Annotated in this window: 48 protein-coding genes (1 of these 48 cut by a window edge); 33 read left to right on the forward strand and 15 right to left on the reverse strand. The window is 33.4% G+C overall.

What is annotated here, in order from left to right; genetic code table 11:
* A protein-coding gene (locus P6733_RS07425) for an acyl carrier protein (protein WP_007137004.1) crosses the window boundary here: on the reverse strand, window positions 1-24 show its beginning. It extends 213 nt beyond the left edge of the window; only the first 24 of its 237 coding nucleotides appear in the window; its start codon is at window positions 22-24; its stop codon lies off the left edge, out of view.
* 176 nt (window positions 25-200) lie between these two features.
* Here P6733_RS07425 and purN point away from each other — a divergent pair, with 176 nt between their 5' ends.
* From purN to P6733_RS07445, 4 genes are all read left to right on the forward strand, one after another.
* Window positions 201-761, forward strand: a complete 561-nt coding sequence (gene purN, locus P6733_RS07430; RefSeq protein WP_306351888.1) for a phosphoribosylglycinamide formyltransferase — start codon at window positions 201-203, stop codon at window positions 759-761.
* Window positions 762-769: 8 nt separating this feature from the next.
* Window positions 770-1,255 (forward strand): ribonuclease HI, encoded by a 486-nt coding sequence (gene rnhA / locus P6733_RS07435; protein ID WP_306351890.1) that lies wholly within the window; start codon window positions 770-772, stop codon window positions 1,253-1,255.
* Between the two features lie 139 nt (window positions 1,256-1,394).
* Window positions 1,395-2,324, forward strand: coding sequence for a PfkB family carbohydrate kinase (locus tag P6733_RS07440; RefSeq protein ID WP_306351892.1), 930 nt, complete (start codon window positions 1,395-1,397; stop codon window positions 2,322-2,324).
* 72 nt (window positions 2,325-2,396) lie between these two features.
* Complete coding sequence (locus tag P6733_RS07445) at window positions 2,397-4,295, forward strand: amidophosphoribosyltransferase (RefSeq protein WP_306351894.1); 1,899 nt, start codon at window positions 2,397-2,399, stop codon at window positions 4,293-4,295.
* Between the two features lie 246 nt (window positions 4,296-4,541).
* Here P6733_RS07445 and P6733_RS07450 read toward each other — a convergent pair whose 3' ends face one another.
* Window positions 4,542-5,150 carry a superoxide dismutase gene (locus tag P6733_RS07450; protein ID WP_306351896.1) on the reverse strand — a complete coding sequence of 203 codons (609 nt, stop codon included), beginning with the start codon at window positions 5,148-5,150 and terminating at the stop codon, window positions 4,542-4,544.
* Between the two features lie 115 nt (window positions 5,151-5,265).
* Here P6733_RS07450 and P6733_RS07455 point away from each other — a divergent pair, with 115 nt between their 5' ends.
* The 4 genes from P6733_RS07455 to P6733_RS07470 all read left to right on the forward strand — a co-directional run bounded on the left by P6733_RS07455 (window position 5,266) and on the right by P6733_RS07470 (window position 14,005).
* Window positions 5,266-8,427, forward strand: a complete 3,162-nt coding sequence (locus P6733_RS07455) for a UvrD-helicase domain-containing protein (protein WP_306351897.1) — start codon at window positions 5,266-5,268, stop codon at window positions 8,425-8,427.
* Between the two features lie 44 nt (window positions 8,428-8,471).
* On the forward strand, window positions 8,472-9,671 hold the full coding sequence (kbl, locus tag P6733_RS07460; protein ID WP_306351899.1) for a glycine C-acetyltransferase: 1,200 nt from the start codon (window positions 8,472-8,474) through the stop codon (window positions 9,669-9,671).
* Between the two features lie 105 nt (window positions 9,672-9,776).
* Entirely contained in the window at window positions 9,777-11,171 is a 1,395-nt protein-coding gene (locus tag P6733_RS07465) for an OmpA family protein (protein WP_306351901.1), read from the forward strand.
* 65 nt (window positions 11,172-11,236) lie between these two features.
* Window positions 11,237-14,005: a PD-(D/E)XK nuclease family protein gene (locus P6733_RS07470; protein WP_306351903.1), complete on the forward strand. Its 2,769-nt coding sequence runs from the start codon at window positions 11,237-11,239 to the stop codon at window positions 14,003-14,005.
* Here P6733_RS07470 and P6733_RS07475 read toward each other — a convergent pair.
* The 3 genes from P6733_RS07475 to P6733_RS07485 are packed head-to-tail and all read right to left on the reverse strand — an operon-like array spanning window position 14,002 to window position 17,526.
* On the reverse strand, window positions 14,002-14,784 hold the full coding sequence (locus P6733_RS07475) for an alpha/beta fold hydrolase (protein WP_306351905.1): 783 nt from the start codon (window positions 14,782-14,784) through the stop codon (window positions 14,002-14,004). The two genes, P6733_RS07470 and P6733_RS07475, sit on opposite strands and share 4 nt — an antisense overlap.
* Window positions 14,785-14,840: 56 nt before the next feature.
* The gene (locus tag P6733_RS07480; RefSeq protein WP_306351907.1) at window positions 14,841-16,133 is read right to left on the reverse strand and encodes an aminopeptidase P family protein; all 1,293 of its coding nucleotides are present in this window, start codon (window positions 16,131-16,133) and stop codon (window positions 14,841-14,843) included.
* Between the two features lie 31 nt (window positions 16,134-16,164).
* Window positions 16,165-17,526 (reverse strand): hydroxymethylglutaryl-CoA synthase family protein, encoded by a 1,362-nt coding sequence (locus P6733_RS07485; protein WP_306351909.1) that lies wholly within the window; start codon window positions 17,524-17,526, stop codon window positions 16,165-16,167.
* Window positions 17,527-17,706: 180 nt separating this feature from the next.
* Here P6733_RS07485 and P6733_RS07490 point away from each other — a divergent pair, with 180 nt between their 5' ends.
* The 18 genes from P6733_RS07490 to P6733_RS07575 all read left to right on the forward strand — a co-directional run bounded on the left by P6733_RS07490 (window position 17,707) and on the right by P6733_RS07575 (window position 34,876).
* Complete coding sequence (locus P6733_RS07490; protein WP_306351911.1) at window positions 17,707-18,564, forward strand: ChaN family lipoprotein; 858 nt, start codon at window positions 17,707-17,709, stop codon at window positions 18,562-18,564.
* Window positions 18,565-18,757: 193 nt separating this feature from the next.
* On the forward strand, window positions 18,758-19,582 hold the full coding sequence (locus P6733_RS07495) for a succinate dehydrogenase cytochrome b subunit (protein ID WP_306351913.1): 825 nt from the start codon (window positions 18,758-18,760) through the stop codon (window positions 19,580-19,582).
* Between the two features lie 4 nt (window positions 19,583-19,586).
* Window positions 19,587-21,587 (forward strand): fumarate reductase/succinate dehydrogenase flavoprotein subunit, encoded by a 2,001-nt coding sequence (locus tag P6733_RS07500; protein WP_306351915.1) that lies wholly within the window; start codon window positions 19,587-19,589, stop codon window positions 21,585-21,587.
* Between the two features lie 69 nt (window positions 21,588-21,656).
* Window positions 21,657-22,400, forward strand: coding sequence for a succinate dehydrogenase/fumarate reductase iron-sulfur subunit (locus P6733_RS07505; RefSeq protein ID WP_306351917.1), 744 nt, complete (start codon window positions 21,657-21,659; stop codon window positions 22,398-22,400).
* 268 nt (window positions 22,401-22,668) lie between these two features.
* Window positions 22,669-23,334 carry a response regulator gene (locus tag P6733_RS07510; protein WP_306351919.1) on the forward strand — a complete coding sequence of 222 codons (666 nt, stop codon included), beginning with the start codon at window positions 22,669-22,671 and terminating at the stop codon, window positions 23,332-23,334.
* A gap of 165 nt (window positions 23,335-23,499) precedes the next feature.
* Window positions 23,500-23,670: a hypothetical protein gene (locus tag P6733_RS07515; protein ID WP_306351920.1), complete on the forward strand. Its 171-nt coding sequence runs from the start codon at window positions 23,500-23,502 to the stop codon at window positions 23,668-23,670.
* 42 nt (window positions 23,671-23,712) lie between these two features.
* On the forward strand, window positions 23,713-23,892 hold the full coding sequence (locus P6733_RS07520) for a hypothetical protein (RefSeq protein ID WP_306351922.1): 180 nt from the start codon (window positions 23,713-23,715) through the stop codon (window positions 23,890-23,892).
* A gap of 269 nt (window positions 23,893-24,161) precedes the next feature.
* Entirely contained in the window at window positions 24,162-24,353 is a 192-nt protein-coding gene (locus tag P6733_RS07525) for a hypothetical protein (RefSeq protein ID WP_306351923.1), read from the forward strand.
* A 32-nt stretch (window positions 24,354-24,385) separates the two neighbouring features.
* Complete coding sequence (locus tag P6733_RS07530; protein ID WP_306351925.1) at window positions 24,386-24,568, forward strand: hypothetical protein; 183 nt, start codon at window positions 24,386-24,388, stop codon at window positions 24,566-24,568.
* Window positions 24,569-24,862: 294 nt separating this feature from the next.
* Window positions 24,863-25,036: a hypothetical protein gene (locus P6733_RS07535; RefSeq protein ID WP_306351927.1), complete on the forward strand. Its 174-nt coding sequence runs from the start codon at window positions 24,863-24,865 to the stop codon at window positions 25,034-25,036.
* A 91-nt stretch (window positions 25,037-25,127) separates the two neighbouring features.
* Window positions 25,128-26,717: a vitamin K epoxide reductase family protein gene (locus P6733_RS07540; RefSeq protein WP_306351929.1), complete on the forward strand. Its 1,590-nt coding sequence runs from the start codon at window positions 25,128-25,130 to the stop codon at window positions 26,715-26,717.
* Window positions 26,718-26,762: 45 nt separating this feature from the next.
* Window positions 26,763-26,957 (forward strand): hypothetical protein, encoded by a 195-nt coding sequence (locus tag P6733_RS07545; RefSeq protein ID WP_306351931.1) that lies wholly within the window; start codon window positions 26,763-26,765, stop codon window positions 26,955-26,957.
* Between the two features lie 49 nt (window positions 26,958-27,006).
* Window positions 27,007-27,228, forward strand: a complete 222-nt coding sequence (locus P6733_RS07550) for a hypothetical protein (RefSeq protein ID WP_306351933.1) — start codon at window positions 27,007-27,009, stop codon at window positions 27,226-27,228.
* A gap of 44 nt (window positions 27,229-27,272) precedes the next feature.
* The gene (locus tag P6733_RS07555; protein ID WP_306351934.1) at window positions 27,273-27,428 is read left to right on the forward strand and encodes a hypothetical protein; all 156 of its coding nucleotides are present in this window, start codon (window positions 27,273-27,275) and stop codon (window positions 27,426-27,428) included.
* A gap of 220 nt (window positions 27,429-27,648) precedes the next feature.
* On the forward strand, window positions 27,649-29,841 hold the full coding sequence (locus tag P6733_RS07560; RefSeq protein WP_306351935.1) for a peptidase domain-containing ABC transporter: 2,193 nt from the start codon (window positions 27,649-27,651) through the stop codon (window positions 29,839-29,841).
* 52 nt (window positions 29,842-29,893) lie between these two features.
* Window positions 29,894-31,183 carry an HlyD family secretion protein gene (locus P6733_RS07565; protein WP_306351937.1) on the forward strand — a complete coding sequence of 430 codons (1,290 nt, stop codon included), beginning with the start codon at window positions 29,894-29,896 and terminating at the stop codon, window positions 31,181-31,183.
* Between the two features lie 96 nt (window positions 31,184-31,279).
* Window positions 31,280-34,105 (forward strand): GH92 family glycosyl hydrolase, encoded by a 2,826-nt coding sequence (locus P6733_RS07570; RefSeq protein ID WP_306351939.1) that lies wholly within the window; start codon window positions 31,280-31,282, stop codon window positions 34,103-34,105.
* Between the two features lie 6 nt (window positions 34,106-34,111).
* Window positions 34,112-34,876, forward strand: a complete 765-nt coding sequence (locus tag P6733_RS07575) for an amidohydrolase (RefSeq protein ID WP_306351941.1) — start codon at window positions 34,112-34,114, stop codon at window positions 34,874-34,876.
* A 62-nt stretch (window positions 34,877-34,938) separates the two neighbouring features.
* Here the strand turns inward: P6733_RS07575 and P6733_RS07580 are convergent, their stop codons facing one another.
* The 7 genes from P6733_RS07580 to P6733_RS07610 form a co-directional block, all read right to left on the reverse strand.
* Entirely contained in the window at window positions 34,939-35,562 is a 624-nt protein-coding gene (locus P6733_RS07580; RefSeq protein WP_306351943.1) for a hypothetical protein, read from the reverse strand.
* A gap of 146 nt (window positions 35,563-35,708) precedes the next feature.
* Entirely contained in the window at window positions 35,709-36,851 is a 1,143-nt protein-coding gene (locus tag P6733_RS07585) for a cytochrome-c peroxidase (RefSeq protein ID WP_306351945.1), read from the reverse strand.
* 2 nt (window positions 36,852-36,853) lie between these two features.
* Window positions 36,854-38,413, reverse strand: coding sequence for a DUF6850 family outer membrane beta-barrel protein (locus P6733_RS07590; RefSeq protein ID WP_306351947.1), 1,560 nt, complete (start codon window positions 38,411-38,413; stop codon window positions 36,854-36,856).
* Between the two features lie 43 nt (window positions 38,414-38,456).
* A complete protein-coding gene (locus P6733_RS07595) occupies window positions 38,457-39,806 on the reverse strand; it encodes a DUF4876 domain-containing protein (RefSeq protein WP_306351949.1) in 1,350 nt (449 codons plus the stop codon).
* Window positions 39,807-39,830: 24 nt separating this feature from the next.
* Window positions 39,831-42,557 (reverse strand): TonB-dependent receptor, encoded by a 2,727-nt coding sequence (locus P6733_RS07600; RefSeq protein WP_306351951.1) that lies wholly within the window; start codon window positions 42,555-42,557, stop codon window positions 39,831-39,833.
* Window positions 42,558-42,771: 214 nt separating this feature from the next.
* Window positions 42,772-44,370, reverse strand: coding sequence for an Ig-like domain-containing domain (locus tag P6733_RS07605; protein WP_306351953.1), 1,599 nt, complete (start codon window positions 44,368-44,370; stop codon window positions 42,772-42,774).
* Between the two features lie 70 nt (window positions 44,371-44,440).
* Entirely contained in the window at window positions 44,441-45,118 is a 678-nt protein-coding gene (locus P6733_RS07610) for a ComF family protein (RefSeq protein ID WP_306351955.1), read from the reverse strand.
* Between the two features lie 218 nt (window positions 45,119-45,336).
* Here P6733_RS07610 and P6733_RS07615 point away from each other — a divergent pair, with 218 nt between their 5' ends.
* From P6733_RS07615 to P6733_RS07640, 6 genes are all read left to right on the forward strand, one after another.
* Window positions 45,337-46,884, forward strand: a complete 1,548-nt coding sequence (locus tag P6733_RS07615; RefSeq protein WP_306351957.1) for a glycine--tRNA ligase — start codon at window positions 45,337-45,339, stop codon at window positions 46,882-46,884.
* Between the two features lie 101 nt (window positions 46,885-46,985).
* Window positions 46,986-48,029 carry a TerC family protein gene (locus P6733_RS07620; RefSeq protein ID WP_306351959.1) on the forward strand — a complete coding sequence of 348 codons (1,044 nt, stop codon included), beginning with the start codon at window positions 46,986-46,988 and terminating at the stop codon, window positions 48,027-48,029.
* A gap of 139 nt (window positions 48,030-48,168) precedes the next feature.
* Entirely contained in the window at window positions 48,169-48,975 is an 807-nt protein-coding gene (locus P6733_RS07625) for a LytR/AlgR family response regulator transcription factor (protein WP_306351961.1), read from the forward strand.
* 245 nt (window positions 48,976-49,220) lie between these two features.
* The gene (locus tag P6733_RS07630; protein WP_306351963.1) at window positions 49,221-49,400 is read left to right on the forward strand and encodes a hypothetical protein; all 180 of its coding nucleotides are present in this window, start codon (window positions 49,221-49,223) and stop codon (window positions 49,398-49,400) included.
* 165 nt (window positions 49,401-49,565) lie between these two features.
* On the forward strand, window positions 49,566-51,590 hold the full coding sequence (locus tag P6733_RS07635; RefSeq protein WP_306351964.1) for an ATP-binding protein: 2,025 nt from the start codon (window positions 49,566-49,568) through the stop codon (window positions 51,588-51,590).
* Between the two features lie 16 nt (window positions 51,591-51,606).
* Window positions 51,607-52,257, forward strand: a complete 651-nt coding sequence (locus P6733_RS07640) for a DNA-binding response regulator (RefSeq protein WP_306351966.1) — start codon at window positions 51,607-51,609, stop codon at window positions 52,255-52,257.
* A gap of 483 nt (window positions 52,258-52,740) precedes the next feature.
* Here P6733_RS07640 and thiL read toward each other — a convergent pair whose 3' ends face one another.
* Complete coding sequence (gene thiL, locus P6733_RS07645) at window positions 52,741-53,787, reverse strand: thiamine-phosphate kinase (RefSeq protein ID WP_306351967.1); 1,047 nt, start codon at window positions 53,785-53,787, stop codon at window positions 52,741-52,743.
* A gap of 156 nt (window positions 53,788-53,943) precedes the next feature.
* Here thiL and P6733_RS07650 point away from each other — a divergent pair, with 156 nt between their 5' ends.
* On the forward strand, window positions 53,944-54,435 hold the full coding sequence (locus P6733_RS07650; protein ID WP_306351968.1) for a DinB family protein: 492 nt from the start codon (window positions 53,944-53,946) through the stop codon (window positions 54,433-54,435).
* Between the two features lie 49 nt (window positions 54,436-54,484).
* Here P6733_RS07650 and P6733_RS07655 read toward each other — a convergent pair whose 3' ends face one another.
* Window positions 54,485-55,447 carry a helix-turn-helix transcriptional regulator gene (locus tag P6733_RS07655; RefSeq protein ID WP_306351970.1) on the reverse strand — a complete coding sequence of 321 codons (963 nt, stop codon included), beginning with the start codon at window positions 55,445-55,447 and terminating at the stop codon, window positions 54,485-54,487.
* 118 nt (window positions 55,448-55,565) lie between these two features.
* Window positions 55,566-57,362: a translation elongation factor 4 gene (lepA, locus tag P6733_RS07660; protein ID WP_306351972.1), complete on the reverse strand. Its 1,797-nt coding sequence runs from the start codon at window positions 57,360-57,362 to the stop codon at window positions 55,566-55,568.
* Window positions 57,363-57,671: the final 309 nt, after the last annotated feature.

Below are 57,671 nucleotides of genomic sequence, written 5' to 3' on the forward strand. Positions count from 1 at the left end.
TACTCTTGATGCAATGTCTGACATAATCTTTAATTTTAGAATTTAAATTGATGGCAAAAATAAAAAACTTTATTTTAAAACCACAGATAACCTTAAAAATGTGCTACTAAATTAGAAAATAAATTTTAGAAAGGCGTTAAAGAACCACTGTTTTGTGGTTTATTATTCTTTTTTTTGCAGAATAAAAAATTACAAAAGCCATGAAAAGTGTCATAATATTTGCTTCAGGAGCGGGTTCGAATGCAGAAAACATCATTTTAGAATGCAATAAAAGTGAGGTTGCAAGAGTTACGGCAGTATTTTCGAACAACCCAAACGCAGGTGTGATTGAAAAAGCGAAGAAATATAAAGTACCTGTTCTTGTGGTTTCAAAAGAAGCAATTTCCGAAGAGACAATTCTAAGTCAGCTAGCATTCTTTCAGCCCGATTTAATTGTTTTGGCAGGATTTTTACTAAAATTCCCTAAACATATTATTGATGCCTATCCAAATAAAGTGATTAATATACACCCGGCATTATTGCCTAATTATGGAGGAAAAGGTATGTATGGGATGAATGTTCATCGTGCTGTAGTGGAGAATAAAGAAAAAGAAACGGGCATTACGATACATTATGTAAACGAACATTATGATGAAGGAAATATTATCTTTCAGGAAAAAGTAACTTTACAAGAGAATGATACTCCAGAAACTGTAGCAGGAAAGATTCATGACTTAGAACAAAAGTTTTTCCCAGAAGTGATTATGAAATTAATACAATAATATAGGTTTTGAATTTAACACACGAAGTAGAAATATATACTGACGGCTCAGCTAGAGGAAATCCAGGCCCTGGAGGTTATGGCGTGATTTTGCTATGGGTAGGGAAGCCGTATAAAAAAGAAATCTACGAAGGATTTAGAAGAACTACCAATAATAGAATGGAATTACTAGCGGTAATTGTAGGTTTGGAAATGCTGAAAATCAGTAATACCAAAGTACTTGTGGTCTCAGATTCTAAATACGTTGTAGATTCTGTTTTGAAAGGTTGGGTTTTCCAATGGGAGAAAAAAGGATATACTGGTAAGAAAAATCCAGATTTATGGGCAAGATTCTTAAAGATTTACAGAAAACATCAAGTAGATTTTAAATGGGTCAAAGGACATAATAATCATCCGCAAAATGAAAGATGTGACCAGTTAGCAGTAATGGCTTCACAAAGTAAAACGTTATCGATCGATGCTTTTTATGAAGCAGAATCGAATTCTAATTTATAAAACAACCTTTTTTTAATCGCAAATAATTGATTTACAGTTTTTAATAAGATATTTTATTTTAGAAAAAGCTTAAGAAATAAATCGTTTAAGTATACAAAACTAAATCTTATATTTGCACTCTTAATTATTTAATATAGATATGAATAAATTATTGATTGTTGGAACAGTTGCTTTTGACGCTATTGAAACTCCTTTTGGGAAAACAGATAAAATTTTAGGTGGTGCAGGAACATATATAGGGCTTTCGGCTTCTTATTTTAATGTTCAATCTGCTATTGTTTCAGTAGTTGGAGAAGATTTTCCACAAGAATATTTAGATTTATTAAAAAGCAGAAATATTGATCTTTCGGGATTAGAAGTTGTAAAAGGAGGGAAAACTTTCTTTTGGAGTGGACGTTACCACAACGATTTAAATTCGAGAGATACTTTAGATACACAATTGAATGTGTTAGCAGATTTTCAGCCTAAAGTTCCTGAGAATTTCAAAGATGCTGAAGTATTAATGTTAGGTAATTTGCATCCATTAGTTCAAATCAGTGTATTGGATCAAATGACTGTGCAGCCTAAACTGGTTGTATTAGATACTATGAATTTCTGGATGGATTGTGCATTACCAGAATTATTAGAAGTAATAAAAAGAGTAGACGTTATCACGGTGAATGATGAAGAAGCAAGACAATTAACAGGAGAGTACTCTCTAGTGAAAGCTGCTGCAAAAATTCAACAGATGGGTCCTAAATATGTAGTGATTAAAAAAGGAGAACACGGAGCATTATTGTTCCATAAAAAAGAAATTTTCTTTGCTCCAGCATTACCACTAGAAGAAGTATTTGATCCAACAGGAGCAGGAGATACTTTCGCGGGAGGTTTTGTAGGTTACATTGCACAAAGTGAAAATGTATCCTTTAAGAACATGAAAAATGCGATTATTTACGGTTCAAATTTAGCTTCCTTCTGTGTAGAGGAATTTGGAACAAAAAGAATGGAACGATTAGAAAAAGAAGAAGTGCTTGAAAGGCTCAAACAATTTAGAGCCTTGACACAATTTGACATATCATTATCAGAATAACGGGATTATGCCCGAAGCCTCGGGAACGGGGCTTTTTTTATCAACACAACTAACTACAATTAATTAACTACAATGAGTGACGCTCTAAAACACGAATGCGGTATAGCTCTTCTAAGACTATTAAAGCCTTTAGAATATTATAAAGAAAAGTATGGTTCTGCTTTTTACGGGATACAGAAAATGTATCTTTTAATGGAAAAGCAACACAACCGAGGACAAGATGGTGCAGGTTTAGCAAGTATTAAATTAGATGTTAATCCAGGGGAACGATATATTAGTAGAGTACGATCAAATAATGCTCAACCAATACAAGATGTATTTGCTCAAATTAATGAAAGAGTAAATGAAGAATTAGCTTTACATCCGGAATATGCTGATGATGTGGCTTTACAAAAAGCCAATATTCCTTATATAGGAGAATTGTTTTTAGGACACGTTCGTTATGGTACTTTTGGTAAAAATAGTATCGAAAGTGTTCATCCTTTTTTAAGACAAAATAATTGGATGCACCGTAACTTAATCGTAGCGGGAAATTTCAATATGACCAATGTAAAAGAACTATTCAATAGCTTGATTGAACTGGGACAACATCCAAAAGAAATGGCGGATACGGTTACAGTAATGGAAAAGATAGGACATTTTTTAGATGGTGAAGTAACGAGATTATATCAGGATTGTAAAGATGAAGGTTTTACAAAACAACAAGCTTCACCTGAAATTGCAAAACGATTGGATATTGCGAAAATACTGCGAAGAGCTTCAAAAAGCTGGGATGGAGGTTATGCCATGGCAGGATTGTTAGGACATGGAGATGCCTTTGTTTTTAGAGATCCAGCAGGAATCAGACCTGCCTATTTTTATCAAGATGATGAAATTGTAGTAGTAGCTTCTGAACGTCCAGTAATACAAACGGTTTTCAATGTTCCTTTTGAAGAAATTAAGGAAATTGATCCAGGACATGCCATCATTATTAAAAAAGATGGTAAGATTACAAATGAAGAAATTCTTCCTGCGTTGCCTAAAAAAGCATGCTCATTTGAAAGAATCTATTTTTCAAGAGGAAGTGATGCAGAAATTTATCAAGAAAGAAAAGATTTAGGAAAACTAATTATGCCTGCGGTATTAGAGTCAATTGATAATGATACAGACAATACGGTGTTTTCGTATATTCCAAATACTGCTGAAACATCATTCTATGGTTTAGTAGAAGCAGCACAAGATTTCTTGAATCAACGTAAGATTAAAGATATTTTAGATAAAAAAGAACAATTAAGCGAAGAGAAGTTAAAAGAGATTTTATCTGTAAAACTTCGTACTGAAAAAGTAGCAATTAAAGATGCAAAACTAAGAACCTTTATTACAGAAGATAGTAGTAGAGATGATTTGGTTGCCCATGTATACGATGTTACTTATGGAGTGATTAAACCAACAGATAATCTGGTGATTATCGATGATAGTATCGTTCGTGGTACTACATTGAAAAAGAGTATTATCAAAATGATGGACCGTTTGTTGCCAAAAAGAATCGTTATTGTTTCTTCTGCACCGCAAATTAGATATCCGGATTGTTATGGTATCGACATGGCAAAATTAGAAGGCCTTATTGCTTTTCAGGCAGCCTTAGAATTATTGAAAGAAAGAAATTTATATCACATCGTAGATCAGGTTTACGAGAAATGTAAACAACAAGAGCATTTCGTAGATAATGATGTAATAAACTATGTAACGGAAGTTTATGCGCCGTTTACCGATCAAGAGATATCCGATAAGATAGGAGTAATGTTAAGTTCTTCTGATATTCAAGCAGAAGTGAAAATCATTTTCCAAACCGTAAAGAATTTACATATAGCTTGTCCGAAAAATCTTGGAGATTGGTACTTCACAGGAGATTATCCTACCCCGGGAGGTAATCGAGTAGTGAACAGAGCGTTTATGAATTTCTATGAAGGGAAAGATGCAAGAGCCTATTAATTTTGGGTTAAATAATGTCGTTAATCGATTTTTTGTGTCATTCACCTAGTTTATTTTGAAGAGATGCAAAACAACTATACATTCGTAAGACCATAGCATTAGTAGGTTAAGTTTATGGTAGATTTGGGGCAAAAAGGGTGGAAGCAATTCCACCTTTTTTATTGGAATAAACTGAAAAATATAGATATAAAAAAAGCGAAACAGAATTCTGTTTCGCTTTTTTGTTTTTTATAGAATCGGAGAATCTTATTTCTCTGTAGCGTAATTTTTAGCTACTTCATCCCAGTTGATTACGCTGAAGAAAGCTTCAATATAATCAGGTCTTCTGTTTTGGTAGTGTAAGTAATAAGCATGTTCCCATACATCCATACCTAAGATTGGAGTTCCTCCGCAACCTACTTCAGGCATTAAAGGATTGTCTTGATTTGGAGTACCACATACTTCAAGTTTTCCACCTTTCTGAACACAAAGCCAAGCCCATCCAGAACCGAATTGTGTAGCTCCAGCTTTAGCGAATTTTGCTTTAAACTCTTCGAAAGTTCCAAAAGAAGCTTCGATAGCATCAGCTAATTCACCTTTCGGTAAACCACCACCATTTGGAGACATTACTTTCCAGAATAAGTTATGATTGTAAAAACCACCACCGTTATTTCTAACTGCAGCATTTGATTTATCTAAGTTAATTAAGATGTTTTCAATGGTTTTTCCTTCTAAATCAGTTCCACTAATTGCAGCGTTCAAGTTGTTTGTATAGGCAGCATGGTGCTTTGAATGGTGAATTTCCATTGTACGAGCATCAATATGTGGTTCTAGTGCATCATATGCGTAAGGTAATTGAGGTAATTCAAAAGCCATAATATGTATTTTTAAAAAGATTAGTACTAAATTTATCCAAAATTAGACATTTAACTTTGGAATTAAAAATAATAATTTCTTATTGTAGTATGTCTAAAATCAATACTGTATTTACGTGAATCAACATTCTTTCTCAATATACGATGCATCAGCAGGTTCAGGAAAAACCTTTACTCTAGTAAAAGAATACCTTAAGATTTTATTAACCTCAAATAAAAATGATGCCTATCGAAATATACTTGCCATTACTTTTACCAATAAAGCGGTAGGAGAAATGAAAAGTAGAATTGTGTCTAGTTTATCCGAGTTTGCAAAAGACAATCCAGATAAAAAAGCATTTCAACTGATGGAATTGTTGGTCGAAGAAACAGGTTTGAAAATACCCGAAATCAAAAGCAAAGCCCAAAGAATAATTAAGAACATTATCCATAATTATGCGGCATTTGATATTTCAACAATTGACAAATTTACACACAAAGTAATTCGAGCTTTTGCACATGATCTGAACTTACCTTTAAGTTTTGATGTGTCACTGGAAACAGAAAATCTATTGATTGAGGCAGTAGATGCAATTATTGCAAAAGCAGGAGAAGAAGAAACTCTAACGCAGTTGTTGGTCGATTTTACAATGGAAAAGACAGATGATGATAAGAGCTGGGATGTAACAAGAGAAATTTTAGATGTAAGTAAGCTACTGGTCAATGAAAACAATCGAAATGAAGTAGTCCATTTTCAAGACAAAACAATTGGAGAATTTGTCGCCATAAAAAAGAAACTGACTTCGCTGTGTAGTGATTTAGAGAAAGAAATTGTCGAGTTGGCCAAAAATGCACTTCAATCTATTGACGAAAAAGGAATCTCTTATAGTACATTTAATAGAAGTCTTATTCCTAATTATTTGATTTTTCTGGCAGATGGAAAAGTAGAGAAACGAGAACATTTATTGAAATATCTGGAAGAAGGGAGCAGGTATGCAAAAACAAAACCATTAGGCGAGCAACAAGCAATTGATGCAATGGCAGACGAGTTGTTGAAAATATTCCAATCTATTTTTCAGATTATGGAAAAGCTATTGTTTTATAAAGCTTTTCTCAAGAATATTACACCCTTATCATTGCTGAATACAGTAAGTCAAGAACTTTCGAAAATACAAGAAGAACAAAATATCTTATCCATATCAGAGTTTAATGCGATTATTCATCGAGAGATTCAAAATCAACCAGCGCCGTTTATTTATGAACGATTAGGAGAGCGATATAAGCATTTCTTCATCGATGAATTTCAAGATACCTCCGAAATGCAGTGGCAAAACTTGATTCCATTAATAGATAATGCATTGTCTGGAGAAGATCATTCGGGAGACAAAGGAACTTTAATGATTGTCGGTGATCCTAAACAATCTATTTATAGATGGAGAGGTGGTAAAGCAGAGCAGTTTATTGAACTGAGTAAAGGTTATAATCCATTCAATAACCCAGATAAGGTATTAGAACATTTAGATAAAAATTATAGAAGCTATTCTCAGGTAATTCAGTTTAATAATGATTTTTTTAAACTGCTGTCCAATGAATTTACAAATCTGGATTATAGTGATTTGTATGCAAACCATAGCCATCAAAAGATAAATGATAAAGAAGGAGGATATGTAAATCTCTCCTTTATTCCAAATACAGAAGGAAATGAATACGATGAAGAAAGTCTAGATAAAACACAATTGTATTTACAATCAACTTTAGTAACTATAAAAAAAGTGTTAGATGAAGGTTTTGATTATCATGAAATTGTAATCCTAACACGGAAAAAAGATCAAGGAATTGCAGTGGCAAATTATTTGACGGAGCAAAGTGTTCCAATAGTTTCTTCGGAGACATTGATGGTACAGAATGCTACCGAAGTCCGAATGATTGTCAATACATTACGCTATTTAAAAAATAGTGCGGATGTTGAGTCAAAAGCTTTGTTTTTACACTACGTAGGAGAGTATATTCAAGATGAGTTACCAGTCCATGATTTTATTTCTGCAGGGATGTTGCATAAAAATGAAAAGGATTTTGAGGATTGGTTGATGAGTTTCCATATTGAGCTTTCATTTCAAAACGTCCGAAGTAAATCATTATATGAATCCGTTGAAATAATCATTTCAAAATTCATTAATAAAGAGAAGAATAATGCTTATGTGCAGTATTTTCTTGATTTGGTTTTAGAAAGAGATGTTAAGAACCAAGCAGGAGTAACAGACTTTTTAGCCTATTGGGATAAGAATGCACATAAATTCAGTATCCCTTCGCCAGAAGGAAATAATGCGATACGAATTATGACCATTCATAAATCCAAAGGATTAGAATTTCCAGTAGTGATTATTCCATTTGCAGAAGAAGACTATTGTAGAAAACCAAAAGATAAATTATGGTTGGATATTGAAGAAACAGTTTTTGGATTGCCCAAAGTATTAATAGATAATAGTAGTGCAGTGGAAGCTTATGGAGAAGAAGCCTCATTAGTTTATCTAAATAAGCGACAAGAAGAATTGTTGGACAACATTAATGTATTGTACGTGGCTTTAACTAGAGCCGAAGAACAGTTGTATATTATCTCGTCCATGAATCTGAGTAAAAAAGGAGAAGTAGCAAAGAATAGTATGTCTACCTTTTTTATTAAATACTTAGAAGAGATTGGAATGTTTGACCCAAGTCGATTAGAATATTCGTGGGGTAGTTCGAAAAAGACAATTGAAGATAAAAAGACAATTGATTTAATTAAAACAATTCCGCCAATCCGAGAAGTACTGAATCCGAAAGCGATAAAAATTGCAAAAAGAGAAGCCTTGATGTGGGGAACCCATCAGCAAAAAGCAATAGAATATGGAAATCTAATCCATGAAATTCTGTCCTATATAGTTACCGCTGACGATGTAGATTTGGCGATTGCCCGATCAATTGAAAATGGTTTGATAACTTTTGATCAAAAAGAGCAGGTAGAACAAACTATCAAAGAGATTGTTTTTCATCAAGACTTATCCATATACTTTAGTTCTAAAAATACAGTTTTTAATGAACAAACAATTATTCAAAAAGAAGGAGGGATTATAAAACCAGATAGGATGGTTGTAGACTCGGTGAATCAAGTCTATCTTTTGGATTATAAAACAGGGGCGCACAATCAGAAATATCAAGCGCAATTGGAACATTATCAGTTAGCCATTGAACAAATGGGATATGTTGTTGTAAAAAAAGCACTTGTTTACACGGGTGAAGAAGTGAAAATAGTAAATTTGTAAAATAAATACGATCAATAAAAGATTAATAAATCAATATAAAAAACATGTACGGAAAAATTCAGCAACATTTACAAAATGAACTAAATGCTATTGAAGAGAATGGTATTTTTAAAAAGGAAAGAATAATTACTTCACCACAAGGTGCGGAAATCACAATTTCAACAGGAGAAACAGTTTTAAATTTTTGTGCAAACAATTACCTTGGACTTTCTTCTCATCCAGAAGTAGTACAAGCGGCTAAAGATGCTTTGGATACTCATGGATTTGGAATGTCATCTGTACGATTCATTTGTGGAACACAAGATATTCACAAAACATTAGAGCAAAAAATTGCTCATTTTTACGGAACAGAAGATACGATTCTTTATGCAGCAGCCTTTGATGCTAATGGAGGTGTGTTTGAACCATTATTAGGAGAAGAAGATGCAATTATTTCAGATTCATTAAACCATGCTTCTATAATTGATGGGGTGCGTTTGTGTAAAGCGGCAAGATACCGTTACGAGAACAGTAACATGGAAGATCTTGAGCAACAATTAATAAAAGCAAATGCAGAAGGAAGACGCTTTAAGTTAATTGTAACAGATGGAGTCTTCTCTATGGACGGATTAGTAGCGCCATTAGATAAAATATGTGACTTAGCAGATAAATATGATGCGATGGTAATGGTAGACGAATGCCATGCTGCAGGATTTATCGGAGCTACAGGTAAAGGAACGCTAGAAGCAAAGAATGTAATGGGACGTGTTGATATCATCACTGGGACATTAGGGAAAGCTTTAGGTGGAGCGATGGGAGGATATACTACCGCTAAAAAAGAAGTTATAGAATTATTAAGACAAAGATCAAGACCTTATTTGTTTTCAAATTCACTTGCGCCTTCAATTGTAGGAGCATCTATTAAAGTTTTTGAATTGTTAGAGAAGGATACTACTTTAAGAGATAAGCTAGAGTGGAATACGAATTATTTCAAAGAAGGAATGAAAAAAGCAGGTTTTGATATTATCGATGGCGACTCTGCAATTGTTCCTGTAATGCTATACGATGCGAAGCTTTCTCAGATTATGGCAGATGAATTATTGAAAAAAGGAATCTATGTTATAGGGTTTTTCTATCCAGTTGTACCGAAAGATAAGGCAAGAATTAGAGTTCAACTATCTGCGGCACATACAAAAGAGCACCTTGATAAGGCGATTTCGGCCTTTATTGAGGTCGGTGAAACGTTAAAAATTATAGATAAATAGCATTTTTCAATTTTTTATAGCATTTTTTTAACATTTCACTTTGTAATTAATTTTTATCACATTACTTTTGTCAGCATAACGTATTTTAATCAAAAAAAATTAAGTATGAAACATCTTAACAAACTTTTTGCAGCTATCTTGCTTGTAGTAGGGCTTAATGCTCATGCACAAGACAGTGACAACCCATGGGCTATTAGCTTTGGTGCAAATGCAGTAGACACTAAGACTAGTTCTGGAAGAGAAAATCTGAAGGATCATTTTTCTCAGTTCTTTAATGCAAAAGACAACTGGAACATTTTACCATCTGTATCTTATTTAAACGTATCTAGATACGTTGGAGCTGGATTCACATTTGGTATTACTGGATCGGTAAACAAAATTGACAAATTGGTAAACAGAGTTCCTGGAACGATGAACCAAGGAGTAGTAGTAAATCCTGGAGATTTAACTTACTATGGTATTGATGGGGTTATTAAATATAGCTTTAAAGATCTTATCAAATCTAAATGGTTTGATCCATCTTTACACGTAGGTGGAGGTTATACTTTCTGGGGAGACGAAAGTGCAGGTACTGTTAATGGTGGTGCTGGTGTTGCTTTCTGGTTCACAGAAAATATTGGTATCTCATTCCAATCTACTTACAAAAAATCATTCGAAGACAGAGTTGAGGTTCCTTCTCATTTCCAACACTTCGCAGGTTTAACATTTAAATTTGGTGGAAAAGACACTGACGGTGATGGTATCTACGATAAAGATGATGCTTGTCCAGAAGTTGCAGGTTTAAAAGAATTCCAAGGATGTCCTGATACGGATGGAGATGGTATTCCAGACAAAGATGATTCTTGTCCAGAAGTTGCTGGTTTAAAAGAATTCAACGGATGTCCTGATACTGACGGAGACGGTGTACCAGATAAAGATGATGCTTGTCCAGAAGTTGCTGGTTTAAAATCATTAAATGGTTGTCCTGATTCTGATGGAGATGGTGTTGCTGATAAAGATGACAAATGTCCTAACGAAAAAGGTCCAAAAGAAAACAAAGGTTGTCCTTGGCCAGATAGAGATGGAGATGGTGTTCTTGATAAAGATGACAAATGTCCAGACGTTAAAGGAACTGTTGCTAACAACGGATGTCCTGAAGTTAACGAAGTTGTAATGAAAAAATTAAATGATTACTCTAAAACTATCTTATTCGATACTGGAAGAGCTTCAATCAAGAAAGATTCATTCGAAACGTTAAACTCTATCGCGATGATCATGAATGAGTACCCAAGTGCAAACTTCAGAATTGAAGGTTACACAGATAGTACTGGTAGTTTAGCTACTAATACAAGATTATCTAAAGAAAGAGCTGCTGCTGTAAGAGAATATCTTGTAACAAGAGATATCCAATCTAGCAGATTAACTTCTGAAGGTTTCGGTCCTGAAAAACCAATCGCTAGCAACAAAACTGCTGCTGGTAGAGCACAAAACAGAAGAGTTGAGGTTATCTTAGTTAAGTAATCAATCTCTCAAATATATTTTAGAAACGTCCCGATTTATCGGGACGTTTTTTTTATTTTTATACTATGACAAACACCTCTTTTTTAGATAAACTAAGTACTGAGCTAATTGATAAATATGAAGGAGATTTATCCAACATCGTTATCGTTTTACCCAATAAAAGAGCCAAGATATTTTTAATAGACGCTATAAAATCCAAAATAACAAAAACGATTATTGCGCCTAAAATTATTAATATTGAGGAATTTATTCAGGACATTGCTGGAGTTCGATCTATTGAGAGTATTGAGTTGTTGTTTGAGTTTTATGAAGTATATAGCAATGATACTGCGAAAGAAAAACAACAGTCGTTTGAACAGTTTTCCAATTGGGCAAAAACCTTACTACAGGATTTTAATGAAATAGACCGCTATTTATTAGACCCCCTTCATGTTCTTTCTTATTTGAAAGATATTGAAGACATTAAACACTGGTCCTTAGATCCAGAAAAAAGGACACAATTAATAGAGAATTACCTGGAATTTTGGAAGCTATTACCCGATTATTATAATGCGTTATATGATCATTTGCTTCAAAAAGGAATAGGTTACCAAGGATTGATATATAGAGAAGCTGTTGGTAATTTAGATCACTTTTCAAATTCATTACAGAAAGAAATATTTGTTTTTGCAGGTTTCAATGCATTAAATGCTGCTGAAGAAAGAATTATCCAACATTTACTGGCAACGAGTCAAGCAGCTGTGTATTGGGATATCGATACCGTTTTTATTGAAGACAAATTTCATGATGCAGGTTACTTTATCCGCAACTTTAAAGAAAATTGGAAATACTATAAAACCAATCCGTTCCAATGGATTGCGAATGATTTTAGTCAAAATAAAAACATTCAAATTATTGGTACGCCTAAGACAGTGGGGCAAGCTAAAATTACAGGAAATCTGATTGAACAAATTCTTGATCAATCAGCAAATTCAAGTCTTCAAAATGTAGCAGTTGTATTAGGAGAAGAAAATTTATTAATACCGCTTTTATATTCTTTGCCTGCAGGTGTAAATAGTCTGAATATTACAATGGGTTACGCCGGGAAGAATAACCCTGCACAAATCTTAATTCATAAGCTGTTTAAGCTTCACGCGAATGCAAAAGCAAGAAATGATAAAAGCTATGTATTCTATTATAAAGATGTTTTAGATATTGTAACACATCCATTAATAGAACCATATGTTAATGCTTCAAATCTGGTAAACATTATTAATACGAATAATTTCACTTTTATCACGCACCAGAAACTGGTAGAATTATACAGTGGAGAGAATCTGTTTTTTGAAATCTTATTTAATAAATGGGATAATGATCCAGCTGTTGTTTTAGACCGATTATCAACCATATTATTGATGATTAAAGAGCGGCTGACAAATGATAGTGAAGATGAAAAAATAACAAAAGCATTTGTCTATTCTATTTTCAAAGTAATCAATAAGTTGATCAACTTCTTTTCGAAGTACAATCATATTAATAATATCGATACTCTATTTGCTATTTATAAGCAAGTAGTAGATTTAGCTGAAGTATCTTTTGAAGGAGAGCCGTTAACAGGTTTACAGATTATGGGAGTCTTAGAATCCCGTGTTTTAGATTTTGAAACCGTTATTATTACTTCCGTAAATGAAGGGAAATTTCCGGCGGGAAAATCTCAAAATTCATTTATACCCTATGATGTAAAAAAAGAACTTGGATTACCGACTTATAAAGAAAAAGATGCCATATATACCTATCACTTTTATCATCTATTACAAAGAGCAAAAAATATTTACTTGCTATATAATACAGAAAGTGAAGGGTTAGATGCTGGAGAAAGAAGTCGATTTATTACACAATTAGAAGTAGAGAAACAAGAAAATCATTCGGTTGTAAATGACGTTTATAATGCAGTTGTACCAAGCAAAGCTTATGAGCCTATAGTGGTATTGAAATCGGAAAGTGTGATGGTTCGATTAAAAGAAATTGCAGAAGTAGGCTTTTCCCCCTCTTCATTAACATCATACATTCGAAACCCAATCCAGTTTTATTTTCAGAAAATTGTACGAATCAGAGAAGTAGAAAAGGTAGAAGAAAATATTGCGGTTAATACTTTAGGAACGATTATTCACGAAACATTAAGAGCCCTATACGAGCCCTATGTTGACTTATTTCTTTCGCTTGAAGCAATTGCTGAAATGAGTAAGAAAGTAGATGATGAAGTTTTAAATCAATTCAAAGAAGTCTATAAACATGGTGAAATTAAGAAAGGACGAAACCTATTAGCCTTTGAAGTAGCGAAACGGAATATTCAGAATTTTTTAAATAAAGAAAAAGAACTCATTCAAGCTGGAGATGCAGTAAAAATCTTAGCATTAGAAACAACCTTTGAAAGAACTTTACACCATCCGAAATTACCCTATTCGGTAAATATTAAAGGAAATGTAGATAGAATAGAACAACGCAATGGAAAAGTTAGGATTATCGACTATAAGACTGGGAAAGTAGAAGGTCGAGATGTAATGGTGAAAACCTGGGATAACCTATGTGTTGATATAAAAAATGATAAAATTATTCAAGTTCTGGCGTATGCCTTCATGTATGAACCATTACTAAAAGAAGGTCAAGAAATGGAAGTAGGTATACTATCATTCAAAAATTTAAGAAGCGGATTTTTACCCTTTAGAATAGCTGAAAACAAAGAAGAAGTGACTGTAATTACACCCGATGTATTAGAAAAATACATAGAGCAATTAGTGGTACTTCTAAACGAAATACTTGATCAGAAAATTCCTTTTGAAGAAAAAGTAAATTAGATTTTTTTAAAGAAAAGAAGAAGTGTTTCCAGTAGCTCAGCTCTGTTTTCTACAGAACTCATATGTCCATCTGGAAAAGAGACTAGTTTTACTGCGGTACCTTCAATTTGCTCAACCGTTTCATTATAGTTGAGAACAGGATCTTTTTTGCCTAAAATAATCATCATTGGATAAGGAGCAAAATGAAGCAATACTTCACGATCATTACGTGTTTTCATCCCTTCTAATGCTGCAACAATACCCTGTAAAGGGATTTTTAAAGCCTGAAATTTAATGTTTTCAATTTCTTCCTGAAAAGCATCACGATGCTCGGGATTGAATAAATTACCTATCGCAAGACTAATGAAATTAGTATGACTTTGTTTGACCGCTTTTATTGCTCGATCGCGGTTTAGTTTTCGTTCATCACTATCCGCTCTAGCAGTAGAGTTTAAAAGCACTAAACCTTTGATGTTGTCAGGATATAATTCTGCAAAAGCCAAAGCAACATAACCACCCATTGAATGTCCAACAAAAACTGATTTTCGAATTCGTAATTCACTCAATACAGCCTGTACAGCATCAGCCATGTCTTCCATAGAATGGATATAGCCCATACATTCAGTATCACCGTGTCCTAATAAATCTATTGCAATAACACGAAATTTAGAGGACAATGCAGGGATGTAGAAGTCCCACATGCTACTATTTTCGAGAAAACCATGTAGTAATACTATAGCAGTGCCTTTACCGGAATCGGTAAAATTAATTTTGGTATTCTTGTAAATGATACTAGGCATATTTTTTTTGAAGAAATATTTTTCCCTCGATACAATATCGAGGGAAAAATAGAATATTATGCATTCATTAAAGTTTCGATTTCCTCAACTTCAATAGGAATATTGTACATTAAATTGAAAGGTTCACCGGTTTCTTGAATAACAACATTGTCCTCAAGACGGATTCCAAAACCTTCATTAGGAATATAGATTCCAGGTTCAACAGTGAAAACCATATTTGCTTTCATAGGTTCTGTTAGAATTCCATAATCATGAGTGTCAAGACCCATATGATGAGAAGTTCCATGCATGAAATATTTTTTATAAGCAGGCCATTCTGGATTTTCATTTTGAACGTCAGCTTTGTCTAATAAACCTAATCCTAATAATTCAGAAGTCATTAGTTTACCCACTTCAATATGATATTGTTTCCAAAGTGCTCCAGGAACTAATAATTTTGTAGCCTCATTTTTAACTCTTAGTACAGCATTATAAACCTCCTTTTGACGGGCAGTATATCTTCCAGAAACAGGAACCGTACGAGACATATCGCTAGAATAATTAGCATATTCGGCAGCAACATCAAATAAGATTAAATCACCCGCTTTACAAACTTGGTTGTTTTCAATGTAATGTAGAACATTTGCATTGTTACCAGAAGCAATGATAGGAGTGTAAGCAAAACCTTTAGAACGATTGCGTAAAAACTCATGTGCAAATTCAGCTTCAATTTCATATTCAGTAACATCAGGTTTCACAAAAGATAAAACTCTTCTGAATCCTTTTTCTGTAATATTACAAGCATTTTGAATTAAAGCAATCTCTTCTGCTTCTTTTACTGAACGCAATCTTTGTAAGATTGGGTTGCTTTTTGCAACCTGATGTGCAGGGTATTTCTCTTTCCACCATTTAATAAAACGAGCTTCACGAGTTTCAGTAACAACAGATGCTCTATAGTGCTCATTTGTGTTGATGTAAATTGTATCACAATACGTCATCAATTCATAAAGTACTTTTTCGAAATCTTGAAGCCATTGAATATTTTTAATTCCAGAAACCTCAAAAGCACGCTCTTTAGTTAGTTTTTCGCCTTCCCAAACAGCAATATGCTCATTCGTTTCTTTTAAGAATAAAATTTCTCTTTGGTGCTCGTAAGGAGCATCCGGAAATAAAACTAAAATACTCTCTTCTTGATCAGCACCACTTAGATAAAAAATATCACGATGTTGTTCAAAAGGCATTGTGCTATCAGCACTAATAGGATAAATGTCATTAGAATTAAAAACAGCAAGACTATTCGGCTTCATTTCAGCCATGAATTTCTTACGGTTTTTTATGAAAAGTTGTCGGTCAATCTGATGGTATTTCATAATTATAATAGTTTAATAAGAATTTACAAAGTTAATCAACCCATTGGTAATATCGAGCACCTTTTAGGGTAGGAATTTCAGTTTCTATATTTTTTAAAATCCACTCCTGAGTTGGAATCTTTACACTCACAGTACGTTCTTTTTTATGTAATTGAGTATAAGTATCTAAGCTAATCGCTTGAATTTCATCTAAAATTTTGAATAAATTTTGATTGCGAATTCCTTCTTTCCAGTTTTTCTGGATTTCCCCTTCAAAAACCTTCGATTTAGAACCGCTACCATATGCTAGAAAACCAAAAGAAGATCCTATAATATCATTTTCATTTCTATCATGGTAAGATAAGGTAGACAATAAAGCCATGAAAATGGATCCAGTATACAGGTTTCCGATAGCAGAAGAAGCAAGTTCAGCAGGCATTAATTTTTCTTCAACAAAACGTTTATAAGATTCCGATTTGCTAATCTCTTTTAGTTTATTTGGAAATTCTGGATCATTCACATCTGAAATCAAATCAAAAGAAGCGCTATCTAAAGCAAAAATTTCAGACAACATTCTTCTGCCTTGAAAAGCATACGGTAAGTGCATGATAATACTTTTCCAACTGTTGTATAAACAATCTGTTGAATCTTTCAATTCCTTAAAAGAAAAATAAGCATTTCGAGTTCGGTCCATATAACACTGATTCGAATATTGCCCATCAAATACAGGTTGGTCCTGGTGAATTTCAACTTCATTTTCGAGAACATCAAACCAAGGTTGATTATCTGTAGTCCCTGTAATAACCTCTTTTTGTAGCGTTCTACGTGGTTTAAAGAAATCGAAAACACCTTTTGTGCTAGTAGCCCAATTGTTGTCGAAAGCAATGATTTTCGGATCTTTAGAAATCAATAAAGCAATCGCGCCAGCACCCTGTGTGTATTCGCCAGTAGATTCAAGATCATATTTTGCAATATCCGTTGTAAGAACAATTGCTTTTTTATCAGGATTTACACGAATATAATCAATACAATTGTGTAAAGCATCAACGCCAGCAATACAAGCAAAAGTAAAATCAACCACATCACATTTTGAAAAAGTATCTTCGCCAAAATGAGCTTCCATTAACGAAACAATGTAAGAACCAATTGGTTTTGCACTATCAACAGCACTTTCAGTACCCACGTATATACGATCAATATCGAGCGGGTTTATTTTTTCATTAGTGAGTAGACGTTGGATCGCATTTGCGCCAAAAACTACAGGATCCTGATGAACGTCAGGAAGTGTCATTTTGAATAAACCGAGGCCTTTTTGTAATTTTTCAGGATCTATATGGCGTGCTTTTGCTAAAGTCTCAATAGGCAAATGAATCTTTGGAAGGTCAAATGCAATGGAATCAATTCCAATTTTCATTGTAAAATTTTTAGAGCCATAAAAATAAAATATTATATCCATAAACGTGTTAAATCAAATATAAAAGATGTTGCTATTTTCTGTTTGATGTTTTTATATAAATTTTATTTAGTTTCATTTTAAATAAGGCAAAGAAGCCTTACTTTTGCTTTTCAATAATAAAATTAAAAGCAAAATAGGATGATAAAATATAGACTTTTGGCAATAGTATTTCTTTTGAACAGCTTATTGTTAGCGGCTCAGGATAAACCAGCATATCAGATTTTTGATAAAAATGGTAAAAAAGTGAAGTACGAGAAAATGTTGAAAGGAGCTGCTAAGGCAGAAGTGCTTTTCTTCGGAGAATTTCATGACAATCCAATTATACACTGGTTACAATTTGAGGCAACAAGAGATTTAGCTAAATCAAACCGTTTAGTTTTAGGAGCAGAAATGTTTGAAGCTGATAATCAGTCTCAATTAAATGACTATCTATCCGGTAAAATTAATCAGAAAGCTTTAGATACTGTAGCGAGACTATGGAATAACTACAAAACAGATTACAAACCATTGGTAGATTTGGCAAAAGAAAACAAGCTGTCCTTTATCGCTACAAATGTTCCGCGTAAATATGCAAGTCTAGTATATAAAAATGGATTTGGTGCTTTAGATGTCTTAACGGATGAAGAGAAAAGGTGGATGGCACCGTTGCCAATTGCATACGATCCAAATTTACCAGGATATGTAAAAATGCTGGAAATGATGGGAGGACACGGTGGAGACAATTTGCCAAAAGCACAAGCGATAAAAGATGCAACAATGAGTTATTTTATTTCGAAAAATTTACAACCCAATACGCTTTTCATCCACTATAATGGAAGTTATCACAGTGATAATTATGATGGGATTAACTGGTATTTGAAAAAGACAAATCCTAATTTGAATATCGTTACAATAGCATCAGTATCTCAAAAAGAGGTATTAGAATTGGAGAAAGAAAACGTTGGGAAGGCAGATTTTATTATCGTTGTAGATGAGGATATGACGAAAACCTTTTAAGAATCAGTTTCTTTGATGGAAAAAAGCCGTTTTTAAGCGGCTTTTTTTGTAGTAAATAATTAATAATTAATCGTTTGGAAAGCAATGCTTTCGCTTGATTAAAATGATTATAAATAAGCTATATTGTTTTGTAATAAAAGGTAATATCCCGTACTTTGTATGAATTATTTTAAATAACACAATCAAAATCTTTATGGCAAAATCTGCACTTTTAAAGTCGTCACTAGCAAAGAAATATTGGATGGCTTTTACAGGTTTATTTTTATGCTTGTTTTTAGTTGGCCACTTAGCGGGGAATCTACAACTAATTTTCGGAACTGCATTAAAGTTCAATGAATATGCATTATTCATGACAACCAATCCAGCGGTAAAATTATTATCGTATGTTACTTACATCTCAATTCTATTCCATGCAATTGATGGAATTCTTTTGACAATACAAAACAAAAAAGCCAGGCCAATTGGTTATGTGAAAAATAATGCTGCTTCAAACAGTGCTTGGTCTTCAAGAAATATGGCGTTATTAGGAACTTTAATTTTAGTTTTTATTGCGACACATATGATGAACTTCTGGGCAAAAATGCATTTTGCAGAAATGCCATTATTGACAACAAGCGTTACTAATACGCAAGGGGTTGAAGAACAGTTATATTATACTACAAATGGAGGATATATTCCTGTAGGAGATAGTAGATTCGTTCTTAAAGATCGTACAGATTTCTACGATGAAACTGGAAAAGTGAAAATCGGAAGTGGATACAAAGATTTATACAAAATTACAGTTGATTTCTTTAAAGACCCAAAATACGGATTAGCATTTACATTATTTTATGTTTTCTCAATGCTGGTATTAGCGTTCCACTTACAACATGGTTTTGGAAGTGCATTCCAATCTCTTGGCGCTAGTAATCCGAAATATAACCCATTCATTAAAGGACTAGGAAAAGGATTTGCCATTTTGGTGCCACTTCTTTTTGCAATTATTCCTTTATATATTCATTTTATTCTAAAAGCATAATCATATGGCATTAGATTCAAAAATTCCTAACGGTCCTATTTCAGACAAATGGACAGATTATAAAGATCATATCAATTTAGTAAATCCAGCGAACAAGCGTAATATAGATGTTATTGTTGTAGGTACAGGTTTAGCAGGTGGTTCTGCTGCAGCTACTCTTGCAGAATTAGGATATAACGTAAAAGCATTTTGTTTTCAAGATTCACCAAGAAGAGCGCACTCAATTGCTGCTCAAGGAGGTATCAATGCTGCAAAAAACTATCAAGGAGACGGTGATTCAACATTCCGTTTATTTTATGATACAGTAAAAGGAGGAGATTATAGAGCACGTGAAGCAAACGTTTACCGTTTAGCAGAAGTGTCAGCAAATATTATTGACCAATGCGTAATGCAAGGTGTGCCATTAGCAAGAGAATACGGTGGATTATTAGATAACCGTTCTTTTGGAGGAACATTAGTTTCAAGAACATTTTATGCAAAAGGGCAAACAGGTCAACAATTACTTTTAGGAGCATATTCTGCAATGAATCGTCAAATTGGACGAGGAAAAATAAAAATGTACAACCGTCATGAGATGCTAGATTTAGTAATCGTAGATGGTAAAGCAAGAGGAATTATCGCTCGTAATTTAATTACAGGAGAAATAGAAAGACATTCTGCACATGCCGTTGTTATTGGTTCTGGAGGATATGGTAACGTATTTTTCTTATCAACAAATGCAATGGGAAGTAATGCTACAGCAGCATGGAAAATACATAAAAAAGGAGCTTACTTTGCTAACCCTTGTTATACACAAATTCACCCTACATGTATTCCAGTTTCGGGAGATCACCAGTCAAAATTGACGTTGATGTCAGAATCCTTAAGAAATGATGGACGTATTTGGGTTCCTAAATCATTAGAAGATGCTCAGGCAATTCGTGAAGGAAGAAAAAAACCGACCGATCTTAAAGAAGAAGAAAGAGATTACTATTTGGAGCGTCGTTACCCATCATTCGGTAACTTAGTGCCACGTGACGTTGCGTCTCGTGCAGCTAAAGAACGTTGCGATGCAGGTTTTGGAGTTAATAAAACAGGTGAAGCAGTATACTTGGACTTTGCAGCAGCAATCCAACGTTACGGAAAAGAGCAAGCCTACATCAAAGGTTTAGATGAAAATGACGCAGCCTTAATTATAAAATTAGGAACTGACGTTGTTGCAAATAAATACGGAAACTTATTCCAGATGTATGAGAAAATCGTAGATGAGAATCCATACATAACGCCAATGATGATTTATCCAGCAGTACACTACACAATGGGTGGAATCTGGGTAGATTATAACTTGATGACAACTATCCCAGGATGTTATTCAATTGGAGAAGCAAACTTCTCTGATCACGGAGCAAACAGATTAGGAGCATCAGCATTAATGCAAGGATTAGCAGATGGATATTTCGTATTACCTTATACAATAGGTGAATATTTATCAAGCGATATTAGAACAGGTCAGATTTCTACAGATTTACCAGAATTCGTAGAAGCAGAGAAAAATGTTCGTGATTTAATTCAGAAATTCAGTACTAATAATGGAAACCACTCTGTGGACCATTTCCATAAAAAATTAGGAAAAATTATGTGGGACAAAGTAGGTATGGCGAGAAATGCGCAAGGACTTACTGAAGCGATACATGAAATTGCAGCATTGCGTGAAGAATTTTACAAAGACGTAAGAGTACCAGGCGATGTTAATGGATTTAACCAAGAGCTTGAAAAAGCATTAAGAGTAGCCGATTTCCTTGAATTAGGAGAACTGTTTGCAAAAGATGCTTTACATAGAAATGAATCTTGTGGTGGACATTTTAGAGAAGAATATCAATCAGAAGACGGAGAAGCACAGAGAGACGATGAAAACTTTGCTTATGTTGCGGCATGGGAATACAAAGGAAAACCAAGCGATGCTGTGTTACACAAAGAAGAATTAGTATTCGAAAACATTAAATTAGTTACTAGAAGTTACAAATAAGATTTTAGTATCAGAAGAGGGAGCGGTAAGACGATCCCATCGAAATACTAAATGCAAAATCTATAGAGTATGAAACTTACATTAAAAATATGGCGTCAAAAAAACGCTAAAGAAACTGGAAAAATAGTTGACTATAAAATCGATGATGTTTCGCCAGATATGTCCTTCCTTGAAATGCTGGACGTTTTAAACGAACAGTTGATTAACCAAGGAGAAGACCCAGTAGCTTTTGACCATGACTGTCGTGAAGGAATCTGTGGTATGTGTTCACTTTTCATTAATGGAGAAGCACACGGACCAGATAGAGGCGTAACGACTTGTCAATTGCACATGAGAATGTTTAAAGACGGTGATACTATCTTTATTGAACCTTTCCGTGCAAAAGCATTCCCAGTAATTAAAGATTTAGTAGTTGATAGATCTTCTTTTGATAGAATACAACATGCAGGAGGATTTATCTCTGTAAATACTTCAGGTCGTACTGTAGATGCGAATTCTATTCCAATTAATAAACATGACGCTGATACCGCTTTTGATTCTGCAACATGTATTGGATGTGGAGCTTGCGTTGCAACCTGTAAAAACTCTTCAGCAATGTTATTCGTTTCTGCAAAAGTATCCCAATTTGCTTTATTACCACAAGGACAAGTTGAAGCTGCAGACCGTGTTTTAAATATGGTTCACCATATGGATCTTGAAGGATTTGGAAACTGTACAAATACTGGAGCATGCGAAGTAGAATGTCCGAAAGGAATTTCTCTTGAAAACATCGCACGTATGAACCGTGAATACTTAAAAGCAAGTATTAAATAATAAATACATAAAGGTTTTTAATCTTTATCCTTAATATGGTAATCCCCTCAAACATTTGTTTGAGGGGATTTTTTTTTGAAAAAAATAAAATTTTCAACATGCAATACTCTATGCTAATTATCGCATTTTGTGAATTATAAGTGTTTCTTGTGTTAAATAAAAAAAAGACAAATAGTGTAAAATGAAGTTAAACCGGATTTTTGCTATAGGATAATATGCATTAAATACATATATTTAAGAAATATTAATGGGTAAAATGATTCAAAGAATGCTAAATATTCTTATGGTTGACGACCATCCAATGATAATCGAAGGATATAGAAATGCAATTTTAAATGCAAATATAATCCCATCGTCATTGATGAATATTACTACAGCACATAACTGCGAAGATGCATATAATGCGATTATCCAATCCTCGGAAAAAACACATTTTCATATTGCTTTTCTAGATATTAGTTTGGCACCCTATGTACAGAAGAACATGAAGTCTGGAGAAGATTTAGCAAAATTGATTAAAAATATTCTCCCAGATTGTAAAATCATCATGCTTACGATGCATACAGAGGCTGTACGTTTAAGTAACATAGTTCGAACGATAAAACCACAAGGTTTATTAATAAAAAGCGATATCACGTTAGATAAATTTCAACAGGTATTAAAAAAAATAATGAATGGTGAGGTATATCTAAGTAGTACAGCCAGTAAAAGTGTAAAACAAGCACTTTCGAGTGAATTAAACTTAGACCACGATAATCTTCAGATACTATCTTGTATCGCAAAAGGGGTGAAAACTAAAAACCTCCCAAATTACATAGCGCTATCTTTAAGTGCTATCGAAAAAAGAAAAACACTACTAAAGATCCAATTGGGAATCGAAAAAGGAACAGACAAGGATTTAATAAACGAAGCTAAAAAGCTTGGAGTGATTTAACTCGGTATTGTTTTGGTGTTAATTATTTAAATAAAAATAAAAACCGTAATTTTTTTAACAAAAAACCGTAAAATTATTGATTTGGAAATAATTAAGTTAGCAATTATATAATTGTTGGCGAGATATTTATTTTGGAAAGATTCAATAATTTTAATATTTAATAAGATGAAAAAATCAATTTTAAAGATAGAAGGTGTAAATGAACTTTCAAAGGAACATTTGAAAAATATAAAAGGCGGTGCGGCTTGTGGGCCAGGATACGTTGTCTTAGTTTGTGGGCAAGGGCCAACTTGGGTTCCTAATGTGTGTAAATCACCAGAAGCTCACTGTGCATAATGCAAAAAATAAGAAGTTTAGCTGATCAAAAATCATATAAAAATGAAAAACTCAATTTTAAAAATTGAAGGAGTTAGTGAATTATCAAAAGAAACCTTATTAACCATAACAGGAGGTGCTGGTTGTGGACCAGGTGAAGTTCGATTTGAATGTGATGGTCCATGGATATGGGTTCCTAACGTATGTGCAGTAGATCTACCATTTTGTGAGGATCCGTTTTAGTTTTTTAAATATAGAATAAGCTATTATTTCACTCTTGATAACTAGCTTGCAAGGGCAGTCTAAAATTTTAGGCTGCCCTTTTGTTATTTGTTAAATAATAGCTTATTCTATATTTTAAATAGGGTAAAACCGTAATTTTTTTAACGAAAAACCGTAATATGATGCTGTTTTAAAAAAGTAAGTTAGCAATTCAAGAGCAATATAGAGAAGTAATTTATGTATTGAATTTTGTGGTAAAATTTATTAACCAAACTAACTAAGAGATCATCATGAAAAACTCAATCTTACAATTAAAAGAAGTAAAAGAACTTTCAGCTGAAATGCAAAAAAGTATAAAAGGGGGAGCATGTCCTCCAGGTAGGGCACGACTAGAATGTGGAGGCCCGTTAGTTTGGGTTCCAAATATTTGCGCAGTACCTTACTTATGGTGTGAAGAGCCAGTAATAACAATTGAACATTAATCGTCTTAATAATTTTATTTAAAAATATAAAAATGAAAAACTCAATTCTAAAACTAGAAGGTGTAACAGTGTTGCAAAAAAAAGAACTTATTAAATTGGCCGGAGGTGACCCTAATTGCAAAGGAGGATATGTTCAGTTAGAATGCGATGGACCTTTTATGTGGGTTCCAAATACATGTGCCGTTTTACATCCGTATTGTGGAGACCTTTTTTAGTCAAAAACAAAACATTGCTCCAAATAATGGTAAAAGCTGCTTAGTTTTCTAAGCAGCTTTTTTTGTTTAAAACGGCATAAGTGTTGATTTCGGTTGATATATCTTATTAAAATATAATTAATGTTTTATTTTAACCTAAATAAGGTAAAACCGTAATTTTTTTAACATAAAACCGTAAAATTTTGATTTTTAAATGAATTAAGTTAGCTAGAGAAAATTTATAAGTTAAGGATTCCTTCTTTTAGTAAGTTTTGAAGAAGATGAAATCCAGTAAATCTAAAAACCTTTACAACCATGAAAAAATCAATACTACAATTGAAAGGAGTACATGAACTCTCAAAAAAAACGCTAATTAAATTAACGGGAGGAAATTCAGGATGTGAGTCAGGGATGATTCAATTAGTCTGTGGAGGACCATGGATATGGGTGCCAAACAAATGCAATGTGAAGTATCCATTATGTGATTAAACTGATAAAACAAAATGTAAGCAAGTCTTGTTAGATTATGAGCTGTATTAGTTCATAGTCTAACACGAAATAATATCAATACAAATTTTATATGATTAAGTTAACTCAGAAATTTCTAGTATTAAACCAATATACAAATGTTATAGAAGAGTTTGAAGATGTGTATCTATCCCATCCCAATCATCCAAGCTTATATTCAATTACAGATTCATTTACAGTATTAGGTATTGAGAATGTTGCCGCTGAAGTTCCAAAAGATCAACTAGAAGCACTACCAGACAATTTTATGGCATTAGTGCTGAAAAACGGATCAGAAGAATTAGTAGTAGTGGAGAAAGATGAAACCACAATAGTATTGGAAACAGAAAAATTCATCAAAGAAACGTTGAGTCATGCTGAATTCAAGAATATTTGGAAGGGAATTATCATTGCGATTGAACCAAACGAACAAGTTGAAGTCCATAAAGGGAAAAAGAATAATAACTTAAAATACGCTATACCATTAGTTGCATTAATAGGAATATCATTCTTTTACAATGAGTACAATTTTGTCTCAATAGCATTTTTACTATCTTCTTTAATTGGAAGTTGCATAGGTGCTTTTATTATTCAGGAAGAATTTGGGATTAGTAATGAAATGGTTTCAAAATTTTGCAGTTATAGTGAAAATACGTCTTGTAATAGCGTAATTAAATCCACAAAAAATGACATAAATAAATGGATGAATTTTGCAGACCTACCATTAGTATTTTTTGTAGTGAATACCATCGCTATTTTGTTGAATCCAATTGCTTCGATGAATATCATTGGTGTATTAAGTACTCTAGCATTACCCATTGTTCTATACTCGGTATGGATTCAAAAATTTGAATTAAAAAAATGGTGTGTATTGTGTTTAGTAACAGCAACAATAATTGTGATGCAATCAGCCTTATACATTGCGACTACAACAGGTGATTTCAATGCCTTATTAGTGCGTTCCAGTTTTTTCTTTTATGTTTTTTCAGTGATAACATTACTGACAGCGTGGGTTGCACTAAAACCAATTCTCAAAAAGAATAATACACTTTCCGATTCAGTTCAGAAACTAAATCGTTTTAAAAGAGATTCTAAAATATTTTCTGCATTATTAAAACCTGTTACAGTGATGAATGGGTTTGATCAATTGCAATCCATTCAAATTGGAACTCCAGATTTACCAACGGTACTCACATTAATTGTAAGTCCAAGTTGCGGTCACTGCCATAAAGCATTTGAAGATGGTTTAAACCTACACCTGAAATTCCCAGATAAAATTAGTCTAAACATACTTTTCAATGTTAATCCCAATAATAATGGTAATCCTTATCTCGTAATTGTTGAAAAATTACTTCAGATGAATAGAACAAATCCAAGTCAAGTCCTTACAGCAATTTCAGATTGGCATATTAAGAAATTGACCCTCGAAGAATGGCAATTAAAATGGAAAATAGACCATATTGATTCGGAAATAAAAAATGAAATAGAAAAGCAATACAATTGGTCTACGGCAAATGACTTTAATTATACACCAGTAAAAATTATTAATAATCAATTATATCCACAGGAATATGAGTTGAGTGATGCAAAATATTTTTTAAATGATTTGGCAAAAGACGTGGCGCTAGAAAGAGATGTTTTGGAGGAAGAATATGTAGCATAATGTAAGTAAATGAAGAATTATCAACCAATTTTAATTATATCAATTATGAAAAAAAACATTTTAAACTTAACGGGAGCTCAGGAGTTGAGCAAGGATTCACAACAGTCTATCAAAGGAGGAATTACACAATGGATGGCTGCAAACTGTATTAGAAAAAAAACACCAACATGTGATGTAGATGGAGAATATTACCATCAACTTATTGGATGGTGTTGTAGAGGAACTGAACCACAAGGATAATCCAAATTTTAGAATTATATATAATCAACCAATTTAAACGAGATCTATTATGAAAAAAAACATTTTAAATTTAACTGGAGCTCAGGAATTGAGCAAGGATTCACAGCAATCTATTAAAGGAGGAATTACAGAATGGATGGCTGCGAACTGTATTAGAAGAACAGGTCCAACATGTCTTAGTATTGAGATCGAAGAAAGAAGTGGTAATAATGGATATTATCCATATCAGATTGGAGCATGGTGTTGTATAGGACCTGAGCCAAGAGGATAGTTAATACTTTTTAAAACAATTAACCCATTATAAATTCTTACTTTATGTTGAAAAAAATTTCAAGCTTAAAAGGATCGCAAATTCTAAGCAAAGCAGAGCAAAAGAGTATTAAAGGAGGTAAAGCTCCAGCATGCTGTCTACGATGGAAGCCTATCGAGAGAGAATGTACTTTATGGGACTACAACTGTTTAAACGGATAATGTACTAAACAGAAGAGTTCCAGTTAATTAAATATAAAAATATAACCCTTTTATTCGTAAAGGAAAATAAGAATCAAGTGGATAATTTTTTTCACTTGATTTTTTTATTAATCTGAATTTTTTCTTAAAAAACACGTATATTGTGATTAAATTATGACCATAAGAGAATTAATTTTATTATAAAAAGATTTTACATTATTGCTAAATTTTATTTTGATCAATGCCTAAATTTCCCCACTACCTGCAAGCTGATGCTAAAGATTGCGGACCTACATGTATTAAAATTATAGCGAAGTCATACGGTAAAACAATTCCTATTCAAGGATTGCGTGATTTAAGTGAGACAACGCGTGAAGGCAGTACACTATTAGGATTAAGTGATGCTGCAGAGAAAATTGGTTTTCGAACTTTAGGAGTCAAATTAACAGCTGAAAAATTAGAAGAAGCACCCCTGCCTTGTATACTACATTGGAACAAAGAACACTATGTTGTGCTTTATGAAATTAAAAAAGGAAAATACTACATTTCAGATCCAGCACATGGATTGCTGACGTATACAGGTGAAGAATTTATAAAATTTTGGATTGGAAACAATGCCAATAAAAAAACCGAAGAAGGGATTGCATTACTAGTTGAACCAACACCAAAATTCCAACAAAATGAATATGATAAAGAGGATAAGCAAGCATTTGGCTTTGGACTCCTTTCAAAATATATCTTTCAGTACAAATCATTTTTAGCTCAGCTAATAATCGGATTACTGGCGGGAAGTTTACTACAATTAATTTTCCCATTCCTTACACAAAGTATAGTCGATGTGGGGATACAAAATCAAAATATACATTTTATATACATGATTTTGTTCGCTCAATTATTTCTATTTGCGGGCAAAACAGCATTAGAATTAATTCGAAGTTGGGTGTTATTACATCTTTCTACCCGTATTAATATCTCATTAATTTCCGATTTCTTTATTAAGTTAATGAATCTACCAATCTCCTTCTTTGATGTAAGAATGACAGGAGATATTATGCAGCGAATCAACGATCACCATCGTATTGAAAGAATACTAACCTCCTCTTCGTTGAATGTGTTATTCTCCTTTATCAATTTGATTATCATGGGAGCTGTACTGATTTATTATAACTTCCAAATCTTTATAATCTTTATGGTTGGAAGTATCTTATATTTCGGATGGGTCACGATATTCTTGAAAAGAAGAGAAGAATTAGATTATAAGCGATTTTCAGAAGTGAGTCAGGAGCAAAGTAAAGTAATCGAATTGATTAATGGAATGCAGGAGATAAAACTGCACAATGCCGAAAAACAGAAAAGATGGGGATGGGAGTATGTACAAGCAAGACTGTTTAGAGTATCAATAAAAGGATTAGTATTAGAACAAACCCAAAGTATTGGTTCATCCGTAATCAATGAGATAAAGAATATTTTTATTATTTTCTTTTCGGCAAAATTGGTTATTGATGGAGAAATCACTCTAGGGATGATGATGGCAATCAGCTATATTGTAGGACAATTAAATGCACCAATCGCTCAGTTAATCGGTTTTATCAGAGAAGCTCAAGATGCAAAAATATCACTTTCAAGACTAGCAGAAATTCATGATAAAAAAGATGAGGCAGATGAAGAAGAACACCAAGTGCATGTTTTTCCAGAAAACTGTGATATCGAAATTAAAGACCTTTCCTTCCGATACATTGGATCCGATATTCCTGTTTTACAAGATTTGAATCTGACCATTCCTGCTCGAAAAGTAACAGCAATTGTGGGTGTAAGTGGAAGTGGAAAAACAACCTTAATGAAATTATTATTAAAGTTTTATAATCCCGATAAAGGAGAAATTAATTTAGGAACTTTCCAACTTCAGAATATTGCACAAAAAACATGGCGTGCACATATCGGTGCAGTAATGCAAGAAGGCTATATCTTTAATGATACAATTGCACAGAATATTGCTATTGGGGTAGACTTTATTGACAAAGAACGCCTGGTTTATGCAGCCGAAGTAGCAAATATAAAAGAATACGTCGGGACCCTACCTTTAGGATATAATACAAAGATTGGTATGGAAGGCGTAGGAATGAGTACAGGCCAAAAGCAACGACTATTAATAGCGAGAGCAGTGTATAAAAACCCTGAGATGCTATTCTTTGATGAAGCAACATCAGCCTTAGATGCAAACAATGAAAAAGAAATCATGAAGAAATTAGATATCTTTTTTAAAGACAAAACGGTAGTGGTTATTGCACACCGATTGAGTACAGTAATGAATGCAGATCAGATTGTCGTATTAGACAGAGGGAAAATTATTGAAATTGGAAACCATGAAGAATTAGTTGCCCTAAAAGGAAATTATTATGAACTCGTTCGAAACCAACTTCAATTAGGAACATAACCTTTACCAGTGTATCACAATTTAATGTTTTAATTTTTCAACAATACAAAGAATGCCAGAAGATAAAAAATTTGAATTAAGAAGCGAAGAAGTACAAGAAATCTTGACTCGTGTTCCACATTGGATGATCCGATGGGGGAATATTGTAGTTTTATCGATTATTGTACTAATGTTTATTGGTTCATGGTTAATTAAATATCCAGATATTATTGCAACGGAAGTAGTGATTACAACCAATGTTCCACCGGAGAAATTAGTGGCAAAAACTTCTGGACGTATCGAAGCTATTTTGGTAAAAGACCGTCAGATTGTACCGATGAATACTCCATTAGCGGTAATTGAAAACACCGCAAATTATGAAGATGTATTCTTATTAAAGAAAGTTTTAGATACAATTAAATTAAATCGAAATAGTATAAAATTCCCATTTGAATTATTCCGTTTTGCTCGATTAGGAGATATAGAAGGAAATTATGCCCTTTTTCAAAAAGACTTTATTACAAACAATTTAAACAGAACACTGTTGCCATATCAAGTTGCGGGTAGAGCACAACAAGTAGAAGGCGTAGAGTTGAGAGAGCGATTACACTTGTTGCAACAGCAAAAAGAAATTAATGAGACCGAATTGAAACTAAAGAAAGCGGACTTAGATCGTTTTGAAAAATTATTCAATAAAGGAGTAATTTCAACGCAAGAATACGAAGCTAAAAAATTAAGCTATTTGCAAGACGAAAAAAACTTCAAAACGATAGCCAGTTCAATTTCACAACTTAAATCATCATTGAATGATTTGAATAAAAATATGTTGGACACCCACATTAACGAAACAAAAGACGATGTTATCTTACAAAGCAACGTAAGTCAGTCTTTTCAGCAATTAAGAAAAGCAGTTAGAGACTGGGAATTAGCCTATGTCCTTACAGCATCGATACCGGGAGAAGTTTCGTTTATGCAAATTTGGACTGACAATCAGACTATTGTAGCAGGAGAAAATGTATTTACAGTAGTGCCTACAGATGAAAAAGGATACGTTGGAAAAGTAAAAGCGGTGGCACAAAATTCTGGTAAAATAAAAGTAGGGCAAGATGTTAATATCAGATTAGCGAATTTTCCAGATCGAGAATTTGGAATGCTAAAAGGGAAAGTAAAATCGATTTCATTAACACCCGATAAAGATGGAAACATTTTAATTGACATAGCATTACCAAACAAATTAGAAACCCATTACCATAAAATTATTCCATTCCAGCAGGAGATGCGTGGGAATGCCGAAATTATTACAGAAGATTTACGACTAATGGAAAGAATACTATATCAATTCAGAGACATATTCCGCCGATAAAAAAACAAAAAGACATCAAGGAAATTGATGTCTTTTTGTTTTTAGAATTAAATTAGAAAACATAAAATTATATTTGAAAATCAATACGATACCACAATGCAAAAGCAACTTACATCCTACTTTATTCTAGTCCTTTTATGCTTTGGAATAAATGCTTCAGCCCAACAAAATTATGCCCAATACGTAAATCCGATGATTGGAACTGGAGGACATGGACATACTTTTCCTGGAGCAACAGTACCTTTTGGAATGGTACAATTATCACCCGACACAAGAATTGATGGAAGCTGGGATGGATGTAGCGGATATCATTATAGTGATAACGTAATTTATGGATTTTCACATACCCACCTAAACGGGACTGGAGTAAGTGATTACGGCGATATTTTGCTTATGCCTACAATGGGAGAACCTCAATTGATGAATACCGAATACGCTTCTGCATTTTCGCATAAAAATGAACAAGCATCCGCAGGATATTATGCAGTAAAATTAGACAAACATAATATTGATGTAGCATTAACAACATCAACAAGAGTCGGTTTTCACGAATATACATTCAATGAAAGTGGAGTAGCCAATATTATATTGGATTTGAATCACCGCGATAAACTTTTAGAGGGAGAAGTTCGTATTGTAAACGATAAAGTGATTGAAGTATTGAGAAGAAGTGAAGCGTGGGCACGTGATCAATATGTTTTTGCGCGAATAGAATTTGATCAGCCGATGAAAATCAATAAAGTAAAAACAAATGGTAAAGGAGATTTTTCAAGTCAAGTATTTTCAGGAACAGAACTAGCCCTTAGTTTTTCTAAAACCATTAAGAAAGGAGATAAAATACTCGTAAAAGTAGCTTTATCCCCAACAGGATATGAAGGAGCAACGAAGAATATGAAGGCAGAAATTCCAAATTGGGATTTTAATGCGACTAGAAAAGCAGTAGTCCAAATGTGGAATAATGAATTAGGGAAAATAGAAGTAAAAAGTTCTGATAAAGAGAAACTAACGATATTCTATACCGCATTATACCATGTAATGACACAACCCAATACAGCGATGGATGTTGATGGACAATACAGAGGAAGAGATAATAAATTACATAGAGCCAGTGGATTTACATATTACTCTGTATTTTCTCTATGGGATACCTTTAGAGCAGCACACCCTTTGTATACTTTGATTGATAAAAAACGAACGTCAGATTTCGTAAGTACTTTTTTAAAGCAATATGAACAAGGAGGAAGATTACCAGTGTGGGAATTGGCAAGTAATGAAACAGATTGTATGATTGGATACCATTCCGTGAGTGTAATGGCAGATGCTATGGCAAAGGGCATAAAAGGCTTTGATTATGAAAAAGCGTTTGAAGCAAGTAAACACAGTGCGATGTTAGATCATTTAGGATTAGATGCCTATAAGAAAAATGGATTCATCAGCTTGGACGACGAGCACGAAAGTGTTTCTAAAACCGTTGAATATGCTTATGATGATTGGTGTATTGCACAAATGGCACTGATGCTCGGTAAAAAAGAAGAATACGCTTATTTTATGAAACGAGCTCAAAACTGGAAAAACATATTTGATCCCGTTACAGGATTTATGCGACCTAAAAAGAATGGAGGATGGGTTACACCATTCGACGCTAGAGAAGTCAATAATAATTTTACAGAAGGAAATAGTTGGCAGTATACATTCTTTGTGCCTCAGGATGTGCAAGGGCTTATTAATGCTTATGGAGGACCAGTTCCATTTGAGAAAAAACTAGACGAAATGTTTTCCAGCCCATCCGCAACGACAGGAAGAGAACAAGTTGATATTACAGGGCTTATAGGACAATATGCACACGGGAATGAGCCAAGCCATCATATGGCCTATTTATACAACTATGTTGGGAAACCAGAAAAGACGACTCAGAAAGTACATCAGATTCTTAATGAGTTTTATAAAAACACACCCGATGGATTAATAGGAAATGAAGATTGTGGACAAATGAGTGCTTGGTATGTATTAAGCTCAATGGGTTTATATGCCGTAACACCAGGTATTCCAGAGTGGAATACGACAGTTCCATATTTTGAAAATATCAAAGTTCATTTTGAAGATGGAACAACAAAAGAAATCACACCTAAAAGTACAGCAGCCTATTTGCGATTTTTTGGATTAAATCCAAAACCGGAAAGTCAAAAATTAGAATATGAAGAAATTGTTCCTGTACCCGTTATTGAAACAACTGGAAAGGTTTTTAAAGATAAGTTGAAAATCGAATTAAAGGCAATGAATGCTTCGGATGATCTTTATTATTGTTTAGAAGAAGCAGGAAAGAAGAAAAAAGAAAAAGTATTTATTCCTTACAGTAAACCTTTAGAGATTACGGAAACAACAACAGTATATGCTTATGCTAAAAAAGCAAGCAAACAAAGCGCTGTAATTTCTGGAACATTTTATAAGAAAGGAAATGATTGGAAAATCAATATCATTTCAAAATACAATCCACAATACCATGCAGGAGGAGATGAAGGACTTATTGATGGAGTTCTTGGAGAAGAAAACTGGAGAAAAGGAGAATGGCAAGGATACCAGTCACAGGATTTCGAATGTATTATTGATTTAAAATCAAAACAAATGATATCCGAAATTTCTGCTCGATTCTTACAAGATTCACGATCTTGGATTTTGATGCCTACTACCGTAGAATATTATGTGTCGAAGGATAATAAGAAGTTTAAGCTAGTGAAAAGAATAACCAATACACTCGATCCAAAAGAAGAGAAAATCAGCATCCACGATTTTAAAGCAGAAATCAAACCGATAAAAGGACAGTATATTATGGTTAAAGCCTATAATTTTGGTAAATTGCCAGACTGGCATCAAGGAGCAGGAGGTGATGCATTCCTGTTTATTGATGAGATTACGGTTAAATAATACACGATGAAAGTAGCACTAATTCAATCCAATCTAGTTTGGGAAAATCCTAAAGCAAACCGAGAAATTTTCACATTGAAAATCAATGAAATTCAGGAGAAAATAGATCTAATTGTTCTGCCTGAAATGTTTACAACAGGTTTTACCATGCATCCCAATTTCGTTGCAGAAACAATGGACGGAGAGACGGTACATTGGATGGTCGAATTAGCAAAAGCAAAAAATGCAGCCATTACAGGGAGTATAATTATTCAAGAAAATAAGCAATACTATAACCGAATGCTATTTGTTTTTCCAAATGGAGAAATTCAGTATTACAATAAGAAACACCTATTTTCCTTAGCGGGAGAAGAAAAGATTTATAGAGCAGGAGAAGAAAAAGTAATAGTAGACTATTTAGGATGGAAAATCTGTTTGATGGTTTGTTATGATTTACGATTTCCGGTTTGGTCTAGAAACCAAGAGAATTACGATGTCTTAATCTATGTTGCCAGTTGGCCAGAAGTGCGTATTAAAGCATGGGATGCATTATTGCAAGCGCGAGCAATTGAGAATATGTCTTATGTGATAGCGGTAAACAGAGTAGGGTTAGATTACCATAACTATAATCATTCGGGACATTCCCAAGTCATTAATTATTTAGGAGAATATAGCATAGAGCCACAAGAAAATGAAGGAACCTATATTGTAAACTTGGACAAAGAGCAAATGCTTTCCGACCGAAAACGATTTGGTTTCTTAAATGATAAAGATATTTTTAGGATATTATAAAATTGAAATTTTTTATTATAACCACAAACTTATTTAATTAAATAAGTTTGTGGTTTACATTGTTATCTTCTTTGGATCCAACCGTCTGGAATATCATCAATATACCTTTCTAGCATATGTAATTCACCCGAATCAGCTGAAATTGTACACTGCATGTAGCTTGAAGATATCCAATCTCCTGTGATACTTACATTCTCACCATTACCACCAGTGATGTTTAAGGTGTTTATTCCAGCTCTCCCCGTTTCAGTACATTTGTCATCAATGATTTTTTCAAGATCATAAGCCCTAGCCATATCTGCACAGATACATTGATCAGAACAAACTAATAAACCACGACTTCCAGATTTATTTTGATAGTTACGATTTTTTTTTGACTCATTTTTTATCATAATAAACTCTTCATTTTCATTAGGAAGTTGCCTAATATAGAATGTATGGGTGTTATTTTTGTTGAATCTGGAGTCTTTATTAGAAGTGTTTTTGAATCCATATTCTTCGGGATTGCTATATATTTTTTGCTGAATAAGATTTTTGTCTCCTTTTACTTTTCTAATAGTTGTAGTCTTTAATTGTTGATCTAATGTTAATTGATTAGGTGTTGTTTCTTCATTATTACATGATATGTATAAACATGTTATGATAATAATGACAGAAAGACTTAATAATGATTTTAGTTTTTTCATTGGGTCATTTTTAAAGTTATTTTAACGAAAATAGCTTTTATTTAGACTAAAAACAAATAAAATTATATTTTAATTAAACAGAATATACATGTTAAATTAATTGAAAATCAAAAAATTGATTAATAGAAGTGTGATGTAGAGGTGAGTTATTTTGGAAAAGCTTTAGGTTCAGGTTCACGATAGATGTTAGAAGTAATGCTATTCATGAATTCTTCCAAGGCTTCTAACTCATCATTACTAAGCTTTAATTTGTGCAATAGAGGAGAATTTACGGGTAACATTAAATCTTCTTTTTGACCCGGTTTAATTCTTTGATTAGGCATTCCTACATTATACATGTTCAAAATACCTCTTATTTGAGGGAATAAGCCATTATGCATATAAGGCCCCGTTTTCATGACTTCACGTAAAGAAGGTGTTTTAAATTTCCCTACATCCTCACGATTCTTCGTAATATTATAACGACCCAAATCCTCATATTCTCTACCATAATAAGTAAGACCCACATTATGAAATTGACTGTCAGAAAATAAAGGAGAATTATGACAGTTAATACATCTCGCTTTAGTTCGAAATAAGTGTAATCCTAAAATTTCTTTATTGGAAAGTTGTGTGCTGTCCCCTCCAATGAATTTGTCAAAACGACTTTTTCTACTCACGATGGTACGTTCAAAGGTAGCAATGGCTTTTAGAATTTTATCTTCTGTAATTTTATCATCACCATAAGCCTCTTGGAATAACTGCTTATACCCTTTTATTTTTTTAATGGACTTCACAGCAAGATCCATATGATTATTCATTTCTTTGGTATCCTCAATAGGAAATTTAGCCTGATCCTCTAAGCTTTTTGCTCTACCATCCCAAAAGAAAATTTTAGAATAAGCAACATTGATAATTGGTTTTGAGTTTCGGGTACCCGGCGTACGATCATGACCGTGAGAAACGCGCTTTCCATCCCCCCATCCTAATTCGGGATCATGACAAGAAGCACAAGAGATTTGTCCAGAGCTGGATAACCTTGGATCAAAAAACAAAACCTTACCTAACTCTCTTTTTGGTTCAGAAAATGGATTATCATCAGGGAAAACTACTTTTGGAAGTACACCAATGTCAATGAAATCAGTTGCGAGACTATCGATTGTTGCTTTAGGCCATTGGCTGGCATCACCGCTACTGTATAATTTTTTTAATTCAGGTATGGAATAATAGGTGTCATCGGTAGGGTTTTGCAAAGAAACCAACCCGGTGAATAAAATACCTAGAAAAACGAATCCAATAATCTTTTTCATCCTTAATAAATTATAGAAATACCTGCATTTAGGTAGGTACTCTCCTTCGTGTTAAATGGGGTGGCGTAATTTTTATATTGATCACCTAAAGCCACTAAAGTGGAATAATTTGCAAAAAAACGTAATGTTTTTGTTTTAGACAAATTATAAAAATACTGAGCCATCATAGAAGAACGAAGTTTACTAGTTACATCGTAAGCATGATCAGGAATAATTACATTATCGGAGAAAGAAGTATTAGCCGTCAAGGGTACAATTTTTAATTTCTCATCCAAAGCACTATAATGAGCGACACTGAATTCTAAATTCAATTTATTCTTCTTATGAAGAAAAATATCCTTATTGAATGAAGCTTCAATCTCTAAGGTACTCAAACGTTTATCAGTACTACCTAATAAATCAATGTATTTGTGTTTGATATAACTTGCTTGTAATTCAAAGCTATAGAGCACACGATGATCAATTTTTTTAATAATACCACTGTTGAAGGTAAAACGATCCAGATTCATTCTGTAATTCTGACCATTTTCAATAACCGAATAATTATCTCCTTTTTGACGGTCATAATCAAGGCTCATTTTGTAATCAATTTCATTTCCATCATGAAAGTAATTTAATTGAGCAGTATGAGAAACGATACGGTACATAAACTGTTTTAATTCATTCGCAACATATATATAGCCTTTATTGTTTCTACGATAAGTACTTTCCATAGATTTATTGTACTGATATGCCATATTTATACTATTTCGACCTTCCTTATATTGATAACCTAAACCAAAATTTTTATCAATAGTATTGAATAGATATTTGGTGTAAGAAGAGTTAAAAATAACACGACCATAACCAGAAGAAAAACGAGTAAATGTTTCTGGGTATACTGGTGCATTTTGATACTCATTTACGTAAAGAATTCCTTGGTTTTCAGTGCGCTTTGATATACCAATAGAAGTATAAATACTATGTTTTTGATAGGTATAGCCAAAATGAATCTCTCCGCCATAATCAATTGAAATGATTTCTGGGCGTGGATCAATAGTTCTAAAACTTTTCCCATTTTTATAAAAAACGGTTGCACCTAATAAGAGGTTATTTTCAAACTGATACGAGAAACCACCATTTAAATTGTAATTCTGGATTTCCCAGTTCCCTTTTTTGGGAGCGTAGAAATAATTAGGAGACAAAACATTTTGATTTTCAGTTCGTTTGGTAGTAAAATTATAACCCAAATCATATTCATTAGTTCGGTTAAAAACAAATTCACCAAATAAACGCAATCGAGGATTAATATTAAAGACCCCTTGAGTTGAAAAAGTATATTCTTGTGTTTTTTCAGCTGTTTGTACGCGTTTTAGAGCTAGCTTTTTTTCTTTGAAATCAATTTGTGTAAGGGTAAAATCATTGATGTATTGTGAAGTATAGAAAAGTGGATTTTTCCATAAGTTCACTTGAACATCATTATAAAATGAATTTTCTTTAATCGATAAACTATCGGTAAGTTGTGCTTGGAGGGCACAACTTATCAATAGAATAAAAAATAATATTACTTTTTTTGAAGTCATATTTTTGAAGTTCTTAAATAATTAAGAAGGTTTATAGAGTGGACTAGTTTGCAAATCCCTTTGGATTAGCCTTTGCTAATTTTATAAAATCATTGGCAGAATTGTTAGTGTCTTCTAGTATAATTCGACCATTTACAGTAGCCTTAGTTTTTCGAATCACAGATTGTGAATTGAATGAAGCATCACACCCAATGAATGAAGCATCGATTTGTGGTTGTAACATTTTTGGTCTGGCACTGCTTGGGCTATAATGTTGCAAATCTACACCATCAATAATTTTTGAGATCGGAATCTGCATAAAATATTTTGTAGTAGCTATAACAGAAGATACAGATGGATCTGGGAAATCTGGGTAAGTGTTCAGCTCTTCAGAACGGAAAATGATAAAACTATCTCTTCCTAAATTGTCCAAAATAAAATCTTTATTTCCGCTGCCATAACCAGCTCTTCCCCAATAGGCTATTTCCATATCCTTTACGGCTGGATTTTGAATGTCAAAACGGTAAATGTCCTGGCCAATTGATAAACGATAATCTCCGAGGTAAACTTCAAAATCAGCGGTACTTAAATCAATGGTTAAATCAGGATTTTGCACTGTAAGAGGTTCTCCGGAATTATCCACTAATGGTGCTTTATGATTGATTCCGGTTTGTGCAATTACAATACTTTTTCCTGGAGCTATAGGATGTTCTTGACCAGATCCTGGGATTCTCAATACATAATCAGCATATACATAATCTTTATTAGCACTCTCTCCTAAGCCTATGCCCATAGATTTACTCCAGTCAAATTGCCCATTGGCAAGCGAAGTAGCATTAACTGTAGTAGATGTTTTTCCATACAATTGACCAATCAGTAAACCATCTGCATAAATTACTTCATTGGAGTTATTGTAGATTTCAATGAATTGATCTCTGAAAACAGCTCCTTGTTGTGCATGTGAACCCGCATAGTAGATTTGTTTAATTACTAAATCACCCACACGTACCGATTTCAACTCAATAGAAGCTGAAGTAACATTTGCATTGACAATAACCTGTTCTTGAGAACCATTGAAAGCAACAGTTTCTGTACTTGGTGCATAGCCAAAAAGAGAAGTGAATTCTGTTTTTGCTAATGTTTTTGTAGCAGTAATATTGTAAGTTCCTGGTAAAATGGAAGCGAATGAAGCTACACCAGAAGCATTACTGGCTACAGTATACGTATCTCCAGTATTTGTATTTGTTAATATAACATTTCCATTATTGACAACGATACCATTAAAAGCAGCAGTATCGTATTTTAAATTTACAGAAAATGTAACAGGCTGTAAACCATTGTCGCTGCCAAAATCATCATCCGAACAGGACGAAAGCGCAAGAACTGCGGTAAGCAATAGTAGTATTTTCTTCATAATAAGTGATATTTAGTTAATAAATTAAAATTGATATTCTATTTTGGTTCCAAAGGACAGTTTTACCATATCAGGCTTTGGTCTTGTTGTGATGGTACCATTTTCTGTAGCGATTTCTTTTAATTCGAGACTTAAGAAGTTATTTGCATAGAAAGAGAAACGGAAACCATTTAAAAAATCTTTGGAAATACGTAAATGAAAATTGTTATATACTTTTTGTAGTTTCTTGTCTTCTACTCTAGAATCATTCATATAGATGTGGCTATAAAGACTGCTATTACCCTGATCTTGCTCAGGTATTGGCACTGTATTCAAATTTCCGTCGATATAAGCATAAGGTAATCGGTTTTCGTTATCGGTGCTGTTTTGCCCAATGATGAAGTGTTCACTTCGAATGGCGATAACCAATCCAATTTTTGGAAGATGATAATTGATGTTGCTACCTAATCTAAAACTTTTATAATATTCATTATAAGGTTTATAAACACCGAATTTTTCGGGTTTATTTCCATTACTCGAACGGATATAAGTTGTTACATCATTTAAGTTGGTTGTTTCAATATAACTTCCTTGAATATCGAATGTAATATTTCGAAAAGGCGTTTTTTCAAAACTTAAAAAGAACTCAAGCCCTTTATCCGTTGAGGAAAACTGGTTTACCAATTTATTTTGCATGTAATAAAATGGAGAATAGCCTACTACTTGGTAAGTTGGAGTTTGAGTGCCATTGAATGCAATGTCTAAATCGGCTACTGAGCGAGTAGTAGGAACAGATTGATTTGTTATACCATCATATAGATGGTTATAAAATCCAGTGAAGTTTAGGTTTCCAAAAGGAAGTTTAACATCAAATCCTAATTCAGAACGAATACTTTTTGTGGGTTTAAGGTCTTTGTTGTTGGCTAAGTCAATAAATGTTTGAACAATCCCAAGATTGTAATGACCCGGATAGCGGTAATCCCCCAATACAGCATCATAATATCGTGGTCCAGTATACACTTGATTTAATGATGGTGCCTTGGAAGTGATACCAAATCCCCCTCTTATTTTAAATTTTTCGAACTCTAAATAACTATTAATTCTGGGAGCCAGTGAAGAAAAGCCATATTGATTATCGTAACGTAAACCCGTACTTACAAATAAGGTGCTGTTGTCCCAGTTTCGGGTAATGTTGTCCTCAGCATACAAAGAGATCTGATATTCGGCACGCACATTATCACCATAATTATAAGGGCGAAACCCATATTTATCACCACTTCCAGTAATTCCAAAAATACTAATCATAGTTTCAGGACTGCCCAGACGCCCCCTACCTTTATTATCACTCATACGGAAAGAGGTTCCTACAGAAATATTGTGTAACCATTCACCGGTATGGAAAGTCTTGTATAAATCGGCGGCTAGATAAGAAGAGATTGGAATACCTTCAACTGCTTTCACGCTAGTATAACTTGGTAATGTATAGGTACCAGTGTATACGCCTTCATTAATACTTGTTCCAACGATTGATCCACCATTATTCATGAATTTGGACTCATAAGTATAATGATCACTGTATTTGAAATTGAAATTAATATCAAGATTATCAAAAAAATGATCTTTTAGGTTCCATTTGAATCGATTGGAAATAGTTAAATCTTTCTTTTTATTCTTTACAATTTTATTATCGGTATCTTCCTCTTCTTTATTTACATTGTCATTATTGAATCCATAATCGACAGAGAATGAATTACGAATATTTTTGCTTTTGCTAGCCCAACTCCACATCAAACTAGTTGTGATTCGCTCATATTCTGTGAAAGATACGCGTGGTTCCGAATTTGCTTTCAGGTAGTTTACAGTTACATTCAGATGACCCAATCGTTCTCCCAATTGATATCCTTTGAAGAATCCATATTCTGTAGCGCCATCTCTTAGAGAAGTGTAAATTTGATAAGGAGACTTTCCTGCTTTGCGTTCAATTTTGATTAATCCAGAAGTCAAATCACCATATTTTGCAGATGGAACTCCTTGTACAACTTCAATTTTTTCAATATTATCAACAGCAATTTCTCTTAAATCCGAGTTGTAATCGGTACCGGTAAAATAACCATTAAAATCATTTGCCTTTGGATCGCCAAAACCAAGTAAATTCGGGACAAAAGGAGCCCCATAATTCCCAACATACGATTGCATGTTTTCATTATTGGATATTGGAATACCATCTACAACTATAGAAGTACCAAAAGATTTGTTTCCAAACCCAGTGCTACCCACTCTGGACGGTTTTACAGTCCTAAACGCGATAGGCTTGAATTCATTTAGATTAAAGTTGGTTACGGCTTGTCCGGGCAGTTGTTCCAAAACTTCATTAATTGAAAAAGCCTGAACCTGCTCGATAACCTCACGACCCAATTCTATTTCGGAGAATTTTTTTCCCTTACGAGCAGAAACAATAACTTCATCCAAGCGTAAATCTTGTGTCTCTAGGGCAACAAGTATTTCTTTTTCTAAAGCAGTTTTATTATAAGTAATTGTTTTTTCTTGTTTACCAAGTAGGCGAAAAGTCAAGGTTATATCTTTTACAGCAACCACACGAAATTCAAAATAACCATTTTCATTACTAATAGTCCATTTGTTGGAATCAGTATTGATGATTGAAACATTTTGCAATGGCTGTTTCGTTTCTTGGTCTACTACACGTCCTTTAATAAGTTGTTGTGCATATATACCATTGGAGAACAATAAAAGGATATAAATAAAAAATTTCACGCGTATAGGGATAATATATTTCGCGCAAAAGTAATATCTTATTCTTATTTAGACCAATAACAAATAGATTATTTTATGTATTTGATGCATAAAACGTAAAAATTAACAGTTAAGACCGAGTTTCACATGTTAAAATGCAATAGAAATGAATTTTTACAGAAAAAAAGTCAACAAATAGAGGCTTGAGAATGATGTAAATAAGTTTATGGACTATTTAAGGTAGCCTGAAAACCTGATCAACATCCCAATTGGCACGAACATCAACATCCTTTGGGAAATAAATTACCTCCTCAGGTTGACGTTTCTCTAAATAATTACCAGTATCCCACACTTTATTATGATTGGTATCATAGATAACCCTTAAAGTGAATAAGTCAGGTTTGATGTTGATGAAGTCAATGACGGTTTCTTTCTCACTATAATAAGAAGCCTGAACATCTCCTTTAATATTGGTGAGTTCCACAATAACGGGGAAGCTTTTTACATTTTCTAAAGTGATTTTTAGATTACCAAACTCAGTAGTGTTTAGTGTTGTTACGGCAAATTTGAGACTATCATTTGCCTTTTGAAAGAAATCAGTTAGAGCACCCGGTAGTAGTGATAAAGTATACTTGTTAGAAGGCTCTTTTGGAAAGTCAAAAGATAACTGTTGATTAATAGTATCATATTCCATTTTATAGGCAACAGCAGTAGAATCCTTATTAATTAATTTTATTTTAGATTGATCAAATTTTACGAGAGGAGTAGTAGATTTTAAACTAAGTTTATCTCTGAAATTTAATACACCCGATTGAATTGCAGTAATACTTAAAGTATCTTTCTTCTGATCCTTAATTTTGATCGCAAAGTCCTTAGAGTAGTCATCTTTTGCAATATTAATATGTAAGGAATCTGTTTTTACAGAAGGATACCATATTTGAACGGAATCTTTTTCTGGAAATTGAGTAATGATGTTTGGAAGAATATCTTTTCCGTTTTTTACAGTAATTGTACTCTTTTTATAATCCCCTTCATAACCCATGATAAGACGATTACCAGACGATTGAACTGGTTTAAAGGCTTTGAAAGGTAATTTTTCTTGAAATAATTTTAACTCAACTTCTCCTTCATGAGGAATAGTAATGTATTCATTACTGAAAGCTATTTTATCCGTCTTAGGATCAAATTTGTAGTTGTTGTTTTTATCTTTCATGGCCACTAAAAGATATTTCCCCTCTTTTAGATTTTCCAATTTAAAGACTTTTAAACTGTCCAATGTATTGGTGATGTATCGTGGTGTTTCTTTGTAAACGATAGAGTCAGTCAGCTTATCATTTACTTCATATAACATAACACTTACAAACGATTCAACATCTTTTGTGTAAGCATTTTTTATAGTTCCAGTTAAAGATAAAGAGTCAATTTCAGATCCTGTAGAGAAAATATACTTAAACTGTTGGTACGGATTCCCTTCATTATTATCAATAATACTTTGACCAAAATTGAAACTATAAGTTGTATTAGGTTGTAATGTATCTAGAATTTTAATAGTAACATATCGGCTGGCATTTCCCATAGGGCTAATTTCCGGTGCTCTCTTCATAGGAGGAGAGACAATCAGTTGTTTTTGTACATCTTTCAATTTTACATACTCATCAAAATAAATTTTGATCAAGTTTCCTTTAAAGTCAGTGCTGAGGTTTTCAGGGGAACTCCCAATCATTACTGGTGGGTCGATATCTTTATCACCACCTGTAATATTTCCTCTCTTTGCACAACTAACAACAAGTGCAATAATTATAAAAAAAATGTAAAAACTACGATTTCTCAACATGAATCAGCATTTAAAAGTGTGACAAAATAACGATTATATTTAGTGTAAAAGAAATCTTTTAAGAAATTGTTTAGGACTGAGATTGGGCAATCGTTACAATACTGAGCCGTGCGCCGGGTATTTTTAATAAAGCATTTCCACATTGTTCTAAAGTAGCACCCGTTGTGAGTACATCATCTACCAATAAAAAATGTTTATTATGTACCTGCTCTGTAAAAAGAACATCAAAAATTTCGGTCCTATTGGAAGTCCGTTTTAATAAGTTTTTTTGAGTTTGAGTTTTAGAATATTTTTTGCGGAAAAGAAGGGCATTATGCATTGGGATTTGTAGACCCTTTGATAAAGCAGTAGAAAAAGTCAGTACCTGATTATAGCCTCGTTCTCGGAGTCTTTTTTTATGCAAAGGAACAGTAACAATATAATCAATGTTATTGATGCTGTTTTTAAGATCATTCACGTACCATTCACCAAGCACTTTTCCAATTTCCTGACGTCCACGATATTTTAAATTATGAATTAATTGCTGTACAATTCCTTTTTTATGAAAATACAACATGGCAGAAGCATATTCAATAGGGAGACGACCATAAAACTTATGTGTGGCATTATTTTCGGTAGTCCGATGATGATGAGTAAGTGGAAGATTATGCCTACAAGTTGTACAAATAATATTCTCATTGGCAATTAAAAGAACACTACAGCCTGCGCAGGTTTTTGGAAAGATTAGATGAATTATATTTTTAAACATTGTTAAAAAACTAATTCTTTGAAAAGGTTTTTTCGGGAATTCGCTACGAAATTGAGGATTCTTCATTATAACGCTTTTTTGATTAACACTCTATCTGTAAATAGGTTCAGAATACAATATAAAACTACAAAATATGAAATTTTAAGCATTAAAACTGAGGAAGTACCAATTTTATATTAAGGCTATCAATTATCAATTAAAACTTATATTTTTGCAGTATGGCAAAACAAGAAGATTTATTTAAGAATGTAGTTTCGCACGCAAAGGAATACGGATTTATATTTCCGTCAAGCGAAATTTATGACGGTTTAAGCGCAGTATATGATTATGCTCAGAACGGTGTAGAATTAAAAAGAAATATTCGTGAATATTGGTGGAAATCAATGGTTCAGATGCATGAAAATATTGTAGGTATTGATGCCTCTATATTAATGCACCCAACAACCTGGAAAGCTTCAGGCCACGTGGATGCTTTTAATGATCCATTAATCGACAACAAAGATTCAAAACGAAGATATAGAGCAGATGTACTGATTGAAGATTATGCAGAAAAACTAAATCAGAAAGCTCAAAAAGAAATAGAAAAAGCAAGAACTCGTTTTGGTGAAGCGTTCAACGAACAAGAATTCGTAACGACAAATGCACGAGTTATAGAATATAAAACCAGAGAAAGAGAAATCTTAGAGCGTATGGCTCGTTCACTGGAAACAGAGAATCTAGGAGATGTAAAAGCACTAATTGAAGAATTAGAAATTGCATGCCCAGAATCGGGATCTAGAAACTGGACAGAAGTACGTCAATTCAACTTGATGTTTGGTACAAAATTAGGAGCATCTGCCGATACAGCGATGGACTTATACTTGCGTCCAGAAACAGCACAAGGTATTTTTGTAAACTTTCTGAATGTACAAAAAACAGGAAGAATGAAAATTCCTTTTGGTATAGCACAAACAGGTAAAGCCTTTAGAAATGAGATTGTAGCAAGACAATTTATTTTCCGTATGCGTGAATTTGAACAAATGGAAATGCAATTTTTTGTACGTCCAGGAGAAGAAATGCAATCATATGAATACTGGAAAGAAACCCGTTTAAAATGGCACCTTTCTTTAGGATTAGGAAAAGAAAATTACCGTTTTCATGATCATGAAAAATTAGCACACTATGCTAATGCAGCAGCAGATATTGAGTTTAATTTTCCTTTTGGATTCAAAGAATTGGAAGGAATTCACTCACGCACTGATTTTGACTTGAAAGCACATGAAGAATTTTCAGGAAAAAAATTACAATATTTTGACACGGAACTGAACAAGAATTATGTGCCTTATGTGGTGGAAACATCTGTAGGATTAGACAGAATGTTCTTAGCCGTATTCTCGAATTCTTTGAAAGAAGAAGTTTTGGAAGATGGATCAATAAGAACAGTGTTACAATTGCCGTCGGTATTAGCACCTACAAAGGCAGCAGTGTTGCCATTGATTAAAAGAGATGGTTTACCTGAAGCTGCCCGTAAAATTATTGAAGATCTGAAATGGGATTTCAACGTGTCGTATGATGAAAAAGATGCTGTAGGAAGACGTTATAGACGTCAAGATGCATTAGGAACGCCATTTTGCATTACAGTAGACCATCAATCATTAGAAGATGACACCGTAACGATACGTCATCGTGATACAATGAAACAAGATCGCGTAAAGATTTCGGAGTTAAAAGGAATCATCAGCGAAGAAGTATCGATGAAAAACTGGCTAATGAAAATGAATGCTTAGTTAATAAAATAAACAAAAATAAAAACTCTCCATTTCGGAGAGTTTTTGCTATCACAACAAAAAGTTCAATTCAAAGAACATTAATTAATACATAATAAAAAATGGATCACTTAATAAACCATCCGGGATTAATCACTGGATTTGCTGTTGTCGTAATTGTGATGTTATTGTTAGATTTAGGTATTTTCAATAAGAAAAGCCATGTGATTTCAAATCGTGAAGCGGCAATTTGGTCCGTAGTATGGATTAGTTTCTCGATGATTTTTAGTGGATTTATTTATTATACCATGGGGGTAGAAAAATTCTCCCAGTTCCAGTCTGCCTATTGGATTGAAAAGGCATTATCGGTTGATAATCTTTTTGTTTTTATTATGGTGTTTGGTTTCTTTAATGTACCACGAGGACATCAACATAAAGTACTCTTTTGGGGTATTGTAGGTGCTTTGATTTTACGTGCATTCTTTATTTTTGCGGGAGTAGGATTAATCAAGTTGACCTATTTGCCAGAGATGAGCATTGGAGGATGGAACTTCATTTTAGAGCACGCAGAAGGAGTACATATTGATTATCATGGAAAACAATTCTTCAGGCCAAATATCATTTTGACTTTATTTGGTATATTCCTTATTTATGCTGGAATCAAATCATGGTTTGCAGAAGAGGATGAAGATGAGAATAAAGATTTTACAAAAAGCCCTGGAGCAAAGGTGGTATACAAACTTTTCAAAGTAAGTAAGAATTATGATGGAGATAAATTTTTCACTTTTGAAAATGGTAAAAAATTAGCAACACCCTTATTGGTTGTAGTTGGGGTGATTGAATTCACCGATTTACTATTTGCAGTTGATTCTATTCCAGCAATTTTTGCAATAGCCCCAGATGATCCATTTATATTATATACTTCCAATATATTTGCGATTTTAGGATTAAGATCCTTGTATTTCTTATTGGCCAATTCAATTCACTTATTTAATAAGCTGAAATACGGTTTAGCGGTTATCCTTGCCTTTATTGGTATCAAAATGGTTATAGCACCATTTTATCATATTGAGTCGCTGTATTCATTGATTGTTGTAGGAGGGGTATTGATTCTATCGATTGTAGCATCTAGATTGTTTCCAGAAAAAGTAATCGAAAAAGAATAACCTAAGAATTTAGTATAATTTAAAAGGCTTCCTGTATAGGAAGCCTTTTTTGTTTTTGGGGATATGTAAATGATGTTTTAACATATAGAATTAGTCGTATTTTTAGAATTAGGACTAATTTAGTACGACTAGAATTAATATGACAAATCCCGTGAAAAGCACCTATGTAATAATCGATGACGATGCCAAGAGTTTAATGAACATTAAAACGGAAATGGGTGCCTTTCCTAATTTTGTTCTGCTTGGAGAAGCACAGAATTATACCGAAGGGATTAATTTAATATTAGAACATAGTCCGGATTTGGTGTTTCTGGAAATTGATCCAATGGATAAAAAAAGTGAGCTATCTTTTGGGTTAATTAATGAACTCTATTCCTATTTAAATACACTTCCAAAAATTATTATTATTACTCCACGCAAAGATTTTGCCTATGAGGCGATAAAACACAATGTGTATGATTACTTAGTAAAACCAGTAGATCGAGACGAATTAAGAAAGGCGATGATGAGATTTCATAAAATAATGTTGGAAGAAAAATTAGAAATTCGTACTATTGGCAAAAATAATGTTGACTTATACGGAGTAAAAGAAGCTAAGAATCAGATTATTTGCTTGAAATCCTATGGAGATTACCGTTTTGTTGATACACAAGATATTGTGTATTTAAAAGCAGATAATAATTCTACGGACATGATAATTAATAATGGAGATACTATAACAGCTTTTAAAACGTTAAAACATTTTGAGAATACGTTACCATCACGATTTGTGAGGATACATAATAGCTATATGATTAATATCAATTATGTGTCGAGAATACATTTAGGAAATGCAGCCTGTTATGTGAAAAATTCCAAAGTGAAGCTGCCTTTTTCAAAAACCTATAAGAAAAACGTTGATCTGATCATTAGTTTGATCCCAAATGCGGACAGCAAAGGGATGTAATAATGATTCATTTACCCCGATTCCTACTACATCTACATTCAGATGAAGCCTACCTACTATATAGATTATGGAAACTTTGATTAGGAGTAATCAAAATTTTAGTTTTACACCATTGTTAAATTTGTAAAAAGTTATATATCAAATGATATTCGTATTGAAATAAATTATTTATTTGCTTACAAATTAAAGAACTAGAACGAAAAGAAAAACAAAATATTTATCAAACCCATAACATCAAAAACATCATGAAAAAAGTAGCATTATTTATCGGACTTTTTGGATTTGCATTAGTAGTAAACTCATGTACAGTAGAAGAATTAGAACAAGCTCAAGCTCAAGGAGCTCAAGCGAATGGACAGGCGACTACATTAATGTCACGTGAGACAGGTGAAGTACTTACTGGTAGTACTAAGAATAACGACTAAATATATTGTCATAAAAGAATCATTGAAATGCTATCCATTTGGGTAGCTTTTTTTGTTTTTTGGAAAAACAAATTATAAACTGAATAAGGAATGATTATTTGCATTGTAAATTGTCCATTTTTATGTTTATTTGTTAGTGTTGTCTAAATCCTAATTTTCTAAATTTTGAAGAGATTAATTTATATAGTATTTATTGGTTTGTTGATTTTTGCAAGTTGCAGTAAAAAGAAAGCTTTTAATGATATAGCTGATGGAACGGATAGTCTATCACTTTATTTGAAATGGGCAAAAGCAGATAGTCTAACTAAAGACGAACGTATTAGGTTTAATGGCAAAGCCTATGATTTTTTAATGGTTAGGGAGAATGATTCTTTTTATCGAAGAAATCTGTTTAAGGTTGCTAATAGATATTATGATATGACTGTGCAAGATAAGTATGAAAATGTGGTCAATTTCATTTTAGAAAAATCAATAAAAGCAAAGGATACGGCTAGTATTGCTAGATCATATGAATACCTTGGGAATTACTATAAGGATATTACAATTAATGATAGTGCTTATCTATATTACTATAAAGCAGAGAAGTTATATGCATTTTTAAGAGATGAAATGAATGTAGGGAAAATGCATTTAAATAAAGCATATGTGCAATATAGTGAGGGTGATTTTCAAGGTTGTGAGATATCAGCTTTTAAAGCATTATCATATTTTAAAAACTCGAATGATTATGAAATGGTATATGAGATTTATAACCTTCTTGGAATTGTATATAATGATTTAAGGGAATTTGATAAAGCAATAGAATATCATAACAAAGCATTAAATTATGTCACTGATAAGAATATTGATCCAACATTGCAATTAAAAGCAAAATCATTAAATAATATTGGTGTTCTATATAAAAATATGGAAGCTTATAAAAAAGCTTTGAATAGTTATAAAATAGCATTACAAGGAGAGAACTTAAAAGTTAATCAACCAGTTTTGTATGCAATGCTTTTAGATAATTTGGGCTATGCAGAATTTAAACTAAACGAGACTAAAGAGCTTCCTGATTTATTTTATAAAGCGCTTAGTATCAGAGATAGTTTGCAGATTTCGCCAGGGATTATTATTAATAAAATCCATTTGTCAGAATATTATGAGAGTAAAAATGATACAATTGTGGCTAAACGATTTGCTTTTGAGGCATATGATTTATCAAAAGAAACAAATAGTGCTAGGGATGTATTACTTTCATTAAAGCAATTAAATGAAGTGAATCCGGTTGAGGGAGCAAATTATTCGAAAGAATATATTAAAATTAGTGATAGCTTGCAGTTAGTAGAGCGTAAAGTGCGAAACAAATTGGCCCGTATCGAATTTGAAACCAACGAATTGGTTGTTCAGAAAGAAAAGTTAGAAAAAGAAAATCGTAATATTCTATTTTGGTCTGGGATTGTTACTATATTGGGTATTCTACTTTTTGTAATTCGTTACCAACGTACTCGTAATAAGGAGTTGGAAATGAAACAAACGCAACAGAAAGCAAATGAGGAAATATATAACTTATTATTATTTCAACAAGATCGAATAGAAGAAGTAAGACAAGGGGAGAAGAAGCGTATTGCACAAGAATTGCACGATGGAATTTTGGGAAGATTATTTGGAACACGCCTTAATTTAGATAGTTTGAATAAGCGACAAGATGAAAGTGCTATAAAAGACCGCAATAATTATATTACAGAATTAAAGAGTATAGAAGAAGACATTCGAGAAATATCACATGACTTGAATACCGAAACCAATTATGTTACGAATAACTTCTTAGTAATTATTAATAACCTGATTGAACAACAGGAGAAGTTGTCCAATACGGATATTGTCCTACGTATGGATAAAAAGATTCAGTGGGAGACAGTCGATAATGCTGTAAAGATTAATTTATACCGAATTTTGCAAGAAGCCTTTCAGAATATTAATAAGTATGCAAAAGCAAAGAAAATTACAGTTGAAATCACTAAAAAGGATGCTACTTTGAATTTTGTAATTTCCGATGATGGGCAAGGATTTGATACCAATAAGAAAAATAAAGGTATCGGATTGCAAAATATGAAACACCGAACGGAATCTATAAACGGTGATTTTGGTGTTAAATCTAAAGTTGGTGAGGGAACAATTATAACAATTTGTGTACCTTTACGTACATAAACCTATGGCGAAAATTATGAACATATTAATGGTTGACGATCATCCCTTTATTATTGAGGCTTATAAAAACACGATTGCAGGTTACCAAACTCCCGATCAGGAGGTAGTAATAACCCAAGCAAGTAACTGTAAGGCTGCATATGAGATTATCACAAACCCGAATGTTGTTCCTTTCGATGTAGCTTTTCTAGACATCAGCATGCCACCCTACGTGGAGAAAAATATACTATCAGGAGAAGATTTAGCAAAATTGCTAAAAAGAACTATTCCAGCCTGTAGAATTATATTGTTGACCATGCATACGGAAGTATTGAAAATCAGTAGTATTATTAAAACAATTAATCCAAATGGACTCATCATCAAAAATGATTTGACATTTGATGAATTGCTATTGGCTTTTGATAAAATCATTAAAAATGAGAATTATTACAGTCAAACCGTTGTGAAATACATCAGTCAGTCGATGAATGAAGATGTGTTAATTGACGATTTGGATCGCCAAATATTATTCCACCTTTCCCGAGGTGTGAAAACAAAAAATATTCCTTTACATACTTCGTTATCTTTAAGTACAGTTGAAAAAAGAAAACTGAACATTAAAGAACTATTTAAAGTAAGAACGGATGAAGACTTGATCCGTGAAGCCAAACTTAGAGGCTTTATTTAACATTTCCCCAGCAAATACGGCTATTCCGTAAAAAATTTACGGGAAAACCGTAATAAAAATGCGTGAAGCCCGTAACCACATTTCGAAAGAACTATATAGATTTGTAATAGGTTTATAGGAGAAAATAATACATGAAAAATGTACTTCTTTTTGAATTAAAAAAAGTACATTTTTTATGATAGATGGAAATAGATTCGTGAATGAGATTGTATTTGAAAAATGCATATTTTATTCGCAAACGGGGAAAAACTATGTTTACAGCGCGAAGTTATAATCCGATTTTCATCTAGACAAAATAAGGTATAGTTTGCCTAAAACCCATTACAGATATATAATATATAAATAACCACCCTTTAGCCTTCCCAAAAGACTTAACCATTTATATATCTTATATCGGTTTACATAATTTTTTTTTTGAGTTTTTAAAAAAGAAAGCGTTACAATGGAAATTGTAACGCTTTTGCATTTTTAGGCAGTATTGTATTATTCAGACAAGGCATTCCAGCCTCTAGCTTTCAAAGGAATTTTTGTGTCAGCACGGGTAATTAAATGAATTCCTTCACTTTCCGCTGTCATATGACCAATGATGGAGAAGTTAGGATTCCCCTTGATTTTTTCAAAATCCTTCATATCAATAGTGAATAGTAATTCATAATCCTCACCACCATTTATAGCTACTGTAGTACTATCCAGATTAAATTCTTCGCAAGTAGCAATCAATTGTGGATCCAAGGGTAATTTATCTTCATATAGATTACAACCTACATTCGATTCCTTGCATAAATGAATAATCTCTGAAGATAAACCATCCGAGATATCAATCATAGAAGTTGGTTTAACGTCCAGAATTTTCAATAAACCACGAACATCCTTACGCGCTTCCGGTTTCAATTGACGTTCAATTAAATAAGTATATGCATCAAGGTCAGGCTGGCTATTAGGATTCACTTGGAATACCTGTTTCTCACGCTCTAATACTTGTAATCCCATATAGGCAGCTCCAATATCTCCAGTAACAACCAATAAGTTTGTTACTTCAGCACCGCTTCTGTAAACAAGCTCGTCTTCTTCTGCTTCACCTAAAGCAGTAATACTAATGATTAATCCTTTTTGAGAAGAAGTTGTATCTCCGCCAATTAAATCGACATTGTAGATTTGAGTGGCCATCGCAATTCCATCATATAATTCTTCCAAAGCCTCTAGGGGGAATCGATTTGATACCGCAATAGAAACAGTAATTTGGGTAGGATTAGCATTCATAGCATAAATGTCAGAAACATTTGCAACGACAGCTTTATATCCTAAATGTTTCAATGGCATATAAGCCAAATCGAAGTGAACACCCTCAATTAATAAATCAGTGGTTACTACGGTTTTCTTTGCTCCAAAATCTAAAACGGCAGCATCATCTCCAATACCTTTTACAGTAGAAGGTTGGTTGAGTTCAAAATCTTTCGTAAGATGTTTTATAAGTCCGAATTCTCCTAATTCAGACAAGCTGGTACGTTGTGGTGTTTTATCTTCAATCATTTCTTTAGAATTGCAAAGCAGTAAAGGTACGAAGATTTTTTAGCCTCAAATTCATAATCGATTTAAAGATTTTTTTAAAATGAAAAACCTACTGACAAACTGTTGTCACCAGGCGTATTTACTTTTGAAGTATAAACAAATAAACGCTATATAATTATGGAAACAGCAACGACAACAGCACAAGTAATCAGTGCACAAGATTTATTAGTACATTGGCAAGGACACCGCGCCTTAACACGTCGCGTAATTGAAGCATTCCCAGAAAAAGATTTTTTTGAATTCTCAATCGGAGGAATGCGTACTTTCTCAAAACTAACGGATGAACTTTTAGCCATTGCTGCGCCAGCACTAAAAAGTATTGTGACACGTGAGACAAAACCATTCGATGAAAAAGCAACAGAAGGATTAAAAACAAAAGCGCAGTATCTAGAATTATGGGACGAAGACACAGAAGAAATCAATAAAAATTTCGCAAAATTAACTATTGAGAATTTCTGCGAAGTATACAATCTTTTCGGACAATACGAATTCCCTATTATTCAGAATATTCTATATTTTATCGATAATGAAATTCATCATAGAGGACAAGGATATGTATATCTAAGAGCTTTGGGGATTGAACCACCATTTTTCTGGGAAAGAGCATAAATAAAAAAATAATCCTGAAAATGTACTAGTCATTTTCAGGATTATTTTTTTATTCCAATAGCTTGCGATTGATATCCAATAATTCCAAAACCCGAGTTTTAAGACTTTCAGGTTCTAATATTCTACAGTAATCCCCGAACATTAAATACCATCGTGGAAAACCCTGCACAACATCATTACACATAAAGGTCAATTCCATTTGATTGCCTACTTCTTTTTCTGAAACCAATCCAAAAGATTTTTTTTCCCAAGTCAAGTACCGAGCTTCTCTTTTATTAATTAGAATTCGAACCTTTGTAGGAATACAATTTTTTTCTTTGTTGAGGTATGTTTCTAAAGGATGATGCTCTTGTACAAAAGCCTTTTCTGTTCTTTTAATCTCCTGAATCCGATCCGTTCGAAACTGTCGGTAATCTTTACGAAGATGGCAATACGCAAAAACATACCAACTATTATTGTCATGAAAAAGACCGACAGGCTCAATAGCTCTTTCGGTAATTACGTCATCTTGATATACCTGATAAAAAAGAAAAGCCTGTTTTTTCTCGGCAATACTTTCAAAAAGGACCGTGAGTGTATTTGGAGATTTGTCGTTAAATAATTTTTGAGAAGGTTGCTGAATCACAACTTTAGATTCAATATTGGAAACCCAATCCTTATCTGTACTTCGGAGTACAGCTTTCAGTTTATACATCGCCGAAGCATAATGACTCCCAAATTCTTTATCGGTAAATATTTGCATTAATTTTTCTGCAGCGATAAAGCTACTTGCTTCCTCTCGGGTAAACATTACAGGAGGCAAGCGATAACCATCGACTAAGGAGTAACCTACACCAGCTTCACTATATATAGGCACACCAGAAGCTTCCAGTGTACGAATATCGCGGTATATGGTGCGTAAGCTTACATCAAAACGATCGGCCAATTCCTGTGCTTTCACAATCTTTTTAGATTGCAATTGGATGAGAATGGCTACGATGCGGTCAAATCGTTTAGGAGATTCGTCAATCATAATGAAAAAACCTTTTGTTCAAAGATACAGTTTTGGAGAGAACACCAAATAATGAAAAAGAAAAAACCCGACAATTAAAGTTATCGGGTTTTTATATTATTTAGACGTAAGTCTAGGATTAATCGTTAAGTTTCAAAACAGCCATGAAAGCCTCTTGAGGAATCTCTACGTTACCTACCTGACGCATACGTTTTTTACCTTTTTTCTGTTTCTCTAATAATTTACGTTTACGAGAAATATCCCCACCATAACATTTAGCAGTAACATCTTTACGCAACGCTTTGATTGTTTCTCTGGAAATTACTTTTACTCCAATAGCGGCTTGAATTGGAATATCAAACTGTTGACGAGGAATTAATTCTTTCAATTTCTCACACATTTTTTTACCAATGTGGTATGCATTATCAGCATGAATCAAAGCAGAAAGAGCATCCACAATTTGAGCATTCAATAGAATATCTACTTTTACCAAATTAGAAGTTCTCATTCCGATAGGAGAATAATCAAAAGAAGCATACCCTTTAGAAACCGTTTTCAAACGATCGTAGAAATCAAATACAATTTCTGCTAGAGGCATATCAAATGTTAATTCAACACGCTCTGGCGTCAAATACGTTTGATTGGTAATTGAACCACGTTTCTCAATACATAAAGACATAACCTGTCCTACGAAATCCGATTTAGTAATGATAGTCGCCTTAATGTAAGGTTCCTCTACGTGATCCAATTTAGAAGGCTCTGGTAAGTCGGTAGGATTATTTACAATGATTTTTGTTTCAGGCTCTTTTTTCGTGTACGCAAAGTACGAAACGTTGGGAACTGTAGTAATTACAGTCATGTTGAATTCTCTTTCAAGACGCTCTTGGATAATCTCCATGTGCAACATTCCTAAGAATCCACAACGGAAACCAAAACCTAAAGCAGCAGAGCTTTCTGGAGAAAACACAAGAGAAGCATCGTTCAATTGTAGTTTTTCCATCGAGTTACGCAATTCTTCATAATCCTCAGTATCTACAGGATAAATACCAGCAAATACCATTGGTTTTACGTTTTCAAAACCATCAATCATGTTTGTAGTAGGCGTTTTTGCATCCGTAAGTGTATCCCCTACTTTTACTTCTTTAGCCTCTTTAATACCGGAGATTAAATATCCAACATCACCAGTGTTGATGACTGTTTTTGGAACCTGATTTAATTTCAGTGTACCAATCTCGTCCGCGTAATATTCATTACCCGTTGCCATGAATTTAATTTTTTGACCTTTAGTGATTTTACCGTTTTTCACACGGAAAATAACCTCAATCCCTCTAAAAGGATTGTATACAGAATCAAAAATCAAAGCTTGTAAAGGCTCTTCCGGATCACCAGCAGGTGGTGGAATACGCTCAATAATAGCGGCTAATATATCTTCAACTCCAAGACCAGTTTTACCACTGGCAGGAATAATATCTTCTAATTTACAACCCAATAATTCCACGATATCATCGCTTACTTCTTCTGGATTAGCACTAGGTAAGTCAATTTTGTTAAGAATTGGGATAATTTCCAAATCATTCTCTAAAGCCAAATAAAGATTAGAGATCGTTTGAGCCTGAATACTTTGTGCGGCATCAACAATCAATAAAGCCCCTTCACAGGCAGCGATAGAACGGGAAACTTCATAAGAAAAATCCACGTGACCAGGCGTGTCAATAAGGTTAAGAATGTATTCCTGACCTTTATAAGTGTACTCCATCTGAATGGCATGACTCTTAATGGTAATCCCACGTTCGCGTTCTAAGTCCATGTTGTCAAGCAACTGAGCCTGTTTTTCACGAGCCGTTACAGAATTTGTAGCGTCGAGCAATCGATCGGCAAGCGTACTCTTTCCGTGGTCAATGTGTGCAATAATGCAAAAATTTCTAATATGCTTCATCTTCGTCTGATATCAATTTTATTGGGCGTAACCTTCCATTACATTTCAGGTCGGGCTTTCCGTTACAAGTCCTCGTTTTCGTTCCACTTCACTGTGGGCTTTTCACTACAATCCCTCACGCATTTCCATAAATGTATGGAATTAATCTGCAAATATAATTTAAAGTTTCCTTATTTGAGTACCAAAGTTATAAAGGACAGCCTCTTTTTGATAATAAGATGCTGAATTAATGGGTATAGCCTTAAATAATGGGTGTTTTTTGAAGGTAGATGAAGCCTCTAGCCTTAGATTGATTAGGGAACTGGAATT

Origin of the sequence: Flavobacterium aerium (assembly GCF_030766725.1) — a bacterium.
GTDB lineage: Bacteria > Bacteroidota > Bacteroidia > Flavobacteriales > Flavobacteriaceae > Flavobacterium > Flavobacterium aerium.

Bases quoted from the DNA above. Each gene is read 5' to 3' on its own strand.
- P6733_RS07575 (WP_306351941.1), top strand. From the start codon at position 34,112: ATGAAAGTAGCACTAATTCAATCCAATCTAGTTTGGGAAAATCCTAAA.
- P6733_RS07605 (WP_306351953.1), bottom strand. From the start codon at position 44,370: ATGTTGAGAAATCGTAGTTTTTACATTTTTTTTATAATTATTGCACTT.
- P6733_RS07595 (WP_306351949.1), bottom strand. From the start codon at position 39,806: ATGAAGAAAATACTACTATTGCTTACCGCAGTTCTTGCGCTTTCGTCC.
- P6733_RS07620 (WP_306351959.1), top strand. From the start codon at position 46,986: ATGGATCACTTAATAAACCATCCGGGATTAATCACTGGATTTGCTGTT.
- P6733_RS07585 (WP_306351945.1), bottom strand. From the start codon at position 36,851: ATGAAAAAGATTATTGGATTCGTTTTTCTAGGTATTTTATTCACCGGG.
- purN (WP_306351888.1), top strand. From the start codon at position 201: ATGAAAAGTGTCATAATATTTGCTTCAGGAGCGGGTTCGAATGCAGAA.
- P6733_RS07485 (WP_306351909.1), bottom strand. From the start codon at position 17,526: ATGAAAATTGGAATTGATTCCATTGCATTTGACCTTCCAAAGATTCAT.
- P6733_RS07440 (WP_306351892.1), top strand. From the start codon at position 1,395: ATGAATAAATTATTGATTGTTGGAACAGTTGCTTTTGACGCTATTGAA.
- P6733_RS07480 (WP_306351907.1), bottom strand. From the start codon at position 16,133: ATGAAATACCATCAGATTGACCGACAACTTTTCATAAAAAACCGTAAG.
- P6733_RS07505 (WP_306351917.1), top strand. From the start codon at position 21,657: ATGAAACTTACATTAAAAATATGGCGTCAAAAAAACGCTAAAGAAACT.
- P6733_RS07465 (WP_306351901.1), top strand. From the start codon at position 9,777: ATGAAACATCTTAACAAACTTTTTGCAGCTATCTTGCTTGTAGTAGGG.
- P6733_RS07615 (WP_306351957.1), top strand. From the start codon at position 45,337: ATGGCAAAACAAGAAGATTTATTTAAGAATGTAGTTTCGCACGCAAAG.
- P6733_RS07475 (WP_306351905.1), bottom strand. From the start codon at position 14,784: ATGCCTAGTATCATTTACAAGAATACCAAAATTAATTTTACCGATTCC.
- P6733_RS07655 (WP_306351970.1), bottom strand. From the start codon at position 55,447: ATGATTGACGAATCTCCTAAACGATTTGACCGCATCGTAGCCATTCTC.
- P6733_RS07590 (WP_306351947.1), bottom strand. From the start codon at position 38,413: ATGACTTCAAAAAAAGTAATATTATTTTTTATTCTATTGATAAGTTGT.
- P6733_RS07495 (WP_306351913.1), top strand. From the start codon at position 18,758: ATGGCAAAATCTGCACTTTTAAAGTCGTCACTAGCAAAGAAATATTGG.
- P6733_RS07560 (WP_306351935.1), top strand. From the start codon at position 27,649: ATGCCTAAATTTCCCCACTACCTGCAAGCTGATGCTAAAGATTGCGGA.
- kbl (WP_306351899.1), top strand. From the start codon at position 8,472: ATGTACGGAAAAATTCAGCAACATTTACAAAATGAACTAAATGCTATT.
- P6733_RS07580 (WP_306351943.1), bottom strand. From the start codon at position 35,562: ATGAAAAAACTAAAATCATTATTAAGTCTTTCTGTCATTATTATCATA.
- P6733_RS07550 (WP_306351933.1), top strand. From the start codon at position 27,007: ATGAAAAAAAACATTTTAAATTTAACTGGAGCTCAGGAATTGAGCAAG.
- P6733_RS07530 (WP_306351925.1), top strand. From the start codon at position 24,386: ATGAAAAACTCAATTCTAAAACTAGAAGGTGTAACAGTGTTGCAAAAA.
- P6733_RS07610 (WP_306351955.1), bottom strand. From the start codon at position 45,118: ATGTTTAAAAATATAATTCATCTAATCTTTCCAAAAACCTGCGCAGGC.
- lepA (WP_306351972.1), bottom strand. From the start codon at position 57,362: ATGAAGCATATTAGAAATTTTTGCATTATTGCACACATTGACCACGGA.
- P6733_RS07570 (WP_306351939.1), top strand. From the start codon at position 31,280: ATGCAAAAGCAACTTACATCCTACTTTATTCTAGTCCTTTTATGCTTT.
- P6733_RS07630 (WP_306351963.1), top strand. From the start codon at position 49,221: ATGAAAAAAGTAGCATTATTTATCGGACTTTTTGGATTTGCATTAGTA.
- P6733_RS07650 (WP_306351968.1), top strand. From the start codon at position 53,944: ATGGAAACAGCAACGACAACAGCACAAGTAATCAGTGCACAAGATTTA.
- P6733_RS07535 (WP_306351927.1), top strand. From the start codon at position 24,863: ATGAAAAAATCAATACTACAATTGAAAGGAGTACATGAACTCTCAAAA.
- P6733_RS07445 (WP_306351894.1), top strand. From the start codon at position 2,397: ATGAGTGACGCTCTAAAACACGAATGCGGTATAGCTCTTCTAAGACTA.
- P6733_RS07555 (WP_306351934.1), top strand. From the start codon at position 27,273: ATGTTGAAAAAAATTTCAAGCTTAAAAGGATCGCAAATTCTAAGCAAA.
- P6733_RS07625 (WP_306351961.1), top strand. From the start codon at position 48,169: ATGACAAATCCCGTGAAAAGCACCTATGTAATAATCGATGACGATGCC.
- P6733_RS07545 (WP_306351931.1), top strand. From the start codon at position 26,763: ATGAAAAAAAACATTTTAAACTTAACGGGAGCTCAGGAGTTGAGCAAG.
- thiL (WP_306351967.1), bottom strand. From the start codon at position 53,787: ATGATTGAAGATAAAACACCACAACGTACCAGCTTGTCTGAATTAGGA.
- P6733_RS07520 (WP_306351922.1), top strand. From the start codon at position 23,713: ATGAAAAACTCAATTTTAAAAATTGAAGGAGTTAGTGAATTATCAAAA.
- P6733_RS07450 (WP_306351896.1), bottom strand. From the start codon at position 5,150: ATGGCTTTTGAATTACCTCAATTACCTTACGCATATGATGCACTAGAA.
- P6733_RS07565 (WP_306351937.1), top strand. From the start codon at position 29,894: ATGCCAGAAGATAAAAAATTTGAATTAAGAAGCGAAGAAGTACAAGAA.
- P6733_RS07500 (WP_306351915.1), top strand. From the start codon at position 19,587: ATGGCATTAGATTCAAAAATTCCTAACGGTCCTATTTCAGACAAATGG.
- P6733_RS07640 (WP_306351966.1), top strand. From the start codon at position 51,607: ATGAACATATTAATGGTTGACGATCATCCCTTTATTATTGAGGCTTAT.
- P6733_RS07490 (WP_306351911.1), top strand. From the start codon at position 17,707: ATGATAAAATATAGACTTTTGGCAATAGTATTTCTTTTGAACAGCTTA.
- P6733_RS07540 (WP_306351929.1), top strand. From the start codon at position 25,128: ATGATTAAGTTAACTCAGAAATTTCTAGTATTAAACCAATATACAAAT.
- P6733_RS07510 (WP_306351919.1), top strand. From the start codon at position 22,669: ATGCTAAATATTCTTATGGTTGACGACCATCCAATGATAATCGAAGGA.
- P6733_RS07515 (WP_306351920.1), top strand. From the start codon at position 23,500: ATGAAAAAATCAATTTTAAAGATAGAAGGTGTAAATGAACTTTCAAAG.
- P6733_RS07525 (WP_306351923.1), top strand. From the start codon at position 24,162: ATGAAAAACTCAATCTTACAATTAAAAGAAGTAAAAGAACTTTCAGCT.
- P6733_RS07470 (WP_306351903.1), top strand. From the start codon at position 11,237: ATGACAAACACCTCTTTTTTAGATAAACTAAGTACTGAGCTAATTGAT.